General features: G+C 26.5%; 50 protein-coding genes and 1 pseudogene (1 of these 51 running past the window's edge). 25 read left to right on the top strand and 26 right to left on the bottom strand.

Annotated features, from left to right (window positions below):
• The 6 genes in view from neuB to AC5LG6_RS06880 are tightly spaced (at most 17 nt apart) and all read right to left on the bottom strand, a layout consistent with a single transcriptional unit that may run on beyond the window.
• Positions 1-717, bottom strand: the 5' portion of a protein-coding gene (gene neuB, locus AC5LG6_RS06905) for an N-acetylneuraminate synthase (protein WP_498586066.1). It extends 285 nt beyond the left edge of the window; 717 of the gene's 1,002 nt are visible here — the first part of the coding sequence; it begins with the start codon at positions 715-717; its stop codon lies beyond the left edge, outside the window.
• A gap of 17 nt (positions 718-734) precedes the next feature.
• Positions 735-1,163, bottom strand: coding sequence for a MaoC family dehydratase (locus AC5LG6_RS06900; protein ID WP_434250246.1), 429 nt, complete (start codon positions 1,161-1,163; stop codon positions 735-737).
• Between the two features lies 1 nt (position 1,164).
• A complete protein-coding gene (locus AC5LG6_RS06895) occupies positions 1,165-1,824 on the bottom strand; it encodes an acetyltransferase (protein WP_434250245.1) in 660 nt (219 codons plus the stop codon).
• Entirely contained in the window at positions 1,821-2,087 is a 267-nt protein-coding gene (locus tag AC5LG6_RS06890; RefSeq protein WP_434250244.1) for a KilA-N domain-containing protein, read from the bottom strand. The genes AC5LG6_RS06895 and AC5LG6_RS06890 overlap by 4 nt, the downstream gene beginning before the upstream one ends.
• 1 nt (position 2,088) lies before the next feature.
• Positions 2,089-3,225, bottom strand: coding sequence for a LegC family aminotransferase (locus AC5LG6_RS06885; protein ID WP_498586065.1), 1,137 nt, complete (start codon positions 3,223-3,225; stop codon positions 2,089-2,091).
• A gap of 1 nt (position 3,226) precedes the next feature.
• On the bottom strand, positions 3,227-4,423 hold the full coding sequence (locus AC5LG6_RS06880) for a UDP-N-acetylglucosamine 4,6-dehydratase (protein WP_498586064.1): 1,197 nt from the start codon (positions 4,421-4,423) through the stop codon (positions 3,227-3,229).
• A gap of 148 nt (positions 4,424-4,571) precedes the next feature.
• Between AC5LG6_RS06880 and AC5LG6_RS06875 the strand changes: the two genes are divergently transcribed.
• A complete protein-coding gene (locus tag AC5LG6_RS06875; protein ID WP_498586063.1) occupies positions 4,572-4,760 on the top strand; it encodes a hypothetical protein in 189 nt (62 codons plus the stop codon).
• Positions 4,761-4,853: 93 nt separating this feature from the next.
• A complete protein-coding gene (gene recA / locus AC5LG6_RS06870) occupies positions 4,854-5,903 on the top strand; it encodes a recombinase RecA (RefSeq protein WP_260880991.1) in 1,050 nt (349 codons plus the stop codon).
• Between the two features lie 33 nt (positions 5,904-5,936).
• On the opposite strand, the gene AC5LG6_RS06865 is transcribed toward recA, so the two are convergent.
• The 3 genes from AC5LG6_RS06865 to topA are packed head-to-tail and all read right to left on the bottom strand — an operon-like array spanning position 5,937 to position 9,621.
• A complete protein-coding gene (locus tag AC5LG6_RS06865; RefSeq protein ID WP_066221056.1) occupies positions 5,937-6,785 on the bottom strand; it encodes a biotin synthase in 849 nt (282 codons plus the stop codon).
• Positions 6,775-7,287 carry a metallophosphoesterase family protein gene (locus tag AC5LG6_RS06860; protein ID WP_498586062.1) on the bottom strand — a complete coding sequence of 171 codons (513 nt, stop codon included), beginning with the start codon at positions 7,285-7,287 and terminating at the stop codon, positions 6,775-6,777. Before AC5LG6_RS06860 ends, AC5LG6_RS06865 begins: the two co-directional genes overlap by 11 nt.
• The gene (topA, locus tag AC5LG6_RS06855; protein WP_498586061.1) at positions 7,288-9,621 is read right to left on the bottom strand and encodes a type I DNA topoisomerase; all 2,334 of its coding nucleotides are present in this window, start codon (positions 9,619-9,621) and stop codon (positions 7,288-7,290) included.
• 168 nt (positions 9,622-9,789) lie between these two features.
• Here topA and AC5LG6_RS06850 point away from each other — a divergent pair, with 168 nt between their 5' ends.
• A complete protein-coding gene (locus AC5LG6_RS06850; protein WP_498586060.1) occupies positions 9,790-10,203 on the top strand; it encodes a hypothetical protein in 414 nt (137 codons plus the stop codon).
• 164 nt (positions 10,204-10,367) lie between these two features.
• Positions 10,368-10,655 carry a hypothetical protein gene (locus tag AC5LG6_RS06845; protein ID WP_498586059.1) on the top strand — a complete coding sequence of 96 codons (288 nt, stop codon included), beginning with the start codon at positions 10,368-10,370 and terminating at the stop codon, positions 10,653-10,655.
• A 56-nt stretch (positions 10,656-10,711) separates the two neighbouring features.
• On the opposite strand, the gene AC5LG6_RS06840 is transcribed toward AC5LG6_RS06845, so the two are convergent.
• The 4 genes from AC5LG6_RS06840 to AC5LG6_RS06825 are packed head-to-tail and all read right to left on the bottom strand — an operon-like array spanning position 10,712 to position 14,884.
• Positions 10,712-11,509 carry a UDP-N-acetylmuramate dehydrogenase gene (locus tag AC5LG6_RS06840; protein ID WP_498586058.1) on the bottom strand — a complete coding sequence of 266 codons (798 nt, stop codon included), beginning with the start codon at positions 11,507-11,509 and terminating at the stop codon, positions 10,712-10,714.
• Entirely contained in the window at positions 11,506-12,372 is an 867-nt protein-coding gene (locus AC5LG6_RS06835) for a menaquinone biosynthesis family protein (protein ID WP_498586057.1), read from the bottom strand. Before AC5LG6_RS06835 ends, AC5LG6_RS06840 begins: the two co-directional genes overlap by 4 nt.
• Positions 12,369-13,139: a hypothetical protein gene (locus AC5LG6_RS06830; protein ID WP_498586056.1), complete on the bottom strand. Its 771-nt coding sequence runs from the start codon at positions 13,137-13,139 to the stop codon at positions 12,369-12,371. The genes AC5LG6_RS06835 and AC5LG6_RS06830 overlap by 4 nt, the downstream gene beginning before the upstream one ends.
• Positions 13,140-13,150: 11 nt before the next feature.
• Positions 13,151-14,884, bottom strand: coding sequence for an ATP-binding protein (locus AC5LG6_RS06825; protein ID WP_066153696.1), 1,734 nt, complete (start codon positions 14,882-14,884; stop codon positions 13,151-13,153).
• A 117-nt stretch (positions 14,885-15,001) separates the two neighbouring features.
• Between AC5LG6_RS06825 and AC5LG6_RS06820 the strand changes: the two genes are divergently transcribed.
• The 3 genes from AC5LG6_RS06820 to dauA are packed head-to-tail and all read left to right on the top strand — an operon-like array spanning position 15,002 to position 17,927.
• Positions 15,002-15,616 (top strand): tetratricopeptide repeat protein, encoded by a 615-nt coding sequence (locus tag AC5LG6_RS06820; RefSeq protein ID WP_262363684.1) that lies wholly within the window; start codon positions 15,002-15,004, stop codon positions 15,614-15,616.
• Between the two features lie 3 nt (positions 15,617-15,619).
• On the top strand, positions 15,620-16,258 hold the full coding sequence (locus tag AC5LG6_RS06815) for a tetratricopeptide repeat protein (RefSeq protein WP_105913370.1): 639 nt from the start codon (positions 15,620-15,622) through the stop codon (positions 16,256-16,258).
• A gap of 43 nt (positions 16,259-16,301) precedes the next feature.
• Positions 16,302-17,927, top strand: a complete 1,626-nt coding sequence (dauA, locus tag AC5LG6_RS06810) for a C4-dicarboxylic acid transporter DauA (RefSeq protein ID WP_498586055.1) — start codon at positions 16,302-16,304, stop codon at positions 17,925-17,927.
• 11 nt (positions 17,928-17,938) lie between these two features.
• Here dauA and nfo read toward each other — a convergent pair whose 3' ends face one another.
• Entirely contained in the window at positions 17,939-18,784 is an 846-nt protein-coding gene (gene nfo, locus AC5LG6_RS06805; RefSeq protein ID WP_498586054.1) for a deoxyribonuclease IV, read from the bottom strand.
• Between the two features lie 360 nt (positions 18,785-19,144).
• Positions 19,145-22,021, bottom strand: a complete 2,877-nt coding sequence (locus AC5LG6_RS06800) for an SEFIR domain-containing protein (protein ID WP_498586053.1) — start codon at positions 22,019-22,021, stop codon at positions 19,145-19,147.
• Between the two features lie 207 nt (positions 22,022-22,228).
• Here AC5LG6_RS06800 and AC5LG6_RS06795 point away from each other — a divergent pair, with 207 nt between their 5' ends.
• From AC5LG6_RS06795 to AC5LG6_RS06745, 11 genes are all read left to right on the top strand, one after another.
• On the top strand, positions 22,229-22,900 hold the full coding sequence (locus AC5LG6_RS06795; protein WP_498586052.1) for a TnsA endonuclease N-terminal domain-containing protein: 672 nt from the start codon (positions 22,229-22,231) through the stop codon (positions 22,898-22,900).
• Positions 22,887-24,773 (top strand): TnsB C-terminal domain-containing protein, encoded by a 1,887-nt coding sequence (locus AC5LG6_RS06790; protein WP_498586051.1) that lies wholly within the window; start codon positions 22,887-22,889, stop codon positions 24,771-24,773. Before AC5LG6_RS06795 ends, AC5LG6_RS06790 begins: the two co-directional genes overlap by 14 nt.
• A gap of 3 nt (positions 24,774-24,776) precedes the next feature.
• Entirely contained in the window at positions 24,777-25,646 is an 870-nt protein-coding gene (locus tag AC5LG6_RS06785) for a TniB family NTP-binding protein (RefSeq protein WP_498586050.1), read from the top strand.
• 1 nt (position 25,647) lies between these two features.
• Positions 25,648-26,826: a TniQ family protein gene (locus AC5LG6_RS06780; RefSeq protein WP_498586049.1), complete on the top strand. Its 1,179-nt coding sequence runs from the start codon at positions 25,648-25,650 to the stop codon at positions 26,824-26,826.
• A gap of 72 nt (positions 26,827-26,898) precedes the next feature.
• Positions 26,899-27,135, top strand: coding sequence for an XRE family transcriptional regulator (locus AC5LG6_RS06775; protein WP_418187131.1), 237 nt, complete (start codon positions 26,899-26,901; stop codon positions 27,133-27,135).
• Between the two features lies 1 nt (position 27,136).
• Positions 27,137-27,988 carry a DUF4007 family protein gene (locus tag AC5LG6_RS06770; protein WP_418187132.1) on the top strand — a complete coding sequence of 284 codons (852 nt, stop codon included), beginning with the start codon at positions 27,137-27,139 and terminating at the stop codon, positions 27,986-27,988.
• A gap of 9 nt (positions 27,989-27,997) precedes the next feature.
• The gene (locus AC5LG6_RS06765; protein ID WP_498586048.1) at positions 27,998-31,240 is read left to right on the top strand and encodes a hypothetical protein; all 3,243 of its coding nucleotides are present in this window, start codon (positions 27,998-28,000) and stop codon (positions 31,238-31,240) included.
• On the top strand, positions 31,233-32,090 hold the full coding sequence (locus AC5LG6_RS06760) for a phosphoadenosine phosphosulfate reductase family protein (RefSeq protein WP_498586047.1): 858 nt from the start codon (positions 31,233-31,235) through the stop codon (positions 32,088-32,090). The genes AC5LG6_RS06765 and AC5LG6_RS06760 overlap by 8 nt, the downstream gene beginning before the upstream one ends.
• 27 nt (positions 32,091-32,117) lie before the next feature.
• The gene (locus AC5LG6_RS06755) at positions 32,118-33,335 is read left to right on the top strand and encodes a DUF262 domain-containing protein (protein WP_498586046.1); all 1,218 of its coding nucleotides are present in this window, start codon (positions 32,118-32,120) and stop codon (positions 33,333-33,335) included.
• 1 nt (position 33,336) lies between these two features.
• The gene (locus tag AC5LG6_RS06750) at positions 33,337-34,209 is read left to right on the top strand and encodes a protein kinase domain-containing protein (RefSeq protein WP_498586045.1); all 873 of its coding nucleotides are present in this window, start codon (positions 33,337-33,339) and stop codon (positions 34,207-34,209) included.
• Between the two features lie 7 nt (positions 34,210-34,216).
• Complete coding sequence (locus AC5LG6_RS06745; RefSeq protein ID WP_498586044.1) at positions 34,217-35,152, top strand: HNH endonuclease; 936 nt, start codon at positions 34,217-34,219, stop codon at positions 35,150-35,152.
• Here the strand turns inward: AC5LG6_RS06745 and AC5LG6_RS06740 are convergent.
• Complete coding sequence (locus tag AC5LG6_RS06740) at positions 35,149-35,754, bottom strand: class I SAM-dependent methyltransferase (RefSeq protein ID WP_498586043.1); 606 nt, start codon at positions 35,752-35,754, stop codon at positions 35,149-35,151. The genes AC5LG6_RS06745 and AC5LG6_RS06740 overlap by 4 nt on opposite strands.
• A gap of 99 nt (positions 35,755-35,853) precedes the next feature.
• Here AC5LG6_RS06740 and AC5LG6_RS06735 point away from each other — a divergent pair, with 99 nt between their 5' ends.
• From AC5LG6_RS06735 to AC5LG6_RS06715, 5 genes are all read left to right on the top strand, one after another.
• Entirely contained in the window at positions 35,854-37,668 is a 1,815-nt protein-coding gene (locus tag AC5LG6_RS06735) for a hypothetical protein (RefSeq protein WP_498586042.1), read from the top strand.
• Positions 37,652-39,175: a hypothetical protein gene (locus AC5LG6_RS06730; RefSeq protein WP_498586041.1), complete on the top strand. Its 1,524-nt coding sequence runs from the start codon at positions 37,652-37,654 to the stop codon at positions 39,173-39,175. Before AC5LG6_RS06735 ends, AC5LG6_RS06730 begins: the two co-directional genes overlap by 17 nt.
• 3 nt (positions 39,176-39,178) lie before the next feature.
• Positions 39,179-44,335: an FtsK/SpoIIIE domain-containing protein gene (locus AC5LG6_RS06725; RefSeq protein WP_498586040.1), complete on the top strand. Its 5,157-nt coding sequence runs from the start codon at positions 39,179-39,181 to the stop codon at positions 44,333-44,335.
• A gap of 159 nt (positions 44,336-44,494) precedes the next feature.
• A complete protein-coding gene (locus AC5LG6_RS06720; RefSeq protein ID WP_237919098.1) occupies positions 44,495-45,715 on the top strand; it encodes an IS256 family transposase in 1,221 nt (406 codons plus the stop codon).
• 37 nt (positions 45,716-45,752) lie between these two features.
• Positions 45,753-46,013, top strand: a complete 261-nt coding sequence (locus AC5LG6_RS06715; protein ID WP_118917474.1) for a (2Fe-2S)-binding protein — start codon at positions 45,753-45,755, stop codon at positions 46,011-46,013.
• Here the strand turns inward: AC5LG6_RS06715 and AC5LG6_RS06710 are convergent.
• Positions 46,010-47,776, bottom strand: coding sequence for a hypothetical protein (locus tag AC5LG6_RS06710; protein ID WP_498586039.1), 1,767 nt, complete (start codon positions 47,774-47,776; stop codon positions 46,010-46,012). The genes AC5LG6_RS06715 and AC5LG6_RS06710 overlap by 4 nt on opposite strands.
• Before the next feature lie 63 nt (positions 47,777-47,839).
• The gene (gene mnmG / locus AC5LG6_RS06705) at positions 47,840-49,714 is read right to left on the bottom strand and encodes a tRNA uridine-5-carboxymethylaminomethyl(34) synthesis enzyme MnmG (RefSeq protein WP_498586038.1); all 1,875 of its coding nucleotides are present in this window, start codon (positions 49,712-49,714) and stop codon (positions 47,840-47,842) included.
• 105 nt (positions 49,715-49,819) lie between these two features.
• On the opposite strand from mnmG, the gene ribE reads away from it, so the two are divergent.
• On the top strand, positions 49,820-50,428 hold the full coding sequence (gene ribE, locus AC5LG6_RS06700; RefSeq protein WP_141055212.1) for a riboflavin synthase: 609 nt from the start codon (positions 49,820-49,822) through the stop codon (positions 50,426-50,428).
• Positions 50,429-50,447: 19 nt separating this feature from the next.
• Here the strand turns inward: ribE and mreC are convergent, their stop codons facing one another.
• The 7 genes from mreC to AC5LG6_RS06665 are packed head-to-tail and all read right to left on the bottom strand — an operon-like array spanning position 50,448 to position 56,985.
• Positions 50,448-51,287 (bottom strand): rod shape-determining protein MreC, encoded by an 840-nt coding sequence (gene mreC, locus AC5LG6_RS06695; protein ID WP_498586037.1) that lies wholly within the window; start codon positions 51,285-51,287, stop codon positions 50,448-50,450.
• Positions 51,288-51,299: 12 nt separating this feature from the next.
• The gene (locus AC5LG6_RS06690) at positions 51,300-52,340 is read right to left on the bottom strand and encodes a rod shape-determining protein (RefSeq protein WP_498586036.1); all 1,041 of its coding nucleotides are present in this window, start codon (positions 52,338-52,340) and stop codon (positions 51,300-51,302) included.
• Between the two features lie 5 nt (positions 52,341-52,345).
• A complete protein-coding gene (gene clpX, locus AC5LG6_RS06685; RefSeq protein WP_141047515.1) occupies positions 52,346-53,566 on the bottom strand; it encodes an ATP-dependent Clp protease ATP-binding subunit ClpX in 1,221 nt (406 codons plus the stop codon).
• On the bottom strand, positions 53,559-54,362 hold the full coding sequence (lpxA, locus tag AC5LG6_RS06680; protein WP_498586035.1) for an acyl-ACP--UDP-N-acetylglucosamine O-acyltransferase: 804 nt from the start codon (positions 54,360-54,362) through the stop codon (positions 53,559-53,561). The genes clpX and lpxA overlap by 8 nt, the downstream gene beginning before the upstream one ends.
• Before the next feature lie 12 nt (positions 54,363-54,374).
• Positions 54,375-54,818 (bottom strand): 3-hydroxyacyl-ACP dehydratase FabZ, encoded by a 444-nt coding sequence (fabZ, locus tag AC5LG6_RS06675; protein WP_066153661.1) that lies wholly within the window; start codon positions 54,816-54,818, stop codon positions 54,375-54,377.
• 53 nt (positions 54,819-54,871) lie between these two features.
• Positions 54,872-55,915, bottom strand: coding sequence for a lipid-A-disaccharide synthase (gene lpxB, locus AC5LG6_RS06670; RefSeq protein WP_498586034.1), 1,044 nt, complete (start codon positions 55,913-55,915; stop codon positions 54,872-54,874).
• Positions 55,912-56,985, bottom strand: a complete 1,074-nt coding sequence (locus AC5LG6_RS06665) for an epoxyqueuosine reductase QueH (RefSeq protein ID WP_498586033.1) — start codon at positions 56,983-56,985, stop codon at positions 55,912-55,914. Before AC5LG6_RS06665 ends, lpxB begins: the two co-directional genes overlap by 4 nt.
• Positions 56,986-57,166: 181 nt before the next feature.
• Between AC5LG6_RS06665 and AC5LG6_RS06660 the strand changes: the two genes are divergently transcribed.
• On the top strand, positions 57,167-57,442 hold the full coding sequence (locus AC5LG6_RS06660; RefSeq protein ID WP_066153654.1) for a hypothetical protein: 276 nt from the start codon (positions 57,167-57,169) through the stop codon (positions 57,440-57,442).
• A gap of 37 nt (positions 57,443-57,479) precedes the next feature.
• Here the strand turns inward: AC5LG6_RS06660 and AC5LG6_RS06655 are convergent.
• Positions 57,480-57,671, bottom strand: a pseudogene (locus AC5LG6_RS06655) (hypothetical protein); the annotation flags it as partial.

Raw genomic sequence — 57,671 nt, 5'->3', positions numbered from 1 at the left:
ATGGTCTGGTCCTTCCATAGTACAATCAAGTGTAAAATGCTTTTCTATACAAGAGGCACCCAAAGCAACAGCAGCTATATCAACTTCTATTCCCAAAGTATGGTCACTATATCCAAAAGCTATATCAAAGGTATTTCCTATTGTTACCATTGCTTTTAAATTTACATCTTCCATAGGAGTTGGGTATTCTGTATTTGCATGTAAAACTGTGATATTCTCTTTTTTTGTTCCAGCATTTATTAATATATTCAAAGCATCTTCAATCTCACCAATACTTGCCATTCCAGTTGAAAGTATTACTTTTTTATCTAATCTTCCAATATGTCTAAGATATGGTAAATTTGTAATCTCTCCACTTGGTATTTTAAATATTTCAAGACCTAAATCATTTAAAAGTTCAATGCTATCATGGTCAAATGGAGTTGATAAAAACATAATATTTTTACTTTTACAGTAAGATAAAAGTTCATAGTGCATATCTTCACTAAGCTCTAATTTTTTTACCATTTCAAATTGTGTTTCTGTTGCATTTTTTGTATTTTCAACCTGATAATCTGCTTTTTTAGCGTCTTTTGATATGCAAAGTTCTGTTTTAAAAGTTTGAAATTTTACAGCATCTACTTTTGCTTCAACAGCTACATCTATTAACTTTTTAGCTAATTCAATACTTCCATTATGATTAACACCTGCTTCTGCTATTATGAATACTTTTTTCATTTTATTCCTTTTATTCCTTATGGTACGAATAATTCAGCTTCACCATCAGTGACAACTTTATTTTTGACTTTACATGTAGTTCTAAAAAAAACTCTTTTCTTAGCTAAATCAACACTTATAACTTCAACTGTTGCAACAACTGTATCTCCTATATAAACTGGTCTTTTAAAATTTAGAGATTGAGAAACATAAACGCAACCTTCACCAGGTATCTTTGTACCAAAAAGAGCTGAAAAATATGAAGCAGTCATTAATCCATGTGCTATTCGTTTTTTATATCTTGATTTTTCTGCATATTGCTCATCCAAATGAACGGGATTTCTATCTCCAGAAATCCCAGAAAAAGCTTTTATATCAGCATCAGTAATAGTTTGAGAATAACTAACATTCATTCCAATCTCTATCTCTTCTAAAGGTATCTTATTAAAAACTAATGAATTACTCATTTTAATATCTCCTTTTAATATTTTCTTTTGTTAATTCAATAGCAGGATTTCCAAATACTGTAGTATTTGATGGTACACTTTTAGTAACAACAGCTCCAGCAGCTATTACAGCACCTTTTTCTATTTTTAAAGGTTTATTTGTTTTACCTTGGTGTATTATCACACCTGTGCCTATATAAACATCATCTTCTATTATTACATTTCCATTGCACTTTACAGATGGTGCAAATGTTACATTATTTCCTATAACACAATCATGCGCTACATAGCTATAAATATTTGCTTGAAAGTTTTTTCCTATAATTACATTTGAAGTTATAGTGACAAATGGACAAAGAACAGACCCCTCATCTATTTGAGATGATTTTGAAACAAATGAGCTTTTATGAAAAATATTTGGAAAATTTACTCCCTTGTTTTTAAGTTCTAAATATATTTTATTTCTAAGCTTATAATCTGCAATAGCAATAACTACATTATCATTTGAAGTGAAATTAAAATTTATTTCATTTCCTAAAAAAGGTGCTTTATATTGATATTTTTTATATTCTATTTCACTAATATCAAAGTAACCTTTAATATTGTAATCACCATTATCTAAAATATACTCTGTCACTTCACTAGCAAAACCACTTGTTCCAATAATATATATTTCTTTCATTTTAACTTTCCTAAGAATTTAACTAAATATATATTTAATTTACTAAAAGCAAAAGTTTTATTTCCATCGAATTCGGGGGAATTAAAATTTGTATTATAAATCTCTTCCCAAATACCTAAAAACTCTATAGTATTTTTATTTCTTAACCATTTTTCTATAAGAACTAAGCCATTTTCAATATTTCTAACCATATCTGTAAGTGAAATATAATCATCTTCTATTATTGTAATTATCTGCTCTTGAACTATGATTTTATTTTTCATATCAAACTCTTACGCTACTAGGAATATTTACAACTCTCTCTTCAAGATATTTTGCATTTTTTAAATCTGTTTTTTGGCAATCTTTAAACATCTCAAGTTCATTCATAAGTTTCCAAATAGGTCTTGTCATTACGCCATTTTTATTTGTAAACTCTAAAAAATCATCTCTTTGTTTTACATTTTCCAATAAAACTGCTTGAAGCCAATAGTTTGATTTACTATTTTCTGGCTCTTCTATAAACTTTATACTATTTTGCAAAAAAAACTCTTTATATATTTTTGCTAACTCTCTTTTTGAAACTAAAAATTTTTCTAACTGCTCAAGTTGAGCCACAAGCAAAGCTGCATTTATATTTGGAAGTCTATAATTATACGCGGTTTCATCATGTACATACTCATAAGGATGAGGAATTTTTGCAGTTGTCGTGATATGTTTTGCTCTTTTAGCTAATATTTCATCATCTGTAACAATAACTCCTCCACCACCTGAAGTTATGATTTTATTTCCATTAAAAGAAAAAGCTCCAATTTTTCCAAAAGTTCCTGTATGTCTGTTTTTATAAAAAGATCCTAAACTTTCAGCTGCATCTTCTACTAAAGTAATATTCCAAATATCACAAATATCTTTTATCTCTTCAATTCTACAAGGATGTCCAAAAGTGTGCATAGGAACACAAGCTTTGATTTGTCTATTTGTAGTTTTATTTATGCAAATATTTTCTACTACTTCACAATTTGTTTCCAAAAAGTTTTTTAAAGAATCAAGACTTAAACCCATAGTATCTAAATCCACATCTACAAAAATTGGTTTTGCTCCAATATACGAAATAGCATTGCAAGTAGCTATGAAAGTAAGTGGTTGAGTAATGACTTCATCATCTTTTTTTACATCTGCTAAAATAAGCGATATATGTAATGCAGCTGTACCATTTACAGTTGCTATTGCATATTTACTTCCTACAGTTTTTGCAAACTCTTTTTCAAAACTATCTACATATTTTCCAACACTTGATACAAATGTAGAATCAATACAATCATTTAAATACTTCTTTTCATTTCCAATAAATCGTGGTTCGTGTAATGGAATAAACTCTTGCGTTTTAAAAGTTTCTTTTATAAAATCAACTACTTTTTGCATATTACATCTTCCCATCAAGATATTTACCTGTTTCTTTATGACCAAAGTCTGGAATTAGTCTGAAAAACTCTTTTACAATATCATCTTTGCTCCATTGTAAATTTTGTTTATATTTTTTGATAGTAGCTTCAAACTCATTTAAGAGTTTTTCATCATAAATTGCTTCATTTTTTATAACTCCAAGATTTTCAAATCTGTTCATATCTAAAATTTCTTTGTCTGTAAAAAACTCTTCAAAATCTTTTTCACCTGTTGTATCACTAGCAGTAAACAGACAAGGCCATTTTCCTTCTTTGGGTAAAGTTTTTGCTAATTCTCTAGCTTCATCTTCATCTTTGCATAAATATGGCTCATATCCTAAATTTTGTAAATATTTTACAGCGATATCTGCAAAAGTGATTAAGTGTAAATTAACACTAAGTTTTGGGAAAAAAATATCTCTATTTTCACCAAAAATACAAGACATTAAGCATAATTCACCACTTTCTTGAGGTGTTACGAAATATCTTTTTATATCATTTGGAGCAACGATTGGTTGATTTTTTTGAATTCTTTGATTAAATCCATGAAGAAGAGAGCCATCACTAAAGGCTACATTTGCAAATCTTGCCATTGAAACATCTATCTGTTTTGATTTTCTATTTACAAACATCTCCATGATTCTTTTACTTGCACCCATCATATTTACAGGATTTGCAGCTTTATCTGTGCTTACACAAAAATATTTTTTAGTTCCATTTTCAATTGATTGTTGAAGAGTTTTATCTGTATTGAAAATATTTGTTTCTATCATTCTCATAAGAGTAAATGGATCTTTTTCACTTCTTACATGTTTAAGTGCTGATAAATTTAATACATAATCATATTTTCCATCAGATTTTATAAAAGCATCATATTCGATACTTCCAATATCTAGTGCAAATGTTTGAAAATCTCCATTTATATATCCAAAACTACTTCTTATATCTCGAACTAGTTCAACCATATTATTTTCACCAATATCAACAACATGAAGTTTTTTTGGATTTCTTTTAAATATCTCTTTTGTAACAGCTTGACCAATACTTCCAGCTCCACCAATAACTAGAAATGTAGAGTTTGACACTATTTTTGAAAGCTCTTTTTCATAAGTTTGTATATCTTCTTGAAAAAGCTCTTTGGTTCTACCGATTAAACTTAAAATATTATTTTCTTTCAATTTTCAATCCATTTTAATTTTGTTATATTATTGTATCACATATTATTAATTTTAAAATTTAATAAAATTAAAATATTTTAAACTTTTATTTTATATTCTACTAAGTTATGTAATAATAAAGGATTATTATTTAAGAAAAAAGAGAAATATGAGCGAAATAATCCCAGAAAATATTTTAAAAATTCAAAAAAAACTTGCAACTTTACAAAAAGATTCAAGAAATTATAAAAAATATACAAAAATATTAGCAAAACATATAAAATCTCATACTATGCAACAAAGAGTAAAAGCCCATATAAAGGCAATTGAGACTATTCAAAATTTAAATAAAGAGTAAAAATATTGCAAATTGTAATATTTTTAAGAACTTTTAAAAAATTGTGCTAAGATTTCGGCATAAAAAGAAAAATCAAAAAACGAGGTAAAAATCATGGATGAAAATCAAAAAAAATCACTTGAACTTGCTATTAAACAAATAGACAAAGCTTTTGGAAAAGGTACGCTTATTAGATTAGGAGATAAAGAGGTAATTCCAACTGAAGCTATTAGCACTGGCTCACTTGGTCTTGATTTAGCTCTTGGAGTTGGTGGTTTACCAAAAGGTAGAGTTATTGAAATTTATGGACCTGAAAGTTCTGGTAAAACAACTTTAACACTTCACGCAATTGCTGAAGCTCAAAAAGCTGGAGGTGTTTGTGCATTTATAGATGCGGAACACGCACTTGATGTAAAATATGCAAAAGATATTGGTGTAGATATTGACAATTTACTAGTTTCTCAACCAGATTTTGGGGAGCAAGCTTTAGAGATACTTGAAACTGTTATTAGAAGTGGTGCTGTTGATTTAGTTGTTGTGGACTCAGTTGCAGCCTTAACACCTAAAGTAGAAATTGATGGTGATATGGATGATCAACAAGTTGGAGTTCAAGCTAGACTTATGAGTAAAGCTTTAAGAAAAATAACTGGACTTTTAAGCAAAATGAACTGTACAGTTATATTTATCAACCAAATAAGAATGAAAATTGGAATGACAGGATATGGAAGTCCAGAGACAACAACAGGTGGAAATGCACTTAAATTCTACTCATCAGTAAGACTTGATATTAGAAGAATTGCAACTTTAAAACAGGGCGAGAACTCAATTGGAAATAGAGTAAAAGTAAAAGTTGTTAAAAATAAAGTTGCTGCTCCATTTAAACAAGCTGAGTTTGATATTATGTTTGGTGAAGGAATTTCAAAAACTGGTGAGCTTGTTGATTATGGTGTTAAACTTGATATTATTGATAAAGCTGGAGCTTGGTTTAGTTATGGTGATACAAAAATTGGACAAGGAAGAGAGAACTCTAAAGTCTTCTTAAGAGATAATCCAGCTATTTCAAAAGAGATTGAAGATAAAATTTTAAACTCTATGGGAATAAATGATGCAATAATTGCAGGAAGTATAGATAGTGAAGATGAAGCATCTTCTTTAGATGACTAATCTAAAAAAATAATAAAGGCTTTAAGCCTTTATTTATTGATGACATGCAAAAGCTATTTCATATCCTAAAGCCGTAACAGCTTTGATGTCATCTTCAGCACTTGCCCCTCCAGTTGTCAAATAATCTCCAACAACTAAAGCATTTGCACCATGTTTAAATACATCATACTGATTTTCTCCAAACATCAACTCTCTACCGCCTGCAATCATTAACATTTGATTTGGTAAATAGCTTCTTGCTAGTTCAACCAACTTAAAAGCTTCCTCTTTTGATAAAGGATTGTTTACTAAAGGAAGTGCTTCATTTGGATGAAAAAAGTTAATTGGCACAGACATTGGCTCTAAAGAAGCAATTGATTCAAGCATAGAAACTCTATTAGCTTGTGTTTCTCCAAGACCAAAAATTCCACCCGTACATAAATAAAGTCCGGCTTTTTTTGCATCTAAACAAGTATTGTATCTATCATCCCATGAATGCGTTGTACAAATTTCACTATAAAACTCTCTTGCTGTCTCAAGATTGTGGTTATAATTTTCAATTCCATGTTTTTTTAACTCTTTTAACTGCTCATAAGTTGCAATTCCATTGCAAGCAATTAATGAAATATCTGGAACCGCTTTATGTACAGCATCAGCTGCTCTACAAACATAATCTAATCTTTTATCATCAAGCCCCGTTCCAGCTGTTACTAAACAAAAACCAACAGCTTTATTTTCTCTAGCTCTTTTTGCTTCTATAACTATCTCTTCAATCTCTTTTCTTCTATATCTTTGTATATCTGCTTTGTACTTTACACTTTGTGTACAAAATTTACAATCTTCGTTACAAGTTCCGCTTTCAATATTTGAAATTGCACATAAATATATTTGATTACTGCTCATATCTAAACTCTTCTTTCATAAAATTATTTTCATTTGTATTTTTAAAATAGTGTGTGATTATATATTCATTTGTATTAATTTCAAGTTTTGCACATGAAATTATTGGCTTTTCTCTAGCACATACCTCTCCTGAATTTATAAAAAGTTTTTTATTTTTGTATTCACAATCAAATTTATGAGTATGACCAAAAATTATGATATCTGTATCTGGATGTAAGTGAAAAGGTAAGTGCATAAGTTTAAAACTCTTATCTTTTATTTTAAAATAATATGGCTCTTTTTTTATATTATAATCTTCTGAAAATTGAAATAAATCTCTATCATTGTTTCCAAAAACTACAATATATTTTAAATTTGAATTTTTTAAAATATCCAAACCATCTTTTGAGCAAATATCTCCAGCATGGATTAAATATTCACAATTTTCTTTTTTTAAAAACTCTATACACTCTTTTAGATATTCATTTTTATGATGACTATCTGATAAAATTCCTACCTTCATCTACTCTTTTTTTGCTTTTGTAGATACTTTTTTTGTTGTAGTTTTAGTGGCTGTTTTTCTAGTAGGTTTTTTAGTACCCTTACTATCTTTTTCAATTATTTCCAAACACTCTTCTAAAGTTAATTCTTCAGCAACCTTTGTTTTTGGAATTTTGAAATTTTTTCTACCTTGTTTTATATAAGCTCCATATTGTCCGTTTAAAATTTGAATTTTCTCTTTTTCAAAATCTTTTATTAAGGCTTTACTTTTTGCTTCATCAATTTCACTTATAATCTCTTTTGCCCTTTGCTCATCAACTGTATAAGGGTCATCAGTTTTTAGTGAGTAATATTTTGTTTTAACTTGTAAATATGGACCAAATCTTCCAATATTTGCTTTAATCTCATTTCCACTATCATCAACTCCAACAACTCTTGGAAGATTGAATAAAAATAGTGCTTCTTCAAGTGTAATAGTATCCATATTTAGTTTTTCAGGAATTGCTACAAATTTTGGTTTCTCTTCATCATCTTTTGTACCAATTTGAACAAATGGACCAAATCTTCCAACTCTTGCACTTACAGGTTTTCCAGATTTTGGGTCAATTCCAAGCTCTCTTACTTGAGAATAATCAGATTTACTAATATTCTCCTCTTTATCTTTTATAGTCTTTTTAAAATCGCCATAAAAGCTTTTCATTACATCAACCCAAGCTTTTTTACCTTCTGCTATATCATCAAACTGCTCTTCAATACGCGCTGTAAATCCTAAATCAATAATATTTGAGAAATGATCAGTTAAAAAACTATTTACAATTTCACCTGTTGGTGTTGGAGCTAATTTTTTATCTTCTGTTTTTACTACATACTCTCGTGCTTGAATAGTTGAAATTGTTGGAGCATAAGTTGAAGGACGTCCTATTCCTTCACTCTCAAGTTTTTTAACCAAACTAGCTTCAGTATATCTTGAAGGTGGTTTTGTAAAGTTTTGTTCACTACTTAAATTTTCTAGCTCTAAAACTGTTCCAATTTTTATGTTTGGAAGAATTTTTTCAGCACTATCAAGAGCAGCTTCAGGATTATCACTACCTTCTGTGTAAGCTTTCATAAATCCAGCAAAAATAATTCTTTGACCCTTTGTTTGAAATTCAAACTCTTTATTTTTCCCTGCTTCTATTTTATATGTTGTATTTGCAATTTTTGCAGTAGCCATTTGAGTAGCTATTGTTCTTTTCCAAATTAAGCTATAAAGTCTATATTGTGAAGGATCTAAATATGCTTTTACATCAGATGGTTTTAGACTCATATCAACAGGTCTTATAGCTTCGTGAGCCTCTTGAGCACCTTTTGCTGTTGATTTAAAAGCTCTAGGTTTTGCTAGTGAATAATCTTTTCCATACTCATCTTCAATAACTTTTTTGGCAGCAGTTGTTGCAACAGTTGATAAGTTTAATGAGTCAGTTCTCATATAAGTAATCAAACCACCTGTATGATTTGGAATATTTGCAACATTTCCTTCATATAGCTGTTGAGCTATCATCATAGTTTGAGCAACACTAAGACCTATTTTTCTACTTGCTTCTTGCTGTAGTGTTGAAGTTGTAAATGGTGGGGCTGGATTTCTAGTGCTCTCTTTCTCTTCAATATCTACAAGTTTGTATGAACCACTATTCAAAGAGTTTTCAATATCTCTTGCCTCTTTTTCATTTTTTACTTTGATATTTTTGCCATCTTTTTTTGCTAATTCACTTGAAAGTTCAGGGTTTATAAAATCAGCTTTTATTTTCCAATACTCTTCAGGAACAAAAGCTCTAATTTCATTCTCTCTATCTACAATTATTTTAACAGCTACACTTTGAACTCTTCCTGCACTAAGCCCATATCTCACTTTTTTCCAAAGTAAGGGAGAAAGCTCATATCCAACTGCACGATCTAGTATTCTTCTTGCTTGTTGAGCATCTACAAGATTTTGATCCACATCTCTTGGATTTTGTAAGGCTTTAAGTATTGCATCTTTTGTAATTTCGTGAAAAACTATTCTTTTTATTGGATTTTTTTCAATTTTAAGTGCTGGAATTAAGTGCCATGCAATAGCCTCTCCCTCTCTATCTTCATCGGCCGCTAGGTAGATTGTTGTATCTTTTGAGATCTGTTTTTTTAAATCAGCTATGACCTTTTTTTTATCAGCACTTACTTGATAGCTTGGTTTAAAGTTATCATCTGGATCAAATCCTAAAGTAGATTTTGGCAGATCTCTTACATGCCCCATAGATGCCATAACTACATAATCAGAGCCCAAAAATTTTGATATTGTTTTTGCTTTTGCTGGTGATTCCACTATTACTAAATTTTTCACTTAAATTGCCTTCATATTTTCTAAAAGTGTGCATTCTAACATAAAAAATGTAAGGTTTTCTTAATAGTTTTAAATTAAATTGATACTAATTTCATTTTAACTTTTTAAAATAGTATATGATATACTAAAAATCTTTTAAAATCTAATGTAATATACAAGGAAAAACATATGTCAGATTTAAAATTAATATCAACTACAGCATTAGCAAAAAAAAATTCTTTGATGGCAAAAGATTTATTTTTAAAATTTTATAATTATGGGTTTATTGATAAAGATGAAGCAGATTCATGGATTTTAACTCAAAAAGGTAGTTCTTTTGGAGGAGCATACTTAGAGAGTAAACAATATGGAAAATATATAGCTTGGCCAGAAAATATTGATTTAAATAGTTTTAAAACAGAAATGTTAAATGCTACTAAATTAGGACAATATTTTAGCCTATCCGCACGAAAAACGAATGTTATATTATCTGAACTTGGCTGGACAAAAAAAGGTATAAAAGGTTGGCTTATAACATCTCAAGGAGAAAAGGTAGGTGGTTTACAATCTGAAGATTTTAACCGTATGTTGTTTGGCCAATAGATATTTTAAATAATAAAAATTTAATTGCAACCATTGAAGATTTAAGTGGAAATACAAAACAAGAAAATATAAATAAAGAAGATAATAAAAAAGAGGATTTTAGAGAAAAGTTTGAGGCCAAACATAGAGCAACAGATGGTCACTTTACAAGATCAAAAGCTGAAATGTTAATTGATAATTGGCTTTATATGTTTGAAATTGTTCATGCTTATGAGAGAAAATTACCAATTGAAGAGAATGTTTATTGTGATTTTTATATACCAGCTGGAAAAGTTTATATAGAATACTGGGGATATGAAAATGATGAAAAATATTTAGAAAGAAAAAAAAAGAAACAAGAAATTTATAAAAAATATAATTTGAATTTAATCGAATTAGAAGATGCTGATATTCAGAATTTGGATGATGTTTTACCAAAATATTTACTAAAGTTTGGTGTACATACCTTTTGATTTTTTTATTTAAATAAGATTAATAAAGCTAAGATTTAAACTTTTTTGAAAAGAGATTAGTATAGGATAATTATCTCTTCTTCAAGCTCTATATCAAACTGCTCTTTTACTTTTTGTTTTGCTAGATTTATCAAAGTTATCGCTTCATCAAAAGTTCCAGAGCCATGATTTACTAAAAAATTTGCATGAGTATTTGAAAACTCCATATCTCCAATTCTATACCCTTTTAGCCCTACTGCTTCTATAAGTCGTCCTGCAAAATCACCTTTTGGATTTTTAAAACAGCTTCCAGCACTAGCCATTTGAGGTTGGTTATCTCTCATTTTTGTAAACTCGTTCTGCATATCTTTTGAAAAACCTTTAGTTTTATGAAAAACTACTTCATAAACTATAGTGTCTATTTTTGTCTGCCTATATGAAAAATCTACACTCTCTTTTTTTATATATCCATCTTTAGTTTTTATTGAGTGAATATAGTTAAAAATCTCCCAAGATTTTAAACCTGCATTCATCTTTACAAGACCACCTAAATTACCAGGTAATTTTGCTAAAAACTCCAAAGAGGCAATATCATTTTTTCTTGTATATGTAAGAAGCTTTCCACTACTTGTAGCACAACCTACATATAGCAAATCATCTTCATCTTTTATATAATCAAACTCTTCACCCAAAATTGCAAACTTTTTTTCACATTTTGGAGAGATAAGTAAATTATTTCCTCTTCCAATTATCTGAAAATCTGAATAATCAGCTATTTCGTTTATAACCAAAACCTCTTTTATAGGACCAATATGTATAGAAGAGTATCTTTTAAAATCTACTGTTTTATAGTAATTAGCTATTTTTTCACTCATCTAGCTCTTAACTCTTCATATTCACTTGGGATTAAAAAATCTTCTGCTTTTATTAAATTTTGGTAGTGTCCACTTTTGTAACCTAGCTCAAAAAGTTTATTTAGAGCTTTATATTGAACTTCACTCATTTTTACAGAGTTATCATTTGCATATAGATCTAAATATTTATCTAAAGTTGTAGCATCTACACGAATTAAGCCTTTTTCTAAAAGCATAGGAGCTAAAGTTTTTCTATTTTTATTTGCTACATCAACAGCTTTTATAAGTGCATTTTCATATTTTATAGCTTCGTGAAGCGGAATTGAACGACGAAGACACATTCCACCAAGAGGAAGGGGCAACTCTTCACCTTCGCATAATTCTACCCAAATATCCCAAATCTCTCTTTCAACTTCAAGAACACTGCTATAAGTTAAAATTGATTCATGAATTAAAACTCCTGCATCTACATCACCATTTATTACAGCATTTTCGATATCTAAAAAATTCATATAAGAAATTCTAGCATCTGGATAAGCTATTTTAAATAAAAGAGCATTTGTAGTAAACTCTCCACTAAGAGCTACTTTAAAATTTTTCTTTAGTTTAGTTCCTTTTTTCTTAATCAACTTTGGTCCGTACCCTTCCCCAAATGAAACAGCTGTTTTAAGTAAGGCAAAATCATCTTTAACAAAAGGATACAAAGCAAAAGAGATAGCACAAATATCGTAAATCCCTTTTAGTGTTGCTTGATTTAAAGTCTCTATATCAAGTGCAATATTTTCAAATTTTGTATTCTCTATACTAACCCAGCCAAACTTGATTGCATAATACATAAATATATCATCTGCATCAGGAGAGTGTCCTACACTAATAGTTCTCAATTTTGCTCCTTATTTAAAACAATTTTTGCAAATCTATAATTTGATGTTGGATTTGATATTAAAGCAATAGTTCCTAAAAAGTTTTTATCTAAAACTACCTCTTTTTTATATATTTTATCATCTATTTTAAAACTAGCCATATCCCCACTTTTTAATTTTGCAATATTTAAAAAAGTTTGACTAGCAACTAAATTTTCGTTTGTTTGCATATTTTTAAAATAAACTAAAGTTCCATTAAATGTTTGTAAATCATCAATTTCATCTAAAGATAAATCAGAACAAGAATTTACTTTTTCTTCAAAAGTTTTATCACTAAATATAAGTTCAAAATCTGTATATTTTTTAATATTTGCTAGAAGTTTTACAATATTTTCAACTCTTTCGTGATTTATTAAATCATCACCAACAAAAAGAGCTCTTTTTGAAGCTTCTTCAAATTTTACAAAAGCCTCTTCAAACTCCTCTTCTCCTGCACTACTTTCAGCTGATAAATATCCAATATCAAGATTTTCTAAAAAATCTTTTTGCTCTTTTGGTAAATTTTTTGCAAAAAAATTAAAAATCAAAGCCAAAATAGCCTCTTCACTTGCTACTTCATATTTTATAAATTGATCATAAAAATCTTTTAATTCAAAATTATCAATTGGGTGCATATATATAAAAGTAGCACTATTTTTAATAGCTTTTTTTAAACTATTTCTAAACTCCTCATCTTCAAAAAATGCTCCAACACTTAAAATATAATCATAATTTTCTATAATTTTCACTAATCTTCCTTTTAAAAAAATCCAACTTTTGTTTCACTATCAAATTGACCTTTTTTCTCTTTACTTATTTGCTCTTCAAAATCTTTTAGAGTAAAAACTGCATCTTCTAAAACAGCTAGTTTATAAGCTGTATTTTTAATAACCAACTCTATTTGACCACCTGTAAGCTCATGTTTTGCAATTTTTTCAAAATCAAAACCATTTTCTAGTGGTAAAGCTGCAGGAATGAGTTTTTTCCAAAGCTCTACTCTTTGCTCATGATTTGGTTTGACAAATTCTATTTTATAATTAAATCTTCTTGAAAATGCTTTATCAAGATTTTCAAGCAAATTTGTAGTTGCTATTAAAATCCCATCAAATCTCTCAATTTGTTCCAAAAATATATTTTGCATTTGATTATGCATCTTATCTGCACTACTTCCAGTTCCACTACTTCTTGAGCTTAAAAATTGATCTGCTTCATTTAAAAGTAAAATTGGTTCCGTTTTTGTTTGCTCTTTTATCTCATTATATTTATCAAAAATATTTCGTACATTTTTTTCACTCTCACCTATATACATTGATAAAATTTTAGAGCAATCAAAACTTAAAACCTCTTTTTTTAGAGACTTTGCAAGAGCTAAAGCTGTGATTGTTTTTCCAGTTCCAGCAACTCCATAAAAAATTATTTTTGCGTCTATTCCTCTTTTTTTATCTTTTATTCCCCAAGCTTTTAGTCTATTTATAACACTTTTATCAACTTGTTTTAAAAGATTATTTAAAGTCTCTTTTGTTTTTGGATTTAAAACAACATCTTCTAAACTTTTTTGTGCAGAAATTAACTCAAACATCTCTTGATCTTTTATAATCGTTTCAAGTTTTATTTTTGAAACTGTTGAGCCTTTTTTATTTGGATGAGATATTTTATATAAAACTTCATCTGGAATATAAAAGTTTCTATTTATTCCACCAAATGGTGTTAAAACCTCATCATAATCAACTAAGTTTTTTGAAATCAAAGTTGAACTCTCTTCAAGAAGACTTCTGTATTTTATCTTCTCATAATCATCATTTGATATTAACTCAAGTAGATAGTTCATCTCTCTTAATGTTCCATCTCCACCACTATACTCCTCTTTTAAAAGAGCCAAAAATAGTATTTTCTCTTGCTCATCCAAGCCTTGTTCTTTAAAAAACTCTTCTATTAAAATCTTGTTTGTAGTTGCATTTATTCTATCTTTTATTCTATTTTCTACAAGTAAAAGTTTATTTTTTAATCTATTTGAACTAGGAGAATTTATATCAAAATTTCTTTTTACAATATTTAGCTGTTGTGTAATATCAATTTTTAAAAATTGGTCTTGAAGATACTCTAAGTGGTCACTATAATTTTTTATTTCAGGTAATACAAACTCACTATTTCCACTTTCAAGCATTTTTAAATATGCACTAGAAAGTGCTACACTTGAGTTTATAAGTTCTAATTTTGAAGCTTCATTTAGTTTTACTTGATCAAAAGCAACTTGAATCAACCATCCATACTCAAGCAAAGATTTTATCAAACTTAGTTTTTCTAAATGTTCATATTTTTCAATACTATAAAACTGTCCTAAAATATCAATTGTACTTAGTACATCTCTTCCATTTATATACTCTTTTGAAAGGTACTGCAAAATTTTTGCTTCTTCTAAACTACATTTTAGCTGATTAAAAAATTTTGTTTTTTCAACATTTTTTGCCTTTAAAAAATCTATTACCTCTTGCATAAAACCCTTACAAATATTAATTTAATTAAGCATATATATTATCTTAAATCGTCTTAACTACAAATGAATAAAAAAATGATAAAATACAAACATTTATTTTTAAAGGAGACTTTTATTATGCTAAAAGTTATTAAGTTCTCTTCTATTTTTATAGTTTTATCTATTTTTACTGCTTGTGCTGGTCATAAAAAAGCTATGGAAGTTTTGCCAAACGAATTGGAGCAGTTAAATCAAGATTGCAAAAGAGATAGCTTGGCTTTTGAGTTAGATTGTTATGATTTTATAGCTACTAAAAATAGTTTTGCAATGCTAAGACTTGGAATTGATGCTCAAGATAAGGGAAGACCTGCTGAAGCCTTTGAAAGATATACAAAAGCACAAAAAGCTGGTAATTTCTATGCAAATGCACTTTTATCAGTTCTTTATGGTAATGGTTTAGGTGTAGAATTTGATGAAAAAAAATCTATCAATCTTCTAAAAGCTGTTGAAGATGTTGATCCAATTGCAGCTTATAGATTATCTTACTACTATTTTTCAAATGGAAATCCACAAAAAGCTATAGAACTTCTTGAATATGCTGCTACAAATGAAGTAAAAGATGCTCAAAAAGATTTAGTTCTAGTTTATACAAATGGTCAATATATCGAACCAAACGATGAAAAAGCTCTTTTTTATGATAATTTATATCAAGATGGAAAAGAAGATTTTACAAAAAAAATTTATGGTAGATAATAGATGAGAAATTATATTTTATTACCAATTTTTACTATTTTTCTTTTTAGTGCTTGTTCTTTTAAAATGCCTGAATTTCTAACTTTTTCAGATATAAATTATGATGAACTTCTAAAAGAAGCAAATATTTGTCAAGATTTGGATACTCAAAAAGAGAAGTTAGATTGTTATAAAAAAATTGAAAACAGTAACTCTTTTGCACAAATTAGGCTAGGAACTTATTATTCAACAAAAAACGACTATAAAGAGAGTTTAAAATATCTAAATATGGCTGATGAGAATAAAAACCTCTATGCAAAATTGCCATTAGCTCTTTTATACTACAAAGGAGAAGGAGTTAAAAAAGATATAAATAAATCTTTTGAACTTCTAAAAGAGTCTAGCGATATTGACCCTATTGCAGCATTTCAGTTATCAAGATTTTATCTTCAAGGGATAAATACAAAAATAGATAACGAAAAAGGTATAGATTTACTTGAGTTTTCTGCTCAAAATGGAGTATTACAAGCTCAAGAGTTATTGTCAAATGTCTATAAACAAGGACTTTATGGAGTTGCAAAAGACCAGATAAAATATGAGTATTGGTTGAACAAAGCTAATTCTAATAAAGAGGACAAAAACTCAAATATTTATATCTTCTAAAATTTTTTAAAAAGGTCGCAAATCCTATTTTAAAGAGTAAAAGATGATAAAAAGTAATATCTTTTCAGGACTTACAGTTGGAATTATTGCCTTACCTTTATCTATGGCACTTGCAATTGCAACTGGAGTTCCACCTCAACTTGGTCTTTATACAGCAATTATTGCAGGAATTTTAGCAGCTATTTTTGGAAGTAGTAAAGTAAATATTTCTGGACCAACTGCTGCTTTTATTGTTATTTTAATCCCTATAGTTCAACAATTTGGAATAACAGGGCTACTTTTGTGCGGATTTTTATCTGGTATTATTTTAGTTTTAGTTGGACTTTTTAAACTTGGTAACTTAATAGAGCTAGTTCCTTATCCTGTAACAGTTGGTTTTACATCTGGAATTGCAGTTGTAATTGCAACTTTACAAATAAAAGATTTTTTTGGTCTTACTATAGAGAATTTTAGTGGTTCTTATATAGATAAAATTGTTTTGCTTTTTAACTCTTTTTCTACATTTAATCTTTTTGAGTTTTTAACTGCAAGTGCAACGCTATTTTTACTAATAATTTGGAGAAAAACAAAAAGTAAAATTCCAGCTGCTTTGGTTGCTTTAGGAGTTGTTTCAATTTTTGTAGCTTTTTTTAACTCTTTTTATGGTTTAAATATTTCAACAATAAACTCTACTTTTACTTATGTTATTGATGGAGTAACAGCAAATGGAATTCCTCCAATACCTCTACAATTTTCTCTTCCTTGGGAGTTTTTAAAACCTCATGAAATAAATATTGATTTATTAATAAAACTTCTTCCTCATGCAATTGCAATTGCAATTTTAGGAGCTTTAGAATCACTTTTATGTGCAGTTATAAGTGATGCAATGACTGGAAATAAAACAGACCCAAATAAAGAGTTAATAGGTCAAGGAGTTGCAAATATGGTAGTGCCATTTTTTGGTGGAATTCCAGCAACTGCAGCAATTGCAAGAACTGTTGCAAATATAAATTCAGGGGGAACAACAAAATTATCTTCAATAGTTCACTCTATTTTTATATTGATTTCGATTTTATTAATTGCTCCAATTATCTCATATCTTCCAATGGCTGCATTATCTGCTTTACTACTTATGGTTGCTTGGAATATGAGTGAAATTAAACACTTTGTAAATATTTTAAAGACTGCACCAAAAGATGATATTTATGTACTTCTAACATGTTTTTCTTTAACTGTTTTAATAGATATGGAAGTTGCTGTTGCTGTTGGTATTAGTCTTGCATCTATTTTATTTATCAAACGAACTATTGATTTATACTCTATTGAGCTTGTAAGCGAAAATTTAGAAACACATAAAGATATGCCAAAAGATATTTTAATATATGATATCAATGGTCCTATGTTTTTTGGTGCTGCTCAAAAAGCTTTAAAAACTTTAGTAAATATAAATGAAGAAAAAAATATTGTAATACTAAATATGAAAAATGTATCAATGCTTGATATGACAGCAATGGTTGCGTTAAAATCAATAGTAGATAGCTTTGAAACAAAAAATAAAAAGCTTATATTTGCAGGATTAAATCAAAATGTTTTAAAAAAACTAGAGCGTGCAAAATTTGATTATGTTACAACTTTTTCAAATATAAATGATGCAATTGAGTATGCAAAGCATTTTAAAAATGTAGTATAAAGTAGAGAATTTTAATTCTCTACAAAACTATATAAAGTCTCTATCTCTTTTGCCCAAATAGACTCATCAATAGTCTCTAAAATAAGTGGAATATCATCCATTCTTGAATCATTCATCAAAAATTTAAAACTATCCCAACCAATTTGTCCAGCTCCTAAACTATCGTGTCTATCAACACGACTTCCAAGCTCTGGTTTTGAATCATTTATATGCATTCCACTTAAATATTCAAACCCTATAATTTTAGAGAATTCATCCCAAGTTTTATCATAAGCTTCACGCGTTCTTATATCATAACCAGCTGTAAACATATGACAAGTATCAATACATACTCCAACTCTACTTTTATCTTCAATTTTATCAATTATATAAGCTAGATGTTCAAATTTATATCCAAGATTACTTCCTTGCCCAGCTGTGTTTTCAAGTACAAGTTTTACACCTCTAGTTTTATCAAGAGCATAGTTCATAGATTCTGCAATATTATTTAAACACTCCTCTTCACTAATCTCTCTTAAATGACTTCCTGGATGAAAATTTAATCTATCTAAAGCTAAAATTTCACATCTTTGAACTTCATCAATAAAACTATTTAAAGATTTCTCTCTAGCCTCACTATTGGGATGCCCTAAATTTATCAAATATGAGTCGTGAGGTAAAATATGTTTTGGTTCTATTTTTGATTTTTCTAACTCTTTAAACCATAAATCAATTGTTTTATTATCAAGAGCTTTTGCGCTCCATTGTCTTTGATTTTTTGTAAATAGTGCAAAAGCTTTTGCACCAATTTCAACAGCATTTTTTGGAGCATTAAAAACTCCTCCACTTGCACTTACATGTGCTCCTACAAATTTCATTTTTTCTCCTAACTTATTTAAAAATAGAATATTTAGATAGTATCTTATTATCAATTTTTAATGTACATATTATCACTATTTAATGTTCATTCTCATTTTTTAATGTTTGTGACAAACATTGTGAGATTCAGAATAATTTGATAATAGATTTTTCATACTATAAGTCCCTTTTTTAAATGATTGTATAATATTTTTTATTAAAACCAATTTTATATGTGTACAATAAAAATTGATATTAGATTCTTTCTTTATAATCAATAATAATTGCTTAGATTGATAAAATAATCAATTCTTGTATATTTTAACCAATAAAACTATTAGATTAATTTGCTTAATACAAACTCAATCATAAAAGTAAAATTATTTATTCAAATAACTCTTAAAAATTGATTTTAAATCTGTATCAATATGATTATTATTTATTAAATTTTTTACACTTCTTTGATATTTTTTATCAATTTCGTAATATTTATTTATACTACTTCGTCTTAAAAAATCTTTTTCTAATAAAAAATCTAATAAATTCTTTTTTTTAGATTGAAACTTTGGTGGAATTGTAATATTTTCTATTAATTTAGCCTCAAAATTTAATCCATTAAAGAAATTCCTACAAAATATTGTAAAATCTTCTTCAATATTTTTTACTTGCCCTTTATTATTTAAATCATTTTCATCAATATATTTCTGAATATCCCCTAATGTACAACTTTCTAGTTCAAAATTTGCTTTAGTTAAATCACATTTATCTAATATTTGAGTATTATAAAATAGGCTATGGTAAAAAGTCATATTATCAAATTTACATTTTGATAATGCATTATATTCATGAAATTCTGAAAACCATATTTTAATATTTGAAAAATCTAATGCATAAAAATCTCTCCATATATATAGATGTTTAATTTCATTATTATTATATAATTCTTTTATTATTTCAATTCTTTTATCTCTTGATAATTCTTCACCATATATTTTTTGTGTTAAATATAATAAACTACTTATAGTGTGTTTTAATTTTATATTATTGGTACTTGATTTCTGAATTTCTATAACAATCAATGAAATTATTTTTTTAGAATTGTGAATACACTGTTTAATATTTTTGGAAAAATATTTAACTAATTCTTTAAGAATGATATGACTGCCATCATAAAATTTAGATAGCTCATTTATAACATTCTTATCCAATACTTTAATTTCATCTTGACTTAAATAATCAATTAAGGCTAATGATTTAAAATAATTAGTTAAAAAATCATATTTAAAACAAACAATCCCTTCTATTTTATTTGACTTAATTAAAGGATTTAGCAAAATCTTTTCATAAATTTCATTAATATCATTTGAATCAAAATATATTTCAATAAACTCTTTTAAATTTTCAAAAGAGAATTTATCTCCATAGCTTATTGTTAATTCTTTAAAAAAAGTAATAAATTTTGAAATATTTATATCAAATTTTTGTCTTTTTATTTCCCTTTTTAATAGTGCATGAATCAAATAATCTATAGATTCATTATTACACTTGTAATCATTATCTATAGAATCTATAATTAATTCATTTTTATCGCCTTCAATCTTTATTTCCTCTTCAGCTATTTCAGAAATTAAATTCACAAAAAATGGTAATATGATTTTTTCTTTTTCTTTGGATATTTCTAGTAACCAAGAAATATGTTTATTTATTTTTTTAACATATGCATCAGTATTTCTATATTTAGAAAATCTTTTATTTATATATTTATTCCAAATATCCTCTTCAAAACCTTTAAGATATAAAATCTTTATATCTTGGATAGTTTTTAAATAATTATTATTTTCTAAAATATTCACTCTAGAAGTTATAATTACTTTTGCTTTACCTAGCTGATTATTTAAAACTTCTAAAGAATTTATAAATTCTTTTAAATTAAAATTTTCTTTAAATAATGTTATGATTTCATCTAAACCATCTATAATTATTACAATTTTTCCAGATATAATTCCTAATTCAAATTGTTTTTGAGTTAATAAGGATTTATTTTTTATTATCATTTTTTCATAAATATCATAAAGCTCATATAAATTTTTTATTTCAAAATTTCTTATAGCATCTTTTTGAATATTGTTTCTGATAATATCTGATTGTATTAACAATGCTTTTTTAACTTTACTATCATTAATTTTATTTGTTAAAACTTGGGATAATGTACTTTTACCCATTCCTCCAGAAGCAAATAAAATTAAAGTAGATTTATCAATGTTACTTTCAATAAAATTATTTGTTATATAAGGTAAAGATAAATCTAAATTATTCTTATTCCCCAAGACATCTTCTTCATAAACTCTTTGATCAATAAAAAATTCTTCTTCTGTAATTTTATTTTCATTTTTCCATTCTTGATCAATACATTCATCCCATATAAATTGTTCAATTGTATATTCTTTTATATAGATATTTTTATTTTTATTTTCAAAAATTTTATTTATATAATCTTTTTCTCCATGGGTAGTTCTTAATATAGTTAAATTTTTAGGAAGATTCTTGTGATTCTTATCTATAAATCTTTCTAAAGTATCTTTTATTGTAATATGATTAAAAAGTACTAAAATTAATAAATCTGCATTTAAACTCGATATTTTCCAATATTCATATTTAATTCGATTCTTACCACTAAAATCAATTTCGGAATCTATTTTTTCTCTTCTTTTTGCAATAATTGCTAAAATATCATCTACTCTATCAAACTGAAAATAATTTATTGGCTTATCCCTTAATGTTTTTGTTTTAGGTGGTCTATTATTATCCTTAGCCATATGAACTCTTATTTTCTCAATTAAATAATTTAAGCTCTTATCATATTCTGAATCATTTTGAAATGATATAGAAATTTTACCCTTCAAATAATTTGGAATAGAAGAATTTCTTCTTTCTCTAACTATTGTAAAAATATTACTCTCTTTTTTTTCTGCCATTTCTTCCCAGTGTTTTATTGTATTCATAAAAGTTTCAATTCCTACACCACCATCTCTATTGTTTGCTTTTAAAGCATACTCCTCTGTACAAATAACTAATACTAAATTACTTTCAAATATTCCTTTTTCCATAAAATAATTTTTATCAATTTGATTATTTAGATCATACTCATCTAAAATAATATGGAATTCTTGATATTCTTCTAAATCATCAGCAAGTTTTTTTACCCATTCTTTATGCGTTCTACTGTCCCAACTATAACTTATAAAAATCTTATACATATTATTCTTCCCCCTAATTTTTGTAGTATCATTCATTAAATTCTATTCTATTAAAATTTAAATTATTTTATAATGATTTCGAAATTATATTTCTTCTTTTTAAAATATTATATATACTTAATTTACTATAAATCAAGAATGCGAAGAAATATTTTAATAAAAGAATATTTATACTATAATTTATCAAAATAACTTTGGATACAAAAAATGTATGATGATGCAATAACTTTTGGACAAAGACAAATTAAAAAAAACTATCGTTCTATTACTGGACATTTCCCAAGTGTTAAAAATAATAGATCTATAGGGTTTGAATCCTCACTTGAAAAAATACTTTTTCTCTATTTAGAATTTGATAATACTGTAGAAACTTACCAAGAGCAACCTAGAATTAGGATAATTCAAAATGGTAAACCACAAAAGTATGATGTAGATTGCTTTGTTAAAAGATATAAAAAATCAAATCTAAAAGATGCACTTATCGAAGTTAAATACCTAAGTGAATTTGAAAAAAACAAAGATATCTATGAAAAGAAATTTAATGCAGCAAAAATAAGATCTGATGAAATAGGTGTAGATTTTAAATTTCTTACAGAACTTAATTTTAATGATATTTATATATCAAATATTGATTTTCTGTATAGATTTATTCTTCATCCATCTGAAGATAAGTATGATGATATTATATTAGATGTCTTAAAAGATAAAAAAATATCAGCCCTTGAACTAGCAAATTTAATTATGAAATCTCAAAGTGAGTATCAAAGAGTTTCAAATAATATTTGGAAACTTGTGGCTCGAAATATTTTAAAAACTGATTTAGAAAATGAAAAAGTTACTATGAAATCTATCCTGGAGATAAATAATGGGAGTAATTAAATTTAATATAAACTCAAAAATATTTTATGAAGATAATGAATATATCATAAAAAGTTATCCTTCTGTTGATAAAGTTTTATTAAAACAGATTAGTAGTCCCTATAAAGAAATTATTGTAAAAGTAAATGATTTAATAAAAGATTCTAAAAATACAAATGAACATGAAAAATCACAAGTAGAGTATCGTGATAAAGCTCTAGATAAAGCAAAAGAAAAGTACGAAATAATTAAACCTTTACTTCAAATGGAGAATAGAACAGCTAAAGATGTAGAAAAACGAGCTAAAAGATTTAAAAAAGGTATAGCAACTCTTTATAGATGGATTGAAACTTTTGAGAAATTTGGCACAGTTAGTTCCTTAGCAGGAAATAGAGAAAACTGTGGAGGTAAAGGAAAATCTAGATTTCCTCAAAAAACAGAGGAAATTATAAATACAATAATCAATGAAGTGTATTTAGATGAACAACAATTGCCATTTTCAAATATTTACAATGTCATAGTTAATGAATGTAAAAAATTTAATGTTCAGATTCCTAAAAAAGGAGCAATCAGAAATCGGCTTAATAATATCAATCCCAAGTTAATTGCAAAATATAGAAAAAATATTAGTGTAAGAGAAACCAGAGGAATGCCTGGAAAATTCCCTGAAGTAAAATTACCTCTTGATGTTATACAAATAGATCATACTAAAGTTGATGTAATTTTAGTTGATGAGGAAACAAGAGAAGAAATAGGAAGACCCTTTATTACTGTTGCTATTGATATGTATAGTAGAATGATTTATGGATTTTATATTTCGTTAAATGCTCCTAGTTATTTTAGTGTGGGACAATGTTTTTTAAATGCAGTATTACCAAAAGATGATTTTCTGAATCAACATGGTATAAAAGGAGAGTGGCCAGTTTATGGTTTACCTCGTAAAATTCACATGGACAATGGAAAAGATTTTAGGTCGATAAGCTTACATAGTTTTTGTAGCGAATTTGCTATTGAGGATATCTATCGTCCAGTAGCACGTCCTGAATTTGGTGGTGCCGTAGAGCGTGTTATCGGTACTTTTATGAAAAAAACACATGAATTACCAGGAAGTACTTTTTCAAATATATTTGAAAGAGGGAAATATAAATCGGGTAAAAAAGCAGCCGTAACTGTTTCTGAATTAGAAAAGTGGTATGTTGATTTTATAGTAAATGTATATCATAAAACAGAACACAGTTCTTTAGGAATGACTCCTGAAGAGAAATTTTATCAAGGTTTACTTGGAGTTGGAGATGAGAAAGAAATACCATTTTTACCAATAGTACCTGCTGATACTATAAAATTTAGAATGTCCTTACTGCCAAAAATAAAAAGAAGTGTTCAAAAAAATGGGATAACTATTGATTATATTACTTATTTTTCCGAAACTCTTAGAAAATATATAATTCCAACTCAATATAAAAAATTAAAACCTGATTTGATAAATGAAGTTGAGTGTAGAAGAGACCCAAGAGATATTAGTAAAATCTATGTTTATGATGAAGATATTAAAGATTATATAATAGTACCATATGCAGATATACGAAGACCAGCTATGGATTTAACAGAATTAAGAAGATCTATAAGTGAAGCAAAAAAAGCTATCACAGGTAGGGAACTTGAACCTCATGATATTTTTGAAGCTCATGAAAGATTAAATCAATATATTTTGGATGCTAAAAAAGAAACTAAGTCTGTTAGAAGACAAAAAAGTACAAAAAAACATCAAGAAAAAACGATGGAATATGAATCAAAAGTACTAGATGTGACTCCCAAATCTCAATCAAAATTAAATTTAGAAAAACAATTTAATGAAGATGATGACTCAGATTATGAAATTTATCCAATAGGCTAATTTATGAATGATAGAAATTTAACACTTGAAGCTTTTGAATATTTAAGTAAAAGTGATGAAGAAAGAATTATATATTGCAAAAAAGACCATTGGATTGGATATAGTTCAGCTGCAAAACTTGTAGAGATTTTAGAAGATAAATTTTTAGACCCACCTCAAATGAGACATGAGGGATTACTTATTTATGGGGATTCAAATAATGGTAAAACAGCAATTCTAAAAAGAATGTATGAGTTACATAAAACAAAACTTGATTATGTCACAAAAGATGGTGAAGCAATTTATGAGATTCCAATAATATATTTTCAAGCACCAACAGCTCCTGATGAAAGTAGATTATATAGTCTTATTTTAGATGAATTATGTGTACCTAAAAATAGAATAGAAAAAGTTGCTATTAAAGCAAATCTTGCAAAGCATCATTTAAATAAATTAGGCACTAGAATGATACTAATTGATGAAATACATAGTGCATTAAGAGGAAATTTAAACAAGCAAAGAACTTTTATTGATGATTTAAAACAGTTAAGTAATAGTTTATCTCTAACAATTGTTTTAGCAGGTACAAGAGAGGCATATTCAGCTTTATCAATAGGAAATGAAACAAGTACAAGATTTCCTGCACTTGAACTTCCTAGATGGAGTAATGATAAAAAATTTAGATCATTTGTGGCAACTTATGAGAGATGTTTACCTCTAAAAAAAGCTTCAAATATGGCTGAAAATCATGAACTCATTAATAAGTTATTTTATAATTCTGAAGGCTTAATTGGGAAAACTGTAAATTTATTAAAAAAGGCTTCTATAAAAGCAATTAAATCTAAAAGAGAATATATCACTGTTGATGATATAGAGTATTTACCAAAGTTGTAACATGGCAAAGAAAAAAAGAAATAATGCTTGGGTTCAAGACTATTTCTTTTTAATAGTACCACAACCTTTAGAAGATGAACTTTTAAGTTCTTGGCTTACAAGAGTTGCTATAGAACATAGAAGACAACTTCCAATTTTTTTAACTCTTTTTGTAAAAAAAGAAGGGAATCAAGTTTCAAGAAGAGATTTAGATTTTATATTTGATGAAAAGTTTTTAGAAAATTTAGCCACTAAGAGTAATCTAAAAATAGAAGATATTTTTAAAATGTCTTTACGAAGTGAAGAAGGATATCTGTTTTCCTGTAATAATTGTTTATATCCACCCTTACAAATTAGAAAATTGACTGATAAAAGAACACATAATGGTTTGATGTATTGTCCGAAATGTTTGGCTGAAGATAAAATTCCATATTTTAGAAAAAAATGGAGATATCAATTTTATAATGCTTGTCCTAAACATAAAGTTTTTTTAACAGATAGATGTTGGAGATGTTATGAAAAAGTTAACTTTTCTAAAATAAAACACAATAAAGAAATTTGTATTTGTCATAAGTGTGAAAAAGATTTCAGGGAAAATCTTGTAATAAATATAAATTCAAATTTTGAATATGGATTAAAAGCAATTAGTTGGTTTGAGAATGGTCTTAATGATGGCTATTTTATTATTGATAATGAAAAAATAAATTCACTTTTTGTGTTTGAAAGTTTTACAGCATTAAGAAATTTAGTTGATAGAAAAGATAAATTAAATTTAGAAGATTTCACATTAATTGAAGAGTATAAAACTATTTGTAAAAAACTTGAAAAATATAATTCAAAAAAAGCCTTATCAATTCAAAAAGAGTTTTTATTAACTTCTTTAGTTTTTTATCTTTTTGAAAAATTTCCAGATAATTTTCAAAAATTTATTATTGAAAATAAATTAACACATAGAGATTTTATTCATGGGTTTCAAGATATACCTTTTTGGTATAAAAAAATGATTGATAAGATTGTTCCAATAGAAAATAAAATAGGTAGAGAAATAAGTGAAAGCGAAGTTATTGGTGCTATAAAATATTTGGAAAGTATTGGTGAACGAGTTAATATTATAAATGTTGCAGAAATTGTTGGTTGTCATGCGAGTATTCATAAGGGCTTTAAAGTAATTTATAAATATGTGATTAACAATTTATTATAGTTAATCACATTTTTATATAGTTATTAATATTGTTTTATATGTAATTAACATAAAATAAAGTATAATGTAGACATGGATAATTTTAATTTTGAAGATAAATTATTAATTGCAGGTTTAACCAAACAAACATTTTCTAATTTAACAAATATACCATCCGGAACAATAACTAATTGGCTTACTTCAAGAAAAGGTAATAAAGGTAAGATACCAAATTGGGTTGAACCATATTTAGATTTATATATTAAAAATAGAGAAAATGAAACACATATAAAAAAGTTGTATGAAGAATTAAAAAAGGATACTAGATAAAATGTCAAAAATTAAAACATCATTTTCTGGTCATGATAAATTTGACTGTAAAATTGACTGGATTGTAAAAGGGTTAAAAGAATTTAAAAATGATTCTTTATTATTCTCTTCTTATAACATTGAAAATTCAATTTCAAAATTAGGACTTGGAATTAATATGATAAAATCATTAAATCATTGGTTTAAAGTTTTAGGATTAGTAGATGAGGATAAATTATCAATGTTCGGAGAACTAATATTAGAAAAAGATCCTTATCTAGAAAACAGTGACATACTTTGGTTATTTCATTGGAATTTAGTTAAAAATAAAGAAAAAACGACTTTATATTACTTATTCTTTAATTATATATATCAGTATAGATTTTCAAAGGAAAATATTTCAATAGAAGTAGTTAACTGGTTAGATAAAAATCAAATTAAATTATCACCTAATACAATTAATTCAGATATTGATGTATTTCTTAAAATGTATAGTAATTCTGATAGTGATGAAGTAAATCTTAGCTTATTATCTGATTTAAATATATTAACAAAATTAAAAAATAGTTATAGTTTAAATATAAATTCAACTGCTCCTATTTCAGATGAAGTATTTTTGTATGTTTTAAATGACTATATAAACATTTTTAAACTAAAAGAAAATGATTCATTATCAATTAATGATATACAAAGAGGTGAATTAAGTATTCAAAAAATATTTTGTATGAGTGAAAATAAACTATTTTCTAAAATAAATCAGTTACATAACTTAACTATTGGCAAATTATCATATTCTGAAGCATCTGGTATAAGACAAATATACATAAAAGAAGTTTTAGACAATACTACATTATTAAAAAATATATTAAAGTAAGGATAGATATTGTTCTCTTATAAAAACTACATTATTCTAAATAGTAAATTTAGTAAATCAACTAATATTATTCATGACAAAGAAAATTGTGAAAACTATATTCTTACAACTTCAGCACAAAATGTATTAAAAGTACTTTTTAAATTAGATTATCATAATTCTATTTCATTGATTGGACCATTTGGATGTGGTAAATCAACTTTACTTCTATATATAAACACATTATTATCAAATAATGAACACCAAGGAAAATGTATTAAAAAGTTAAAAGATACAAATAGTGAATTGTATAACTCATATAAATCTTTTATAGATAAAAAGATTTTTTTAAGAATTAAAATTGTTGGGGAACATATTTCTTTCAAATCTCAACTAAAGGCAATTTTACAAGAAAATAAAGATTTAGAATTATCAAATAAATATTTAAAAGAAGAATCTTTCTCATTAAATAAGTTATTAGAATTTCTAAATAAAGATCTTGAAAAATCATCATATACAGATGTTTTGTTTTCTATAGATGAATTTGGAAAATTTATTGAGTATGGATTAGAAGATTTTAATTCAAATGATATTTTTGAATTACAAACATTATCAGAATATGTAAATAAAAAAGACAATTTTAAATTAATAGTATCTCTACACAAATCTTTCAATGAATATAGTTTAGACTCAAGTTCTATATCTTATACTGATTGGGATAAAATTCAAGGTAGATTTGAAAATATAGTATTTAAAGATGATTATTATGAAATGTTAAATATCTTTAAAGAAACTATTACTTTAAAAGAATCAAGAGATTTAGAAATCAGTAAAAATATAGTTAAAAAAATATGTTCTGATAAATCTTTTAACAAAAATATAGATATCAAAGAACTTGAAAACTTATTTGAAAAGATTATTCCTATTCATCCTTATTCAGTTTTGATTATTTCTGAAATATTTTCAAAATATTTTCAAAATCAAAGGTCTATTTATTCATTTATATTTTCTTCAGAACCAAATGGTTTTCAAGATTTTATAGAAACTGAGTTTGAAAATCAAGAATTATATGGATTATCAAATTTATATGATTATGTAGCATATTTACTTAGAGTTTACTCTATCGTTTTACCAGATAGTGAAGCTTGGTATTTTTCAGAAGATAGATTAAAAGATAATAGAGTTGAAAATAAAGTTCAAAAAGATATTATTAAAACCATATCTTTGATTCATAGTTTCAAATTATCAAATACTGTTTTACCAAATAGTAAGCATATAGTATTATCTTTAATTGATAAATATGATGAAGAAACTATCATACAGAATATTGCTACTTTAGAAAAATTAAACTTATTAATATTCCAGGAACAAACGCAGTCATACTCTTTATTGGCTGATTCAAATATAGATATAAATAAAGAATTGAGAAATTTAATTTCTAAGAATATTACATTTAATTATGAAGTAGAAATTAACAAGCTAATAAAAAACAAAGAGGTAATTGCTAAAAGATATTTTTCTGAATATGGTTCAAAAAGAGTTTTTGAAAAAATATATGTTTGTGAAAATGAAAAAGAGTTAAAAAATAAGTACAAAATATTTATTATAGATGCAAATAGATTTGACCTAAAAGATTTATCTTTAAAAAACAACAAGTCTTTATTTTTATCTTTAAAAAATTCTCAAAAACTAAATTTGTTAGTTGAAAAAGTTGAAACTTTAAAAATCATAAAAAATGATAACAAAGAAAAAGTTAGTATTAACACTATAGATATTTTAGATAATATGATTTTAGATAATAGTACAGCAATTGATACTATTCTAACAGAAGGATATATCAGTAGTAGTATATATCATAATGGTTTAGAACATGAATTTTCTTCAAAAACTTTACAAAAATTAATTTCAGATATCTCAATAGATTCTTTTCCTGATACACCGAAAATCAATAACTATACACTAAATCATACTATTTCAAATAAAGGTATGAGTACAACTTTTATAAAAGCATTGTTTAATAGTATGTTAGAAAATTCAGATCAAAAAGATCTAGGTATTGAAAAGTTTCCTGCTGAAAAGGCATTGTATCTATCAATAATTAAACCTTCTGGTATACATAGATTTGAAAAAGATGGTTATTCATTATATTCTCCAGATAGTTTAAACTTTGAAAATGTTTGGAATGAAATTACTAAATCTTTAAAGAAAAAAACAAAAATAGTAGATTTAATTGTAAAACTTGAAGAAGAACCATATGGATTAGATAGAACAAAAGCATTATTTGTTATTTCTATTTTTGTTCTTGTGAATAAAGAAACAATGAATATATTTAGAGACAATACTTATATATTCGATTTATCACTTGATATGCTTATGAATATTTGGAAAGCAACGGATAAGTTTGAATTACAAATAATTCAACTATCTAAAGATGAACAAAATCTTTTTAAAGCATATGTTCAATTAACAACAGATTTAACAGATAGTGAATATACTAAAGAAAAAGTATCTTCAATAATAAGTACATTACATAGTAAATTTAATTATTTGCCTGAATATGCACATAGAACACAAAAACTTTCAAAAGAAGCAATTGCATTAAGAACGGAACTAGTATCTATGCGAGAACCCACAAAATCTTTCTTTAGCTCTTTTCCTAAAGCATTAGGTTTTAAAGATATCTCAAATACTGAGAATGAAGAATTTATAAAAAGGTTTAGATTAGCATTTAATGAAATAGCACTTTCATATAAAGAAGAGCTATTAGAATTAGAAAAATATATTGCATCAGTATTTTTCTTTAAAACAGCTAGTTTTCCTTATGAAAATTCACTTATTGAAATGTCTGAAAAACTATCAAAGATTGATGGATTAGATTATGATTCAAAAGCAATTGTAAGATGTTTTACATACTCTAATTCTATAGTAGAGTTTGTAGATGGATTATCTATGATACTTATTAGAAAAAAATTAGAGCAATGCTACGATAACGATGTTACTCAATTCAAAAATAAGTTAAATGAATATGCAGAAAAACTTTTGTCAAAACTTGAATTAACTGATATAGCTAAAGAGAATCAAGATGTAAGAAAGATTTCATTAACTTCATTAGATAAAAGTTTGAATAGAATTATATCTATAAATAAGAATGAAATTGATAGAATCGATGAAAAGGTTGCTGAAATCAAAAAATCGATACCTAAAGATTTTACTAATGATCAAAAATTATATCTAATTTCACAACTATTAAATGAAGAGTTTAACAATGAATAAAAAAGATTTACACGTTATAGCAATCTCTGGTGGAAAAGATAGTGCTGCATTAGCAATATATTTAAGAGAAAAATATCCTGAAAGAGAATTTATGTATCTTTTCTTTGACACGGGAGAAGAATTAGAAGAGACATACCTATATATTAATGACTTAGAGTCTAGGCTTGGTATTAAAGTTAGAAGAGAATTTCCTGAGAAATCTTTTAAAGAATTACTTTTAGAACATAATGATTTCTTACCTTCCCCAACACAAAGATGGTGTACTAGAAAGATGAAAGTAGAAACATTTTTAAAAGTTATGGAAGAGTTTGAAGGATATCAAGTATATAACTATGTAGGTATTAGAGCGGATGAAGATAGAGTCGGTTTAAGACCTCCTATGGATAACATAATTACGGTTATGCCTTTTCAAGAAGATGGTATTACTTTGCAAGATGTAAAAAGAATACTAAATGATTCTGGATTAGGACTTCCAAGATATTATGAACCAGTTAGAGATGAAAAATATGATATAGAATATTATAGAAGTAGGTCAGGTTGTTACTTTTGCTTCTATATGAGACAAATAGAATGGGTATGGTTGTATGAAAAACACCCTGATGAATTTAAAAAAGCTATGGCTTTTGAGAAACAAGGTTTTTCATGGATTCAAGATATGCCATTAAGTGACCTAATCAAACCAGAAAATATAGATAAAATCAAAAGATCATATAAAAAAATGGAAGAACAAAAAAAGAAACAACCACTAAAAAATGGAACAGTGATGCAACAAATGAGCAATATGTCTAAGCATGATCAGGCATTAGATGATTTTGAAAAAGATAAATTTTGTTCAATGTGTGTATTATAGAATATATAAAGTATAAAAAGGATATTTATGAAATGGCGAAGAGATAAAAAAACAATTAAAGAATTATACGAATTATATAGAAATTATAAACTTATCTTGAAACCATTTTTCCAAAGAAATTTAGTTTGGACTGAAAAAGCTAAATCTAAATTTATAGAATCAATTCTTTTAAATATACCAATATCTGAATTATATTTAAATAGTAAAGATGGAATATATAATATTATAGATGGTCAACAAAGATTGAGTACAATATTTCAATTTTTGGAAGATGGCTTTACATTAAAGGGATTAGAAAAATTAACTCATTTTAACGATAAAAAATTTTCAAATATAAAAGATGAGATAGATATATTAAACTTTGAGATTCATTTTGTAGAAATCTATGAGTTTGAAAAAGAAGAAATAATTGACTCATATTCAAGAATAAATACATATACTGTAAACTTAAATGATCAAGAGTTAAGAAAAGCAGCTTTTTATGATAGTGATTTTTTAATACTTAGCGAAGATTTATCAATAATAGACTTTTTTGAAGAAGGAAAATTTTTTACACCTAGAAAACGTCAAAGAATGAATGATATAGAATATATATCTGAATTGTTATGTATTCTTTTTGAAGGAATTCAGGATAAAAAATTATCATTGGATTCATTTTATGATAGATATAATAGCTTAGGTAAGGATACAGATCCTAAAAGTGAATTTAGTTGTAAGAAAAAAGAATTTTTAGATGTCATTGAAAATATAATTCATATTTTTCAATCAAGTAAATTTTTTGGAAATAGTGTGTATGATGGTAATGACGCTCCAAAAAATATATCAAAAACAAGATTTAAACAGCAAGCAGATTTTTATTCTTTATTTACTACTGTACTAAGATGGAATAGAGAAAATAAAATTGATTCAATTATAAATGATGAAAATAAGAAAAATTGCTTACTAAATATCTTATTGTTTACTGATGAGATGGTTGAGCCTGAATCAGATGTTAGATTATTTAGAGAGTATGCTACAAAATGTATTTCACAAGGAAATACAAAAAATAGTAGAATATGGAGAGATAAATTTTTCGAAGAAATATTTAATTTCTGTTTATCTGGTGAGGATAATATACTTATAGATTCTATTAAAGAAGATTTGTATAAAGAATTTAATATTTCAATAGATTTTAATAGTTTTGATTATAAAAAAGAAGTGGAGAAAATTGATGAATTTTATGCAAATTTAGAAGAGGAAGAATAAAATGTCTTATCCTTTTTCTATAAATGGTAAAAGTTTTGAGATTGATGATATCTGTTTTGATTCTTTTTCTAATAAATACACAATTTTAGAACATATTTCTGGGGGAGGGAATAGTTTTGTTTTTAAAGTTACTGATAAAAGAGAAGAAAATCAATATGCTTTAAAATTATTAAAATATACAAATAAAAAATCATTAGAATCTTTTGATGAAGAAATAAAATTGATGACAGAATTTACTAAAGCTGAATATGCTGATTCATTCATATCTTACATTTCAAGTGGAGAGATAGATGTTTATGAAATAAAAAAAGCAAGAAAACAGAATACAAGACTATCATCAAGAAAACATAAATTTTATATAATGGAGTTAGCTGATAAAACTATTCAAAATTTTCTATGTAATAAAACACTTTCATCTGAACAAGAAAAAATACCTTATATTTTAAAGTTAGCTGAAACATTAAAGTATATTCATGAAAAAGAATATGTACACAGAGATATAAAACCACAAAATATACTTTTTAAAGAAGAAATACCAATTATTTCTGATTTTGGATTAATGGTTAAAGAAAAAACTTGTTTAGAGAAGAAAGGACCAAAGTTTTGGCCTACTCCAGAATTTCTTGAAATGTGTGGAACGGAACATTGCGCACATAAACAAACTGATATTTTTCAATTGGGATGCATATTTTTTTATATTTATACAAATAAATATCCAATCGGTAATGTTTCCTTTGATGAAATACCAGATGATAATTTGATGAAAACAGTAATTAAAAGAATGCTTTCATATCAAAAAGAAGATAGGTATGATAATGCATTAGAGTTATATGATGATATTGAATATATATTAGAAGGAATTGGAGTTTCTTAATCATATAATGAAAAATATTTTTTTACAAATTATAAGTCGAGGTGTAAAAGATAATACTTATAAATTCGCATTAGCAAAATTTTTATTAGATTTTTCAAATCAAAGTTCTTTAAAAAAAGATGAAACTATAACTTATAAAGAGATTGCCCAAAAGTTCTTAGAATACTATTGGTATCAAGAATGTAAATATAAATTAAAACAAGATTTCAAGATACAAAGAACTCCTGTAATCTTATCTATTATTAGACAATATTGCGGTACTGAGTATATTCCAGATTCTTTTGATAGGTACTTTGAAAAAAGAGTTTTTGAAAAAGAAAGCATGATATCTGAAATTGAAAATAAATGTCTACAAGATGTTATTCCACGTTTTCAAAATAGAGATTCTTTTGATTTTTATATTCATCATCACACATTAAGTGATTCAGGTAGAAAATTTCGTTTACCATCAAAAGATAAAAGATTTATTGTAATACCTTTAGAAGCACAAAAGTTTTTAAAAGAGAATTATTATGAATTATCTAAAATACTTATTTATGAATGGGCAAAGTTTTTAGAAAAAACAAACTTTACACCAAAGTTAATTTCAAAAATAGAAGAACTAGGCACAAATAAAAGAAGATCACTTGCAAAGTATAAAAAGATTTTATTGGAAATTGATGGTCCGAAATGTTTTTATTGTAATAGTTCTGTTAATGAAGATGATATTCATATAGATCATTTTATTCCATGGTCTTATATCTATGAAGATTTTATATGGAATTTAGTTATCAGTTGTTCAAAATGTAATTTAAAGAAAAGTGATAATCTTCCACCCGCACACTTTATAAAAGATATTTCTATAAGAAATGATAATTTTGAACTTAATGAATATAAAAAAGATATAAATGAATATTATATCAATTGCCAGAAATCTGGCTTTACAACTATTGAAGTAATCTAATTAATAGGTTTGTATTTTAATACTAAAGTTTCCCAAGTTAATTCATCTCTATTTAAACTATCACTATTGACACTTTTATCAATCAAATTTAAATTGTATTTTTCAAAAAGACTAAAAAGTAATTTTGTATTAATTTCATAAAATTCTCTTTCATCATTTACTTTCCGTTCTCCAATTGAATAGCTAAATAAAATAATGCTATTTGGTTTTAATAACTTAATTATATTGATGATTGATACTTCATATTCATTATGATTCAAATGCATTAATACTGCAATACAAATAATTGCATCAAATTTTTCATTAAAGTTTTTTTGATTAAATAAACTGGGTAATGATCCTGTAAAAAAATGTGAAGATTTGTCTTTAAAAGTATTTTTTGCATTATCTACAAATTTAATTGTTGGATCTATACCCCAGATATCATGACCTTTACTGTAAAGGTATCTTAAATCTCTAGCTGACCCAAAACCAATATCTAAAACTTTTGATTTATCTATAAGATATTTATCAAATAAGCTATTTAAAGTATTCATATCTGCATTATCATATTTATTGATTAAGATATTGCTATTTTTTTCATAGAAATTATGTGTATTCATGTTTATATCATATAACCTTTTAATATTTTCTTACTAATTAATAACTAATAAAAGAGAAATCAATTATAATAAATCCCATTATAATAACTAGGAATAGAAATGTTTTTTAAACTACTCGCTGCTTATGCTCCTACTTCTCAAAATAAAGCATCATATGATGAACATGTCACAAAATATGCTGAAAAACTAGGTGTTGATGAAATAAATATTGATAATGGTTTATTTTATAAATTATATAACTCTTTTATTGAAGAACCAAAATCCATAATTATTTCAGGTTCAGCTGGTGATGGTAAAACATATTTATTAAGAAAACTATATGAGACTTTAAATAAAAGTAATTCAACTTGGAATGATTACATACCTGAATTAAATTTTGATACATACAATATTAAGTTTATAAAAGATTTTACAGAAATTGAACAAATTGATAAAGAGAATGTTTTAGATGGATTGTATAAGGCTATTCATGAAAATTTAAATGATCTTTATTTTATAGCTGCAAACGATGGAATCCTAACAGATACTTTAAGAGATTATATAGATATAAAACCACACTTTCTCAATTTATTAAATAATATTGAAGAACATATTGAAATGAATAATAGTGACAATGGTCTAATGTTATTGGATTTAAGTCAGACTTCATCTTCTAAAAATTTTGAACTATTGTTAAATGAAATTTTAAATTACTGTGATGAATATGAAAGTTCTTGTCCTAGTTTAACAAATCAAGAAGTATTTTGTCCAATACATTCTAATATCAAGTTATTAAAAGAAAAAAATATCCAGCAGCAACTAATAAGTATTATCAGAACTTGTGATTTAAATTATAATCATATTACATTAAGAAAATTGTTTATGTTAATTGCAAACACAATTTTAGGATATAAGGGTGAAAAAAAAATTTTTAATAATTGTGAAACTGCTATAGAACATTTTAAATCATCAAATTTAAAGACAGATGCATCTATTTACAATAATATTTTTGGTGAAAATCTTTCTAAAAGTAAAAGGGAAGAAAGTCCTTTTAAAGAATTAAGAGAACTAAGAATAGGATTTGAAACAACTAATAATATAGATGGGTTTTTACTATTTGGAGATATAAAAAATGAAGATTTATATAATAGAGAATTAAATAATCCATATATTAATCTAGATTTATTTAAAAATAAAAAAATCAACTATTTAAATGGGAGTGATGAAGAATCTTCAAATAATGAAGAAGATTCTAATAAAGAGATACAAGAATTTTTGATTTTCTTTAGACGACATTTATTTTTTAATATTCAAAATCAACTGAAATTAGAGAATGTAGAAATTAACAGAAGTGCATTAATAGCTTATAAACATGCTGACAAGTTTTATAATGAAGTTGTTTTAGCTTTAAAGGATGGTAAAAGTCCACAGAAAAATATTATAAAAGAACTAGTACTTGGATTAAATAGAGTTTTCCTAGGAGAGTTAATAAGTAAGGATGCTAATGATAGATTATATATTGCTACATCACTTACGGGCACTATATCAAAACTATCTTCTGAAATAATAGAAGAAATAATATTTAATAAGAAAAATTCAAATGAAGGAGTTAATTTAAAACTTGCTAATGGCTTTGATGATGAATATTGTAAAGTTAATTTAACTATTCAATATGGAGGAGATGATATAGCTAATTTAGAACTTGATCTTCATATGTTTGAATTCTTATGTAGAATTTCAGATGGAATATTACCTACTAGTTTTTCTGTGGAGTATTATGAACGTGTTTTAACCTTTAAATCACAAATAGTAAATCATATTTTAAATAAAAAAGAAATAGATGAAACATTTAATCTTTTTATACTAAATGATAAAGAAGGTACTTTACAATTTAATGAAATAGAAATAGGAAATGGTAATGTTTACGAAAGCTAAAATATTAAAAGAAAAATATGGTAAGAATTTATCAACACCTTTTTTACAAGAGTTAATTTGGTTTCATAGAATTAAAGAAGATCAAGATAAGGAACTATTAGCTTTAGAGTTTTTAAATGTATGTGCAAGTCATGAAAGAAAAGGTAGACTATTTGATAAAAGTTTATCAACTGTATCATATAAAAAAGATATACAGATAAGAACAATTTTATATAATTTTCCGGAACTAGAATTTATTGTAGAATCATCAGAAGAGGAAGTTAATAAATGGAAAGAAATAGAAAAAACACTTTCAGAAAAATCTGAAGATTCTTATTGCTATAAACATCTAAAAGAAAGATTTGAAACAGTTGATGTATTTTATCATTCAATACAACTATTAAGAAAAGCTTCTTTAGGTTTAAATACATCAAGAAGATGGACAAGTAAGTTTTTATTCCCTTTTTCATTTGATACTTTATTTGTAGATGTAGATAATAAAAAAGATGCATTTACAATAGATAGGAGATTCTTTTCTCGTGGAGGAGAAGTTTTGTATTTGATGGTTAGTAGAGGTAAAAATGTTAAAAAGCTAAAAGAACTAATACTTGGGTCTTATAAAAAATCTTCACAAAATAAACGATGGAATTCTTTATTAAATATATTGAGAGATGATTCTAATATTTATACTGATGAGCGTGAATTAGGTTTTTTAGGAACAGATAGTCATGAATTATTTGATCAATTAGTGGATGATTTAATAAAATTGTTTGAATTAAATATTAGTCAGAATGATATTTTTGAACATTTATCTTCTATTTCTGCATATTATATGGTCCATTTTATACTAACAAAATCTCTAGAAATAGTTAAATATAGCAATCTTAATAATGAAGACCTAAAAATTGTATATCCTGTTGAGCTGATAGCACCTAATAGTGATCATGTTAGAAAATCTTCAAGACAGCTATATAAAATTAATGAAGATTTACCACTCGAAGCTTTATCTAAAGTATTTAATGATTATATGGATCAACTAAATATTGTAAATGATAAAGGAGTTTTATTGAAAAAATTAAAAGATGAACTCAATTATTATGACGAAGATAATCGAGATGAAGACAATATAAATTTAGTTGAAATAAGAGAAGAAATCTGGAAAGAGATTTTAAAAAAAGCCAAATCTGATTTGACTTCCATTCATAGAGTATTATTCAAAGGAGTAGGTTTAGCTAGTGTTAAAAAAACAAATAGTTATAGATATCTTGCAAATGATGAATGGTTAAAAACACTAGTGTTAATTAATGTTAATAAGAGAATTACATTTCAAGAGTTCATAAATCTTTTATATGAAAAATATGGCTTCATTATAAGTAATAAGCATTCTGATTTATTAACTGAAACCTATTCAGAAAATGACTTTAAAAAAAATGAAAAAAGATTATTTGAAAGATTACGTGCTTTAGGTTTACTAGAGAATAAATCTGATGGATATGCATATGTAATAAATAGATATGGGAGAAAATAGAGTATGAGTCTTATAAGTAAATACATCATAAATAAGATTATTAAAGATAGTCAAATATCAAGTGCTAATGGAACAAGTGGAAAATTTATTTTAAGAAATTATCCTACTTTTATATTTGAATCTTTAATAAAATATTTTTCTTCTAATAAACAATACAATATACTTTTGTTGGTTGATGATAAATTAAATTTGAATAGTACTAGTGATAATTGTATCAATGCAAATCATGAAATAATGGCACAGTATCGTAATGAGAATATTAAAAACTCTTCTATTGAATTAAATAAAATTTCATATCTAGTTTTTGTAACAAATGATACAATTGATACATTAAATGACATAAGTACGTTAACTCCAGATGATATTTGTGTTGAGTTTGAATATATTATTGATTTAATAGAAAGTAATATTTTGAATAGTAAATCTAAACAAAATATCAAAAATATTTCTAAAGTACTTTTAAAAGAAATAGAAGAAATAAGTCCTTTTGAAATGGAAAAATTTATTGAATCTATTTTAAAATTTATGGAATCTGAAGGTTATCCTTTAGAAGATGCTATGGGATTATCCTTAGATAAATTAAATTCATTTAAATGCCATAAATGTTTTGAGTCATTAAAAAAAATGGATTCTATTAATCAAAAGGATATAAAGAAACTTATAAAACCAATAAAAACAATTTCATCAGCTCTATCAAAAAGAGTAGGTAATAAGACTCTTACTATTGAAGAACTAAAAGAAAAGTATTATAAAGATATTAATACAAAAGAACTTGATGATGAGTTTAAAGTATTAGATAATACTAAACAAGAATTAATTGAAAAATTTATAGAAGCAGATTCAAGAGAAATTGCAAAAAATAAATATTTATTTAGTCAGTTAGATTGGTATAATGATTCTATATTTAGATTATTCCAAAAAACAAAAACAGATATGACTCAAAAACTTGGCTTGAGCACTATTGAATTATTATCAGAAAAAGACGCTGATATCACTGATAATGAAAAAGAAAATTTATTACATTATGATGAATTGACTGCAAAGGAAAGAGATAGTTTAAAATCTGTATTAGAACCTATATATATCAAATATAAAGTTATCATAGAAGATAACAAATCTTTAAGAAGTAAATGGGATAAGTTTTTATATCCCACTCAAACAAAATCTAGTGATTTTATTTTAGGTGTATTGGAAACAGTAAAAAAAATAAAATCTGATAGTGAAAATATAGATCATATTTGTGTTTCATTAAAACAGTCACAAGCAAAAGCAATTATGAGAAATTATTCTAAATATGCTATAAATTATTTAAATAGAAGATATTCTGTATTAAATGTTATTTCAGAAAATATTTATTTTGATTTTAAATTTATTACAGAAATTGAAGAAAGAATTGAAAGTAAACTAGATAAAGATAAAAAAGATCAAGTAATCAAAAAATATAAGAAAGGAAGTATCTCTAAATCTGCAAATGAATTACATTTTATATTTGAAGCAAAAGATGTTGACAGAAAAAAAGTTGCTGAAAGAAAGTTAATTTGGTCTTTTGATCCAAATAGCTTATTAAGCGGTTATAAGGATGATATTGATTCAATACAATCACATTTAAAAAGTAATTGTTTATATGGAAACATTGTTTATAGAGCAACTAGTTCTGAAAAAGGTGAGAAAAAACCTCTAAGCTTATTTGATTTTAGTTCTCTTGAAAGTAGAGGTAGTAATTCAGGTTATATTTTATTTCCAAAAAAATGTCAAGATAATGCACCCTCAAGTAAGAGCATAATAAAAGTGGCAAAAAAAATATTAGATGCAGAAAAATTTAAAGAATTTGATGAACTTATTAAAAAATATTTAAATGAATATTTATTGATACTAGAGCATTTAGATATAAAAATTAATATTGAAAAAAAACCTTTTGATTTTATAAAAATTAAAGAATTCAGTAAAAGTTATATAAAGTTAAGTAATTTCCTTTATGAAAATAGTGATAATGATAAATTTAAGAAAAATGTTATTGAAGAATTTCTTTCTTTATTAACTGTAAGGGTTGGAAAAGAAAATTCAGTAATTATTCCTTCCTATCATCCTTTACGATTAATATCTTACTTTGTTAAATTAAAACATGCATTTAGTTTTATTGATGCATATATAAAGTCAGATGATATTCCTATGATAAAAGAAGATTTATTTTTCAGTGATCTTGAACAAAGTTTTTATACGCCTTATTACCCAGAAATATTTAGACTATTTAATGCCAACACAAAAGAAGAAAGTTTACTTCATATTTCAGAAGTATGTGATGATTATACTGTTCTGGATCCAGTAAAAAACTATCTTGAAAGTGGACAAAGTACTGATTCATCAATTCAAACAACAATACTTACAAAAGTTATAGAAAATTATTTATCATTAAATAATCATAAGAAAAGTAGTTTAAAAATTTTACTTCATGCCGTAAATAATTATGATTTTCCAGTAAAGTTTATGAAAAAATTAATGTTATTAGATTTTGTTAATGAAAATAATAGTTTTGAAATATATCTAAATGATGTAGATGCCTCTCACATCAGAAAAATGTATAGATCATTTTTAGTTGATCAAAACTCAAAAGATTCAGAAGAAGTATTAGAATATAATGAAGTTTCATTCTTATCAAATATACGTTTAAATGCTTTTGATCAAAGTTTTAAACAACTTGATAGTGTAAATGATCAGCTAAATATTGCTTTTTTAAACGACTTTGTTTCTTCAAAAGCAAAACTCGAATTTAAAAATCAAATATTAGATGTATCTTATAATTTATTTGATTATCATCCTACTATGTGGACTAAAAGAAAATATATGACAGAAAAAGAACTAACTGTAGGTAAATATTTAGTATCTCCAGCAAGAACCGAATTGACTAGTTCTTTTTATGACTTATTATATTTAACAATGAGCTCAAATAAAGATGATTATAAAAATAAAATACCAACATTAAGCATAGATAGAGATCATCAAAATCTATCTTCAGATTTAGCAGCAATTCATAAAAGAACAGATTGGGTTGTTAATTTAGACTCTCTCTTGGATAAGAAAATTTTAGAAGAATTTGGTGCAAATGTAATAAAGTATCGTAAAGCTCGACATATAAATAGAAATTTAGTTATATCATCTAAGGCTAATACCATACTTTTGGAAAATCATTTAATTAAAAGGTTTGAAGAATTTAATGTAAACACTAACTTGATTAAATCTTCTGTAAATAAAATAATTAAATCTGCTAATGAACTTTCTGGAGATATTTTATTGAAAGCTATAGGTAGAGGAAGATTTGCAAATGAGATGCTAGGGTTAGTACTCACAAAGACTATTCTGGAAAACTGTACAAATAAAAAAAATGTAATGATTTATATTGATGATTATGCTGATTGGTTTTTATCTAGTATTAATTCAGAAGAAAAGTTATTAATAGACCAAAATAATGTATTAGCGGATATTTTATCTATTACACCTATTTTTGAAAATAATGATTTGTCTACCATCTATGTTGATATAGTTGAAGTTAAATTTTGTAATGAAGCAGGAAGAGCTAAATTAGCTAAGAAATCATTTCAACAGACTAAAGATTCATATAATCATATAAAAAAAGTTTTTGAAAATAATGATTTTTATGACAAAGCGTATTGGCTAGCTAAAATTTCTGATTTAATAGTAGAAACTCATCATAAAAGTTTTGAAAATAATTTAACATCAGAAGATATTAGAAATAAAATTAGACTTGATAAAACAATTAAATATAAGGTTAGAGGTATGTCATACATATTTGTATATGATCATGAGGATAATTATCAAGATGTTAAAGATAATATTGTGCAGTATGTAATTGGTTTAAAGTCTATTGTTTCAATGATTGAATCAATGCCTAGTATTAATATAAATCTTAACGAATTAAATTTACCTACTTACGGAAAAATAGAAAAAGATAAATTTGATTTATCTTTAACTGTTAAAAATGTAGAAGCAGATGAAGAAATCATTAAAGAGCAAGTTGAATTAAAAGACAATATTATTGAAGATGAACAAAAGATTAATGAACTAAAAAGAAAAGAAGAAGAACTTGAAGGTGAAAATATATCAACTGCTGTTAAAAAAGTTGTATTACATCATAAGTATAGAGCTAAAATAATTAAATATTTATTCACTCCAAATTCAATAAGAATTTCATTAGAACCAGAATTAGGTTGGAATGAGTCAATATTTTATAAGATGGGAAATGATTTTTTATCTGTTGAAAGGTTAAAACTTTTAAGAGTAGAAGTTGTACCAGGATCTTATGATTTAATTTTTGAAAGAAAAAAAAGACAAATTATATATTATGAAGATTGTTTAGTAAATAGAGAATTAAGTGAAGGTTTTGGAAATACAAAGATTCTTCTAGGTAGAAATGAAGAAAATAATGAGGTTATATATTACAACTTAGATAGTGAAGATCCACATGCTTTAATAGCTGGAATGACAAAAAGTGGTAAAAGTGTCTTATTAAATATATTTATTATTGATTTGATTAGCACCAACAAAATTGATGAATTAGAACTGATTTTGGTAGATCCTAAACAAGTTGAATTCACGAGGTATAAAGACATACCTTATCTCGATGAAGATGGAATAATTATCAATAAAAATTTAGCTATTAAAAAATTAAATGATGTAGTTGAAGAAATGGAAAGGAGATATAGTCTTTTTAAAGATATGGGTGTTAATAATTTAATTAAATACAATAATAAATCTAATAATAAATTAGCAAGAATAATTATAATTTTCGATGAGTTTGCAGATTGGATGCTTGATGATGAATTTAAAAAAAGTGCAAGCGATGCTATTCAAAGACTTGCAGGAAAAGCAAGAGCAGCAGGAATACATTTAGTAGTTAGTACGCAAAGACCAGATAATACTGTTGTACCGATGATATTAAGAGCAAATTTAGGTGCAAAATTTGCGTTAAGAGTTGATACTGAAAAAAATTCAAACATTATTATAGATGAATCTGGTGCAGAAAAATTACTTGGGTATGGACATATGATAACTAAATTTGCAGGTAAAAAACAGTTTATTCAATCTGCATTTATACGTGATGAATATATTGATAATATTATAAGAAAGTTGCCAACTATGCAATGAGAATTTATTAGTTAGTTTTAAACATTGTGGCTTTTAGATAATTGTTCAAATAAATATTTAAATATTTTCTATAGATTTATTTGTGATAGCAATTTGGAGCTATTAAGGGAGTGTTAGAAATTTCGTGTCAATCAGATAAAATAATATCAAGGATTGACAATGGAACAACAAATAGGTTTTGACTTCAATGAAGTTTTAGAACAATTTAAAAGTGGTAAAAATCTTACTGGTAAAGATGGACTTTTAGCTCCACTTATAAAACAATTAACAGAAGCTGCTTTAGAAGCAGAAGTAGAATCACATATTGCTAATGATGTTCTTTCTGGAACAAGAAATAGAAAGAATGGTGTAAATAAAAAAACTATCAAAGATTTATCTAATGGTAGTTTTGAATTAGAAACACCAAGAGATAGAAATGGAACATTCGAACCTCAAATAGTAAAAAAACATCAAACTACAATCTCAAACGAAATAGAAGATAAGATTCTTTCAATGTATGGCTTAGGGATGAGTTATAGTGATATATCATCTCATATTGAAGAGATATATCAAGTATCTATCTCAACTGCAACAATTAGTGCTATCACAGATAAAATAATTGATAAAGTAAAGCAATGGCAAATAAGACCTCTTGATTCGATATATCCATTTGTATGGCTTGATGCAATACATTATAAAATTAAAGATGGTGGTAAATATGTTTCTAAGGCTGTTTACACAGTTTTAGGTGTAAATATGGATGGAAAGAAAGATATACTTGGTTTATATTTATCAGAAACTGAAGGGGCAAACTTCTGGCTTAGTGTTTTAACTGATTTAAACAATAGAGGATTAAATGATATTTTAATAGCATCAGTTGATGGTTTAAAAGGCTTTCCTGAAGCTATTAAAACTATTTTCCCTAAAACTGAAGTTCAATTATGTATTATTCATCAAATCAGGAATTCTATCCGTTATGTGGCATCTAAGAACCATAAAGAGTTTATGAATGATTTGAAGCCAGTTTATCAAGCTGTATCAAAAGAAGCTGCAGAAGATGCTCTTTTAGCTTTAGATGAAAAATGGGGAAAACTATATCCTATTGTGCTTCAATCTTGGAATAATAAATGGGAAAATTTATCTGTTTATTTTAAATATCCTCCAGAGATAAGAAAAGTGATTTATACAACAAATATAATTGAATCAGTACATAGACAATTTAGAAAACTTACCAAAACAAAAGGTGCATTTCCCAATGAAAATTCACTTCTAAAATTACTTTATATGGGTATTCAAAATGCTACAAAGAAATGGAATATGCCAATGTGGAACTGGAACTTAACACTTTCACAATTGGCAATATTTTTTGAGGGTAGATTAGATAGTGAGCTTAAAATTTAAGTGATAGTATGATAAAAATATGCAAAGGAATTTTTAAATGATAAATTGGTCAGAAGCAAACGATTCAGAGTTAGTGTGTTATTGTATAGAAGTTGATAAAAAAACTATAGTAGATGCTATAAAAAATGGAAATGACACTCTTTCTAAAATTAAAGAATCTACAAAAGCTTGTACTGGAAGCAGTTGTAAAGAACTAAATCCATCTGGTGAGTGTTGCTCAAAAGATATTAAAAATTTAATCAAGTTATACTCTGGTAAAGATACTAAAGAAGAATGCTGTAGCTGTTGCAATAGCTAAATAGGTGTGATAGGATTTCTCCTATCAGAATTACTTTGACACGGAATATTTAACGGTCTCGCTATTAATACTTTTTTCAATAACCCAAAATACCACATTGCAAGTTGCTTATCATCTAAATCTTCATTTCTTTCATGATATTTTCTATCAAATGTAAGATTAGAATTAGAATATCTTTGTTTCATTTCAAGTGGATTCATATTATCTTTACAATATAAATTGATAAATCTATTAAAATCACTATCTTGGATTTGTCTATTGGATGTTAATACCCAAGTAGAGCTTGCAGAAGATGGCTTATTTTCTAACTCTAATAATCCAAAAAAAGAGTTTTCATATTGGAATGTAACAGTAATATATTTTCTAGCTCTTTTATTGATTTTACATTTAGGATTAATTTGCTTTTTACCATCTTGATCATCTAACATAAATTCTTGTAATTCTTTTTCTTCGCTTGTAGATAAATCTTGTATCTCTGTTCTTTGTTCTAAATATCTAATATATTGTCTAAATACTACAAAGTTATCTATTTCATTCAAAGGACTAGATGTAGTCTCTTTAATAAATTCACTTGAAATTACTACTCTTCTAATGTTTGATTTTCCTTTTGAAGATGATTGTGTTAAGCTTTGATCTATTATTTCATCACTCTCTTGATCTTTATATATTTTTAATAGATTTTCAATTATTTCTATTGAAGATGTTGTTTCACTTACTGGAATATCTTGTAAACTACCACAGCTTTTATTTTTTCTTTTTTGATTAGAACTTTGTGTATATTTTTTACTAGCATGAGCAACTTGAAGAATGTCAGTTGTCTCGTTTGGTATTTCTCTTTCTAGTATTGAAGGTTTATTTATATCATCTAGATTTAAAAGTATTTTAGTTTTTTGAACACTTTTTGTAAATTTTTCAAATCCTATATTAGAGTAATCATTAGTTATTTCATGAACAAAGTAATACTCTTCATTTGTAGTTTTATTTTTAATCAAAGTAGTTCTAGTATCTATTTTAAACTCTTCTTTTGTTGGAAAATTATATTTTAGATGCATTTTATATATATCCACATCTATATTCTCTGTTTGCATATAATTAATGTAGCTATGGATATAGCTTGATACATTATCAAACTCTTTGATTGCACTTTCCTGGCAAGCAAATCTATGTATAATCGCTGCATCCTCATCAGTTTTATATTTTGACAATACTATTTTTGCATCTTTTGGATTATTATCACAAATTACATATAAATCTCTCAATGTTGAATTAAGTACGGCATCTTTTAGTACTGAAGATCTAAAGTAGTAGTAAATACCTATTGAATAGTGAGGAATAATTATATTAATACCATCTATTTTTACAAGATAACAATTTACATGTTTAGCTATATTGAGAAATTTAAATCTCCATCCTATTAAAGTTCCTATACTTTGTTCATCAAGAAGATTTCCTAATCTTGTTAGATTAAATTCATTAATATTTCTAGAATCAATAATAAAGCTTTTCTCTTCAGGGGTATATTTATTATCAATTTGCTTACCATTTTTATAGTACTCTAAAAGTTGATAATGTGTGAACAATAGTTCAGGAGATACTTCATATTTAAATACTTCATTTTTAGTTATATTTTTTATTACAACTTCATAGTGGCTATTACCATATTTTTCTTCATCAATGACTATTCTAAGGGGAAAGAGGAATTGAAAAGTATCATCTGGATTATCTTTCATAAACTTTGGAATGATACTTTTCTTATCAGCCATGGCTAAATTATTCTCTCATTATCAATTTTTAATGTACATATTCTCACTTTTTAATGTCCATTCTCATTTTTTAATGTTTGTGACAAACATATTCAAATTTAAATGTATAATATCAAGTGCAGCAGGTGTAATTCCCGATATTAAACTTGCATTATATAAAGTTGGTGGTCTATACTTTTCAAGCTTCTCAACAACTTCATTTGAAAGCCCTGGAAGACCTCTATAAGAGAAGTTTTCAGGTATATTTAGTTTTAGCATTTTCTTCATTTTTTCTATCTGTTTTTGTTGCTTTTGAATATATCTATAATATTTTGCTTCTATAATAATTTGCTCTTTGAAATAATCATCAAGCTCTTTTAAACTAGGAACCAAAATATCTAATTTTTCAATATCTATTGTATTTCTTCCTATTAAATCAACCAGTAAAACCTTATCATTTATTTTCTCTTCGCCAATAGATTCTAAAAGCTCCAAAGTCTCTTTTTTAGAAGTTATCCAAGTATTTGCCATAAACTCTACAGCCTGTTGAAGAGTTTTTCTTTTCTCTTCTACCTTGTCTATTTGCTCTTTAGAGATAAGTCCTAATTCATATCCATAATGACTTAATCTCAAATCTGCATTCTCTTCTCTTAAAAGAAGCCTATACTCAGCTCTTGAAGTAAACATTCTATATGGCTCGTGCGTTCCTTTTGTAACTAAATCATCAATTAAAACACCAATATATGCTTCATCTCGTCTTAAAATAAATGGCTCTTTATTATCTATTGCCAAAGATGCATTTATACTTGCCATCAAACCTTGAGCTGCTGCTTCTTCATATCCTGTTGTTGCATTTATCTGTCCAGCATGATAAAGATTTTTTATCTTTTTTGTTTCAAGTGTATGTTTTAACTCTGTTGGATCAACATAATCATACTCAATAGCATATCCATATCTAATAACTCTTGCATTCTCTAAACCTTTTACACTAGCTATCATCTTTTTTTGTATTTCAATAGGAAGTGAACTTGACATTCCATTTATGTAATACTCTGTACACTTAGCAGTTTGTGGCTCTAAAAATAGTTGATGTCTCTCTCTTTCACTAAATCTTTTAACTTTATCTTCAATACTAGGACAATATCTTGGGCCTGAACCTTGAATTTGTCCTGTATAAATTGGAGCTCTATGAAAATTTTGTGAAATTATTTCGTGAGTATCAAGATTTGTATATGTTACATAACATGGATATTGTGTTGGATTAAAAGTTTTTCTAGGTGTTCTAAAAGAAAAAGGTGTTGGTTTTATATCTCCACCATGAGTCTCCATAACTGAAAAATCAATACTATTTGCATCAAGTCTTGAAGGTGTTCCAGTTTTAAGTCTTCCTACATTTAATCCAAGCTCTTTAAGTTGAATTGAAAGAGTACTAGATGGCAACTCCCAAGCACGTCCTGCTTCATAAGTATTCTCTCCAATATGAATTAAACCTCTCATAAAAGTTCCAGTTGTAAGAATAGTTTTTAAAGATTTAAACTCTTCTCCAAGTTTTGTTTTTACTCCTAAGACTTCATCATTTTCAACGATTAAATAACTAACCTCATCTTGATAAATATCTAAATTAGCAGTATTGTGACAAACTTTTCGCATATACTCCTTGTATTCATCCATATCAATTTGAGCACGTGTACCTTGAACAGCTGCACCTTTTGAATCATTTAGTATTCTAAACTGAATTCCAGTAGCATCTGTACAAAGTCCCATCTCTCCACCAAGAGCATCTAGTTCTCTTACTAAATGACCTTTTGCTAAACCTCCAATAGCAGGGTTACAACTAGCAGCTCCTATTTGTTCAACAAGCATTGTGATTAATAAAGTTTTTTTTCCAAGTCTTGCACCTGCTAGTGCTGCTTCAATACCAGCATGTCCTGCACCAACAACGATAATATCGTATTGCATTAAATTTTCCTTTTTAAAGAGTATCAGATTTTTAAATATTAGTAAAAATTAGCTTCTTATGAATTTTTGGCTATTATAACCAAATTTTATCTAAAGGTTTTTTAAGTGTTTACAGGGCTTATAAGAGAATTAGCAAAAGTAGAAAGCTTTTCAAACAATATTTTAACTCTAAAATCAAACTATAAACCAAAAATTGGCGACTCTATTGCTGTAAATGGAGCTTGTTTAACTGTTATAAAAATAGGAAATAAAAATTTTAGTGTAGAGTTATCTCCTGAAAGCACATCTCTTTTAGCTTTAGAAAACTACAAAAATGAAGTTCATATAGAACCTGCTATGCAAATGGGGGATAGATTTGAAGGTCATATTGTCCAAGGACATGTTGATTGTATTGGTGTAGTTGAAAAAATAGAGAATAATGGAAACTCTACTGATTTTTATATATCTTTACCAAAAGAGTTTATTAAATTTGTTATTCCAAAAGGAAGTATTACTATTGATGGAGTTTCACTTACAGTTAATGATGTTTTTGAAACTTCTTTTAGATTAACAATAATTCCACATACTATACAAAATACAATTTTTAAAAATTATAAATCAGGAAGTAAAGTTAATATAGAAACTGATATGTTTGCAAGATATATCTATAATATGTTTAAAAAGGATAATAAATTGTCTTGGGGAGATGTTGATAGAATAATGGCTAGATATTAATTTTATATATTAAAAATTACTATTTTTGCTCTTTATTCTCTACTTTTTTTGACTCATCTAAATTTTCTAAAATACTCTTCTCTTGATTGTCAATGTTGTTATTTGCTTCATAAGTGTAAAAGAATCTCTTTTTTAGAGGTTTTGCATATGGTTGTATTGTTGCAATTTTCATCTCTGGGAAATCTTTTATCTCTACAACTTTACCAACTCTAAGTCCCTCATAAAAAATATTATCCATTCCTGAAGTTATAACTTCATCTCCAACATTTATATCAGCCCAAACGGGAATAAATTTTACAGATAGTAAATCTGTTGATTCATCATTTGAAGTTGCAATCCCAGGATTTCTCTCATTTCCTATAAAAACAGCATAAGTACAATCTTTATTTCCATTTAGAAGTCCTATTCTTTTACCATTTTTAGTCATAGAGATTCCAGCAGCATAATTGTCAGCTATTAATCCTAATATTTTATTATCAGTAGGAGCTTTATCTAACCAAACACTTGTGAAATCATCAAAATTTACATATGATAAAACTCTAATAACTTCAATTTTAGAGTTAATTTCTGGAATCTCAATATTTTGTATTAAATTTCTTAAATCTTCTATTGCTGACACTGTAGTATTGTATAATGCTTTATACTCTTTTAGTTCTAAATTCTCATTTTGAAGATCTCTTATTAGTCTTTCATGCTCAAAGTGGTTTGCAAACTTTTGGGATACACTTATGTATGTATTTATGTATGACTCTTTTAAATTTCCAAATACTTTAAAGTGTTTTGCTAGAAACTCATCTAGTTCAAATAGATAAGATAGTCCAGCAAATACAATTAGTAGTAAAAATAAAAATCTCTTCATTTTTTAAATAATTTAAGAGTTTTTCATATCTTCAATGATTTTTAAAAGTCCTGGCTCATCTAAAACTTGACTTGTTCCATAAGCAACAGATAAAAGTGGCTCATCTGCAATTCTTACAGGAATTTTTACAATTTCAGTTAGATATTTATCTAATCCTCTAATTAAAGCTCCTCCACCTGTTATTATAATTCCATTATCAACAACATCTCCAGCTAAATCTGGTGGCATATTTTCTAATACGCTTCTAATTGCACTTGCTATCTCTTTAAGAGGCTCTTTTATTGCAATTCTAATTCCTTCACTTCCTAGCTCAATTGTAGATAAGTACCCAGATTGATCTTTACCTTTTATTTGGATTTTTAGTTCAGGGTCAAGCTTAACAGCTGCTCCAACTTCTATCTTAACTGTTTCAGCTGTTCTTTCACCAATAAATAAATTGTAATTTTGTCTTACATACTCAATAATTGATCTATCTATCTTATCTCCACCAACTTTAACTGATTTACATAAAACTAATCCACCTAAAGATGTAACACCTATTTCAGTAGTACCTCCACCAATATCAACAACAACATGCCCTTCTGGATCACTTACTGGAATACCAGCTCCAATAGCTGCTGCCATTGGCTCTTCTACAAGGAAAACTTCTCTAGCTCCAGCACTTAAAGCTGACTCTTCAACTGCTTTTCTCTCAACTTGTGTAATACCATATGGAATACAAATAATTACTCTAGGTCTTATAAATGATTTTCTTGAGTGTGCTTTTTCAATAAAATATCTAATCATTCTTTCAGTCATCTCAAAATCTGCAATAACTCCATCTTGCATAGGACGAACCGCTTGGATATTTATAGGAGTCTTTCCTAGCATTCTTTTTGCTTCTTGCCCAACTGCTAAAATTCTATCTTTACCTTGTCTATCTCTTTGTACTGCTACAACAGATGGCTCATTTATTATAATGCCTTTCCCTCTTACGCTCACAATTGTATTTGCTGTACCTAAGTCTATCGCCATATCGTTTGAAAAAACGCCTATAAATTTATCTAAAATCATATTATTTATCCTTTTATAACTTTTGGTTCTTCTGTTTTTAAAACTACATCTTTTGTAATCACTATTTTTTTACTCTTATATTTTGGAAGATCAAACATAATATCAAGCATAATATCTTCCAAAATCGACCTCAAACCTCTTGCCCCTGTTTTTCTAATAATTGCTAAATTTGCTAACTCTAAAAGGGCATCTTTTTCAAATTCTAAAGTTACATTATCCATCTCAAATAATTTTATATATTGTTTGATTAAGGCATTTTTTGGCTCTGTTAAAATGTGAACCATATCTTCTTTTGTGATCTCATTTAAAGTTGCAATCATATGAAGCCTTCCAATAAGTTCAGGAATAAGCCCATATTTTACTAAATCATCTGTTTCTACATTTGAGATAATCTTATCTTGCTCAACTTTTGATTTTTTATCTTGATTAAATCCTAAAACATTTGAACCTTGTTTTCTTTTTATTATATCTTCAAGCCCATCAAAAGCTCCACCACAAATAAACAAAATATTTGTAGTATCAACTTGAAGCGAATCTTGGCCAGGATGTTTTCTTCCACCTTTTGGTGGAACATTTACAACAGCACCCTCTATAATTTTAAGAAGTGCTTGTTGAACTCCCTCTCCTGAAACATCTCTTGTAATGCTTCTATTTTCACTCATTCTTGCAATTTTATCAATCTCATCAATAAAGATTATTCCTCTTTGAGCTTTTTCTATATCTCCGCCAGCAGCTTGAACAAGTCTTGTTACAACATTTTCAACATCATCACCAACATATCCAGCTTCTGTTAAACTTGTTGCATCTGCAATAGCAAGAGGAACATCAAGATATTTTGATATTGTTTGAGCCAAAAGAGTTTTTCCACTTCCAGTTGGACCAATTAAAAGTACATTTGATTTATTTAATTCAATATCACCTTGTAATTCATCTTTTCTAAAAATTCTTTTATAATGGTTGTAAACAGCAACAGAAAGAACCTTTTTAGCTCTTTCTTGACCTATAACATACTCATCTAAAATCTTTTTTAACTCAGCAGGAGTTTTTATTTTTATATTTTCTACTTTTTCAGGTTTAGATTTTGTTTCACCATCAACAAAATCTCCACTCATAATATCATACGCAGCACCAACGCAAGCTTTACATATACAAGCATTGTCTCCTGTTATTATAGGATTTGCTTTTGTGTCAGAAGCTCCACAAAAATCACATATTAATTTACTCATTTTCGCTCTTTATTTTTCTTTCAAAAGGGATACCTCTTTTTGTATTTAATACAAAATTTGCCATCTCTTTTACATAAGGATTCTTATCATTTTCATATAAATCAAGAGCAGCTTCTTGAAGAGGTCTTCTCATGTTAAATAGTTCTCTATATGCATGTTTTAAAGCATCTACATCTTCTCTATTTTCTAGTCTTCTTCTAAGACCTACAAGATTTAATCCTTTTACTAAAGCTTTATTCCCTTCAGCTAAACAAAATGGTGGAATATCTTGTGCAACTGCGCTAGCTCCTCCTACCATAACTCCTGTTCCAATTTTACAAAATTGGTGAATTGGAGTAAGACCTCCAATAACTACAAAATCTCCACACTCAACATGACCAGCCAAAGTTACACCATTTGCAAAAATTGAGTTATTCCCAATAACACAATCATGAGCCACATGAACATATCCCATAAATAAATTATTATTTCCAATAACTGTTTTAGAGTGTCCTGTTACAGTTCCTGGATTAAATAAAGTGTATTCTCTAATCTTATTATTATCTCCAATAATTAATTCAACATCATCATTTGGATTAAACTTTAAATCTTGTGGAATTGTTCCAATTGAAGCATGTGAAAAAATATGATTATTTTTACCAATAGTTGTTTTTCCAGCTATTACTGTATGAGAGTCGATTACAGTTCCATCACCGATTTTTACATCTTTTCCTACAATAGTATATGCGCCAACCGTTACATTTTCCCCTAAAATTGCACCATCTTCAATAATGGCTGTTTTGTGAATATTACTCATTTTCGACCTTAATTATTTATCAACTATCATTGCTTTAAACTCTGCTTCAGCAGTTAGTTTACCATCAACATAAGCCTTTCCTTCAAGTACCATTAAAGTACTTTTCATTTTTATAGCTGTTAATTCATAGTCAAGTCTATCTCCTGGACGAACTGGATTTCTAAATTTTGCCTTGTCTATACTCATAAAATATATAACTTTATCTTTCATCTGCTCATCAGTTAAACCTGAACTCTTAAGAGCTAAAACTCCACCACATTGAGCCATTCCTTCAAGAATCATAACACCTGGATAAATTGGATGCCCAGGAAAATGTCCTTGAAACGCAGGTTCAGATATAGAGATATTTTTAAAACCTTTTATAGATTTTGCAACTTCCATATCTGTAATTCTATCTACTAGAAGAAGAGGGTATCTGTGAGGTAAAATCTCTTGAATTTGTATAATATCAAACATAATAATTCCTGAATTTAAAATTGCTAAAGTTGTGGATTATAACTAAAAGTAGTTTAGTTTTTTATAATGCTTGCAACATTTCTTGAGCTTCCATGTTTTAAATAGACTCTTAAAAGCTTTGAATTTTCAAAAAAAAGTTCCCTATTTAAAGTTTTATAATCTTTTAAAAGATTTTCAACACTTACTTCATTTTGTAAAAATTCACTATGGAGTTTCTTATTTGTCATTTTTTCAAAAAAGATATTTGCAAGTCCTACATAATTTAATTTTACAAAAGTTTTTCCAATAAAAAAATCTAATTTTTTTGCTATATAAGATAAAGTAAAAGGAGTTCCTATAAGTGCTGCTTCTAAAGTTGCAGTTCCAGAGCAAATAAAAGCATATTCAGCTTCTAAAAGTGCTTCGTGTGCATTTTTAGATATTTTAAAATCGCCAATATCTCCATAAACTTTTTTTATATATTCATCACTAAATTTTGATGGAATTACCAAAATATAATCTTTATTCGGGATTTTTTTTATCAAATCTTTAAAAACAGGCATTAAGTTTTTTATCTCAGTTTTTCTACTGCCTGGCATAAAAACTATTTTTCCTGAATTTGATAGCTCATTTTTAAATTTTGGTATCTCATCTAAAAGAGGATGTCCTACATAAGTTATTTTAGATTTATCATTATAAATTTCACTTTCAAAAGGTAAAATTGAACATAATTTTGTACAATATTTCTCTAAAGCAATTACTCTTTTTCTCTTCCAAGCCCAAGCTTGAGGAAGAATATAATAAATAATCTCTTTATTTGGATATGTTTCTCTTAGTTTCTTTGCTAAAGGCAGATTAAATCCACTACTATCAAGAAGTAAAACCTTATCACAATCTTTTGCTAACTCTACAAGTTCATCTCTAAGACGAAAAAAGAATCTTAATTTTTTGAGAGCATCAACAAATCCCATAATTGCTAAAGAGCTTAAATCATAAAGTGGATTTCCTAACTCCTTATCAAAAACTCCAACAAACTCAATATCATCATCTAAATATTTTTTTAACTCTTTTAGATGAATATTGGATGATGTCTCCATAGCACTTACTAAAACTTTCATACAATCTCCTCTTTTATATCTTCATATGTTACACTATTTATAAAAATTTCATATTTAGAATCAATAATCTCATCAATTACAATTAAAGCACTTAAATCAAAAGGATTTTTTAAAATATCTGCTCTTAATTTTATCTCATCTTCAAAATTTATAGATTTAAACATCAATTCTTTCGTATTTTTATACTTAGTTTGTGCAAATTTGTTAAAAGTATTTAAAGAGATTATTTTTACTTCATCTTTTGCCAAATAGTTTATTCCATCTTTTTCATACTCTATTTTTGAACTAGTTTGATTTTTATTTATAGTAGAGTAAGCAAAAATATAAGAGGGAATAACCTCTTTATTTACAACAACTTTTCCTCCTAGTAACCTATAATTTAAAAATCTTTGTTTAATTAATTTATACTCTTTTTTCTCATTTTCAAGAGTGTTTCTTTTTTTGTAAAGCTCTAATCTTTGTTCTATTGATTCAGGTAAAATTTGTTTTGAAATAGGATTAAACATCTCATCCATAATCTTTTTTTGATGTTCTCTTTGAGCTGTTAAACCAAATAAACAACCACAATAATTTTGTCTATAAAGACTATTCTCTTTTACACGAACTCCTTGAATTTCTGCACCATTTCCGCTTCTATAATCTCTAAAAATAAACTCTACTCCAGTTTTTTTAAAAAGATTATTCCCAATAATCTCTAGTTTCTCTTGGGATTTTTTTGGAGAAATTAATAAAGTTGTAGTGAACTTATCATGACCTAATTCTATTGCTTTTTGAACACTATTATCAAGCCTATCATCATAACAAACTGTACATCTATCTCCTTTTTCAGGTAAATGCTCCATTCCTTTGACTTTTTTTAACCACTCTTCAAGATTATAAGGACCTTCAATAAGCGGAATTCCTAATTTATTACAAGAGTATTCAACATCCAAATATCTAAGCCTATATTCACTATATGGATGAATATTTGGGTCATAAAAATAGCCTATAAGTTTTTCATCTAGATACTCTTCTTGAATTTTTTCTAAAAAATAGTGGCTATCAACAGCACAACAAATATGAACTAACAAAATATATAAACCTTTACAAACTAAAATAAGATACAATTATAGTTAAAAAATTTTAAATAAAGGATTTCCAATAAAAAATTTAGTTTACATAGTAGCTTTTCTTTTTTTACTTACAGGTTGTAGCCAAAAAGAGCTACAATTAGAATCAAACAGTGCAACAATTTTAATAAAAACACCAAATATGAAATTTAATGACAAAGGTTTTATTTTTAAATTCAAAGATTATACACAAGTTCAAATTTTTAGTGCAGGCGTTGCAATTTTAGATATGAAAATATATGAAGATAAAGTTTGCAAAAGTACCTTCAAATGTCAGGATTTAGACACTTTTAACAAAGAGAATCTAAGTTCTACTTACCCAAAAAATTTCTTAAAATCTCTCTTTGATAAAAAAGATAAAGAGATAGTTCATAAAGATATTAAAAATAACATCTTAATAAGAATAAAACGGGATTAGTAAGAGCCAATTGCTCTTACTAAGTAATAAAAAAGGGTTAATTGTCAGATTTAGAGTTTTTAGCTTTCTTTGAATCTTTAATATCCTCACTTTTTGGTTTTTCATCTTTTTTAGATGTATTAGATTTTACTTTTATATCCTTTTTTATATTGTCAATAATAGTATCCCCAAATCCTTTTATGTTTTTTAAGTCATCAGCAGAGTTTATAGTATTTGATTTTCTATACTC

It is taken from the genome of Arcobacter thermotolerans (assembly GCF_983172305.1).
The sequence above is the reverse complement of the archived record's forward strand: the minus strand, read 5'-3'. Positions and strand labels throughout refer to the sequence as shown.

What these genes read in the sequence shown, in the direction of transcription:
- AC5LG6_RS06900 (WP_434250246.1), bottom strand. Translation starts at nt 1,163, where the DNA reads ATGAGTAATTCATTAGTTTTTAATAAGATACCTTTAGAAGAGATAGAG.
- AC5LG6_RS06895 (WP_434250245.1), bottom strand. Translation starts at nt 1,824, where the DNA reads ATGAAAGAAATATATATTATTGGAACAAGTGGTTTTGCTAGTGAAGTG.
- AC5LG6_RS06890 (WP_434250244.1), bottom strand. Translation starts at nt 2,087, where the DNA reads ATGAAAAATAAAATCATAGTTCAAGAGCAGATAATTACAATAATAGAA.
- AC5LG6_RS06885 (WP_498586065.1), bottom strand. Translation starts at nt 3,225, where the DNA reads ATGCAAAAAGTAGTTGATTTTATAAAAGAAACTTTTAAAACGCAAGAG.
- AC5LG6_RS06875 (WP_498586063.1), top strand. Translation starts at nt 4,572, where the DNA reads ATGAGCGAAATAATCCCAGAAAATATTTTAAAAATTCAAAAAAAACTT.
- recA (WP_260880991.1), top strand. Translation starts at nt 4,854, where the DNA reads ATGGATGAAAATCAAAAAAAATCACTTGAACTTGCTATTAAACAAATA.
- AC5LG6_RS06865 (WP_066221056.1), bottom strand. Translation starts at nt 6,785, where the DNA reads ATGAGCAGTAATCAAATATATTTATGTGCAATTTCAAATATTGAAAGC.
- AC5LG6_RS06860 (WP_498586062.1), bottom strand. Translation starts at nt 7,287, where the DNA reads ATGAAGGTAGGAATTTTATCAGATAGTCATCATAAAAATGAATATCTA.
- AC5LG6_RS06850 (WP_498586060.1), top strand. Translation starts at nt 9,790, where the DNA reads ATGTCAGATTTAAAATTAATATCAACTACAGCATTAGCAAAAAAAAAT.
- AC5LG6_RS06845 (WP_498586059.1), top strand. Translation starts at nt 10,368, where the DNA reads ATGTTAATTGATAATTGGCTTTATATGTTTGAAATTGTTCATGCTTAT.
- AC5LG6_RS06840 (WP_498586058.1), bottom strand. Translation starts at nt 11,509, where the DNA reads ATGAGTGAAAAAATAGCTAATTACTATAAAACAGTAGATTTTAAAAGA.
- AC5LG6_RS06825 (WP_066153696.1), bottom strand. Translation starts at nt 14,884, where the DNA reads ATGCAAGAGGTAATAGATTTTTTAAAGGCAAAAAATGTTGAAAAAACA.
- AC5LG6_RS06820 (WP_262363684.1), top strand. Translation starts at nt 15,002, where the DNA reads ATGCTAAAAGTTATTAAGTTCTCTTCTATTTTTATAGTTTTATCTATT.
- AC5LG6_RS06815 (WP_105913370.1), top strand. Translation starts at nt 15,620, where the DNA reads ATGAGAAATTATATTTTATTACCAATTTTTACTATTTTTCTTTTTAGT.
- dauA (WP_498586055.1), top strand. Translation starts at nt 16,302, where the DNA reads ATGATAAAAAGTAATATCTTTTCAGGACTTACAGTTGGAATTATTGCC.
- nfo (WP_498586054.1), bottom strand. Translation starts at nt 18,784, where the DNA reads ATGAAATTTGTAGGAGCACATGTAAGTGCAAGTGGAGGAGTTTTTAAT.
- AC5LG6_RS06800 (WP_498586053.1), bottom strand. Translation starts at nt 22,021, where the DNA reads ATGTATAAGATTTTTATAAGTTATAGTTGGGACAGTAGAACGCATAAA.
- AC5LG6_RS06795 (WP_498586052.1), top strand. Translation starts at nt 22,229, where the DNA reads ATGTATGATGATGCAATAACTTTTGGACAAAGACAAATTAAAAAAAAC.
- AC5LG6_RS06790 (WP_498586051.1), top strand. Translation starts at nt 22,887, where the DNA reads ATGGGAGTAATTAAATTTAATATAAACTCAAAAATATTTTATGAAGAT.
- AC5LG6_RS06785 (WP_498586050.1), top strand. Translation starts at nt 24,777, where the DNA reads ATGAATGATAGAAATTTAACACTTGAAGCTTTTGAATATTTAAGTAAA.
- AC5LG6_RS06780 (WP_498586049.1), top strand. Translation starts at nt 25,648, where the DNA reads ATGGCAAAGAAAAAAAGAAATAATGCTTGGGTTCAAGACTATTTCTTT.
- AC5LG6_RS06775 (WP_418187131.1), top strand. Translation starts at nt 26,899, where the DNA reads ATGGATAATTTTAATTTTGAAGATAAATTATTAATTGCAGGTTTAACC.
- AC5LG6_RS06770 (WP_418187132.1), top strand. Translation starts at nt 27,137, where the DNA reads ATGTCAAAAATTAAAACATCATTTTCTGGTCATGATAAATTTGACTGT.
- AC5LG6_RS06760 (WP_498586047.1), top strand. Translation starts at nt 31,233, where the DNA reads ATGAATAAAAAAGATTTACACGTTATAGCAATCTCTGGTGGAAAAGAT.
- AC5LG6_RS06755 (WP_498586046.1), top strand. Translation starts at nt 32,118, where the DNA reads ATGAAATGGCGAAGAGATAAAAAAACAATTAAAGAATTATACGAATTA.
- AC5LG6_RS06750 (WP_498586045.1), top strand. Translation starts at nt 33,337, where the DNA reads ATGTCTTATCCTTTTTCTATAAATGGTAAAAGTTTTGAGATTGATGAT.
- AC5LG6_RS06745 (WP_498586044.1), top strand. Translation starts at nt 34,217, where the DNA reads ATGAAAAATATTTTTTTACAAATTATAAGTCGAGGTGTAAAAGATAAT.
- AC5LG6_RS06740 (WP_498586043.1), bottom strand. Translation starts at nt 35,754, where the DNA reads ATGAATACACATAATTTCTATGAAAAAAATAGCAATATCTTAATCAAT.
- AC5LG6_RS06735 (WP_498586042.1), top strand. Translation starts at nt 35,854, where the DNA reads ATGTTTTTTAAACTACTCGCTGCTTATGCTCCTACTTCTCAAAATAAA.
- AC5LG6_RS06730 (WP_498586041.1), top strand. Translation starts at nt 37,652, where the DNA reads ATGTTTACGAAAGCTAAAATATTAAAAGAAAAATATGGTAAGAATTTA.
- AC5LG6_RS06725 (WP_498586040.1), top strand. Translation starts at nt 39,179, where the DNA reads ATGAGTCTTATAAGTAAATACATCATAAATAAGATTATTAAAGATAGT.
- AC5LG6_RS06720 (WP_237919098.1), top strand. Translation starts at nt 44,495, where the DNA reads ATGGAACAACAAATAGGTTTTGACTTCAATGAAGTTTTAGAACAATTT.
- AC5LG6_RS06715 (WP_118917474.1), top strand. Translation starts at nt 45,753, where the DNA reads ATGATAAATTGGTCAGAAGCAAACGATTCAGAGTTAGTGTGTTATTGT.
- AC5LG6_RS06710 (WP_498586039.1), bottom strand. Translation starts at nt 47,776, where the DNA reads ATGGCTGATAAGAAAAGTATCATTCCAAAGTTTATGAAAGATAATCCA.
- mnmG (WP_498586038.1), bottom strand. Translation starts at nt 49,714, where the DNA reads ATGCAATACGATATTATCGTTGTTGGTGCAGGACATGCTGGTATTGAA.
- mreC (WP_498586037.1), bottom strand. Translation starts at nt 51,287, where the DNA reads ATGAAGAGATTTTTATTTTTACTACTAATTGTATTTGCTGGACTATCT.
- AC5LG6_RS06690 (WP_498586036.1), bottom strand. Translation starts at nt 52,340, where the DNA reads ATGATTTTAGATAAATTTATAGGCGTTTTTTCAAACGATATGGCGATA.
- clpX (WP_141047515.1), bottom strand. Translation starts at nt 53,566, where the DNA reads ATGAGTAAATTAATATGTGATTTTTGTGGAGCTTCTGACACAAAAGCA.
- lpxA (WP_498586035.1), bottom strand. Translation starts at nt 54,362, where the DNA reads ATGAGTAATATTCACAAAACAGCCATTATTGAAGATGGTGCAATTTTA.
- fabZ (WP_066153661.1), bottom strand. Translation starts at nt 54,818, where the DNA reads ATGTTTGATATTATACAAATTCAAGAGATTTTACCTCACAGATACCCT.
- lpxB (WP_498586034.1), bottom strand. Translation starts at nt 55,915, where the DNA reads ATGAAAGTTTTAGTAAGTGCTATGGAGACATCATCCAATATTCATCTA.
- AC5LG6_RS06660 (WP_066153654.1), top strand. Translation starts at nt 57,167, where the DNA reads ATGAAATTTAATGACAAAGGTTTTATTTTTAAATTCAAAGATTATACA.